Consider the following 54,857-nt stretch of genomic DNA (forward strand, 5'->3'; position numbering starts at 1 on the left):
CGCCACGCCCGTACGGCCGCAATCATCAATCTCCACGAGGCCAGCCGACGCCCGGAACCCCTTATTTACCAGGCTCTAAGCGTCGTCCTGCGGCTGCTGAGGCTTGAAACCCATTCGTCGCCATGCCTCGCGGATCGGTTGCAGATTGTTAGCGAAGGCTGTTGCGCTCAGATCCATCGGGTCACCGTCGAATTCAATCTTGCGACCAACGCGCCGATAGGGCGAAACAAGCTCGCCGCGCTCCCGACGGCCGCCCGCCCGGCCAGCACCTAGGTCAGGCCCGCCGGATGCTCGAGAAGTACCGCGTCCAGCTCTGGGCCCAGCAGCTCGGCACCGCGCAGACGGTCAGCGATGCCCGCATCCGCAAGATGCTGAGTCCGTAGCCGGCCCTACTCAGCGTCCTGTGCCTCGATCAGGTCGAGGTCGCGGACGCAGAAGCCGTGGTGCTCGAAGGTCTCGTTGAGCACCGTGCCGAGGCACTGCCGCACCAAGCGGCCCCGGGCGTACGGCGGCCAGACATCGTCGTCGGGCACCGGCGCTCGCGCTGCGAGCTGCACAGCGGTGACCTCGTCGAGCCAGGCCTCGAGCTCGGCGGCCTGTGCGTCACGCACGCTCACGATCTCGTCGAGGGCCGGATCGAGCGAGAGGTCAAGCCCGTGCGCTCCACGGTAGGGCTCGACGGTCGTCCCGATGCCCATCGGCGTGAACAGCTCCGTCGAGCCCAGGCAGCAGCGGCGGAACCACGAGTCGTGGACGAAGACTAGGTGGCGCATCGTCTGCACCGCCGACCACTCGTCGTTCACGCTGCGGCGCTCGATGCCGGGCGTACGGCGGATTCGCTCGATCGTGGCGGCCCAGCCGGCATGGAGCTGACGCGATGCCTCGCGCAGATCGGCAGGGTCCTCGGAGCGGATCAGCACCCGCACCGGATGACGCCGGTCGAGCTCTGCCTCGACGTACTCGGTGACCTCGACACCGTTCACCACGAGATTGGTGATGAGCCCGTCGATCACGGCATCCTGCATGACGACGCCGATCAGGCGTGCCCCGGTCAGATCGCACTCGCGGAACTCCGCACCGTGCAGATCCTCGTCGACATACCGCGTCATGCTCCGCATACTAGGTCCGAGCACCGACAAGCCAGCCTCCCCGGCTTGATTTGGCCTCTTCCAGGTCCTGACCGAGCGCGAAGAACGCAACAGCGTCGCGATCGCCTCCAACGAATCCTTCTCCGGATGGACCAAGACCTTCACCGACCCGCGCTTGTGCGCGGGCCATCGTCGACCGGCTCACCTACGGCGGCAACATCATCGAGATCGGCACACACTCCTACCGCCTCGCCCAGACCCGCTCCCGCCACGAGGCCCAGCAAGCCCAGGGTGGGGCCAAATCAGACCGTCACCGCGTCCCAGCTCGAACTACCGACTCTGTCCGACGGCGGCTACGAAGGCGCGGGCATCGGCGTGCACACCCCACTCAAACAACCTGCCGGTGACCAAGTACTCGACGTGGACAACCGCACCTACAACGCGCTCCTACGCGGACTGCGCTGCCTGGGTGAACGCGGCTTCGCGCTACTCACCGGCCGCTGGCGCACCCTCCACCACATCACCGCCAGCCCCCGCAAGATCGGCGACATCGTCAAAGCCGCACTCGTTCTCACCCATTTCGAACACGGCCGACTCACCTGAAGTAGGTGAGATCACCTCATTGGGGGTACGTCAATCGGCGCGTCGGCAGTGAGGAGTTGGCGTCCAGGCGAGGGACCGTCTAAAGATCATCGGGCACGACGGATGTCATTCCCGCCGTCAGGGCTGCGGCAAACCCGTAAGTGCCCAGCGCCGGTGCAGCGGATGCCCCAGCGGCGCCTTCCGGACCGGCCGGGCGCCGCCGTACCGCCGCAGGTAGGTCACTCGCGCCCTCGACATCGGCTGCGGTCCTGGGCCATTGACGCTCCACCGTGCGCGCCTGCCACCCGGACCAGAGGTAACAGCAGGTCAAGGCTCCTCCGTGGAGGGGCGTTGATTCGTTCCACGGCCGGGCTGAGTCTGCACGACGGCAGAGAGCCCGACCAGCACATGCACCGGCGGTTGCCGTGCAGCGCGCACGTGGGGAAATTTGTTCATCGGCCGTTCGAGAGATCATTTCCGGCTTGGGCGGTCCTACTACAGTCCGGAGATAGGTATGACTCGAGTGCTACGGAAGGAGTGCTCCATGCGTCGATACCGCACCTGGATGACCATGGGGACGATCGCGATGTTTGTGATCGCCATGCCGGCCTCGGTGGCCGACGCTGCGGCCGCCACGCCCGGCGGCCGTATCCTCTACACAAACTCCGTCGGCAGCACCTCCGGCTACTACGGAGAGTTGCGCAGCGTCCGGCCGGACGGGACGGCGATGTACGTGTACAGCCAGCCTCCTGCCGGGTTCGCATACCCCGACTACTCGCCAGACGGCACCCGGATCGCCTACGTCTATGAATTCAGCGTGCGCACCATGTCGGCGATGGACGGCTCGGACGACCGGCGGCTGGTCGACGGACCGTGCGGGCCGGCTAGCCCACGCTGGTCGCCGGACGGCAAGTCGGTCGGCTTCGAGTCGTGCGGCGACATCTACGTGGCCAGCACCGACGGGTTTTCGGTGCGTAACGTGACCCAGAGCGCATTCAACGACCTGCAAATGTCGTGGGCTCCCAGGGGCGAGCATTTCGCCACAGCGACCATGCCTGGCGTACAGATCTATCGCGCGGACGGTTCCCGGTCGCGCACACTCACCGACCTGCCGGGCGCCTGGCACCTCGACTGGAACCCCGACGGCCGCAGCATCGCCGTCCAAGCGGACGGCGACCTGTGGCTGGTCAACGCCGTGAACGGCCGCACTAAGCGGCTGACCGACACGCCGGGTATCACGGAACTGAGCCCGACCTGGTCCCCGGACGGGCGCTGGTTGTCATACGGCCGCGGCCCGAACGATCCCGACGCCTGGGACCCGAACTCCGCGGCAATCGACCCGCAGATCTGGCTGATGACCCGCGGCGGCGACCAGCCCCACTCGATCGGCGTCCACGGCGTCCCGAGCAGCTGGCGCGCCACCGACTGACCACGAGCGCGTCGGCGTCTCCCGACGCGGAGACGCCGCCGCATTCAGTAGCACTCCTGCTGCTCGGCTTTCGCGTCGCCGTTCGACTACAACGACTACGCCGTGCTGTTGCACTGGTCGTACATGACCGGTTTCCGTTGGGGCCGCGAGTACAAGGAGTCGGACCGGTGCGACATCGGTCTCGTTGCACGTCGTACATGACCGGTCGTAGCGGCAATCGCGGCGAGGGCAACCGGCAGCAACGGACGGCCAGCCGTGGAGCTGACCCCTACGTGACCCCAACCCAGTTCCAGAGCAGCACGACGAGCCAAGCCAGCAGGGGACTGCTGCCGAGGCTGCGACCGGTGGCCAAGCGGCGCTCGTCCTCTAATCGGCTGAATCGGGCGTTGCCTGAGTAGCCAGGCGAGTAGCCAACGCGGGCGGCCTAGACCGGACGACGGCGGACAGTAACGGCACGCTCAGCCAGGCATCGAGCACAGGGACCAGGAGCTGCCGCATCCTGGCAAGCGTGGGGGTCGATGCATGCCTGACATCCGCAGATGACATCAACGGAGCCGACCGCCGGCGAACACCACCGGACGGAGCGGAAGACGGAGTCTCTGAGGGCGGTCTCGTGGGACGCCCCGCGTGCCTGGTCGATGAGACTCGCCCGGCATTCTTCGCAACTAGTCTGCGGCAGGGCGCGTCGACGGTTCCTTGCGAGTACCGTCGACTGTGGCGGCCCGCCGGAGTAGCGGCCGGCGGCCCGCCGCCCAGACCGCTACCTGGGAGACGACGATGACCGACCCCACGACCTTTGGTGCGCGTCTTCGCGCTCACCGCGAACGCGCAGGGAAGACCCGTCTGGTCCTCGGTGGACTCGTCGGCCGTAGCGCCGAGTGGGTCAAGGCCCTGGAGAATGGCCGTCTCCTCCCGCCCCGCCTGCCTATGCTGCTTCGCCTGGCCGAGGTGCTCGACATCTCCGATCTGGCGGAGCTGACCGGCGACCAGTCCCTGCCGGTCGCGTCGGTAACCCGCGCCGGTCACCCCGATATCGACAACGTTGCCGCCGCCATGCAGCGCACTACCGTGCCGGTCGGCGATCCGACGCCCGTCGACGCGCTGCGGAGCCTGCTCGACCAGGCGTGGGCGCTGTGGCACCGGTCGACCGTCGAGCGTACGGCCGTCGCCGCGGTGCTTCCCGGGCTGCTGGCTGATGCGCAACGCAGCGCTCGCCGGTTGGACGGCCTGGCCCGCCGGCAGGCGCTTGTCGAGTTGGCGCGTGTCTACCACCTTGCGCAGTTGTACATGGCCCACCAGCCGTATCCGGAGTTGGTGTGGCTCGCCGCCGACCGGGCGATGCTCGCCGCGCAGGACGCCGACGACTCCGCTGCGATCGCCGTAGCCGCCTGGTACTACGCCCACGTCTACCGTGGCGCGAATCAGGTCGACGCCGCTGAACAGGTGCTCGTCGACGCCGCGGTCCTGGTTGACCCGGCTGCGGGTGGTGAGCAGTTGGCGCGGTGGGGGCAGGCGCAGCTCGGCATCGCGCTGGGGCACAGCAAGGCCGGGCGGCCCGGGAAGGCATGGCGCGCGTGGGACGCCGCCGGCGAGGCCGCGAGCCGGCTTGGTAGCGGGTACGCCCACCCCTGGCTGATGTTCGGGCCGGCCGCCTGCGCGGCGTACGCGGTCACCATTGAGACGGACCTGTGTCGAGCCGGTGAGGCCGTCCGGCGGGCCGACACAGCGGACTATCGGGCGCTGCCGTCGCACACCCGTCGGGCTGGCGCCCTGATCGAGGCCGCTCGGGCGCACATGCTGCACCGAGGCGAGGTCGCGGCGATTCACCTGCTCGGCCGGGCACTGCGAGAGAGCGTGGACACGGTGCGGCACCATCCGTACGCCCGCACGGTCGCTCTGGAGCTGTCGAACCGGCCGGGCACGGTCGGGGAGGACGCGCGGGAACTGGCTCTCGCGATCGGGGTGATGGGGTAGCGCTACCTCGGGTACAAACTCTCCCCGCCGCCGCCCGTGACCGCTCGTAGCGTCGAGGTCACTGGCGGCGGCGGGGCTCTTTTAGTCTCGATACCCGATAGGACCTGACGAGACTTGCCGCCTTCCGACGCTCGATGAGGAGGCGGAACCTGTGGCGATCTGGTCCGAGCTGTGCAAGCTGGTGCGGTGGCTGTTCCGACGGCCGGAGCCGCCGCCACCGCCGGGCATCGGGCAGCGGTACCAGGCGAGCGAGCAGGCGGAGGCGCAGCGGCGGCTGCTCGACCAGGCGGAGCGGTTGCGGGAAACGCAGTGGTACTGCGAGCCGACGCAGATGGTGCCGACTATGCCGATGACGCTGGGCCAGCGCACCGGCTACGGGACGCAACCCACGGGTGAGCCGAGTGGGGGCCGGCTCTCATGGCATGTCGACTCCAGACAGGCGGCGCGTCGTGTGCGACGAGTATTTGCTCGCGACTGCCCTGACCCTCGCCCGACGGCACCGGCCGGTCTGGTCCTGGCAGAGCTGGCGGCGCATCTGCCGATGCGGTGTTGAACTGCCCTGCCATACCGGGCACCGGATCCCGATCAACCGTGGTCACTGGCCGAACGGAGAAGCCGAGCGAGCGGCGACCAGGAACAGGCGATTCTCGCGGTACACGTCCGTGGGCTCGACGGGATGTGCGTCGGTTGCCGAGTGTGGTGGTCGCGGCTGGTGCCGTACCCGTGCTGGCAGGTGGATTGGGCGACCAGGCGGCAGGCCCGCGTGATCACCACCCGGTTCCTGGCTGGTGTGCGGTGACCACCCACGGCCCGGTCATGCCGATCTGGAGCTGCGGAGGCTGCGACCTTCCGTGGCCCTGCTCGACGCGGAGGCGGGAGCTTCGAGCGGAGTATGCGGATGCTCCAGTATCTCTGGCCCTCTACCTCGGCTCCTACCTCGTCCAGGCCGCCGAGGACATGCCCTGGACGCCGGCCGGCGCGTTGCACCGCCGCTTCCTCGGGTGGACCAGAGAGGCCGAGCGGTCAAAGCCAGCAGTACAGCAGCGAAGTACAGCAACCCTGCCAGCCACACCAGGCCGAGACGATCCCCAGCAGGCCGGATGACCTCGGACGACACCCGATCCGACCGGCTTGCCGAGAGTTCACACCGAAGAGGTCACTGGTTCGATCCCAGTATCGCCCATGATCGGAATAGCGCAGAAGAGGCACCCTCGGGAGAGGGTGCCTCTTGCTGATTCCATCGTCATTCGTCGTTGGACGTCAGCGGATCGTCAGCGAATGCGTCGCGGATGCGTTGGGGCCGTCCGTCCGACCGGTGGGTGTAGAGGTTCAGCGTGGTCGACGGTTTCTCGTGGCCCATCACGGCCTGGACGTCGTTGACCGGGACGCCCCGCGACACCAGCTCCGTCGCGTACGAGTGCCGCAGGTCGTGGAAGCGCAGGCCGCCCGGCGCCATCTTCGCCACGTGCGACACCGCCTCCCGCTCGGTGGTGAACTCCGCCGACCACTCGACACCCTCGGAGTCGACCCAGGCCGCACGCCACTTGATGGCCTACGACGACGGCGAGCACGGCTTGGCGCAGCGCTACCTGATCCAGGCGCTCCGGCTCGCCCAGGCGTCGAACAGCACCGCTCTCGGCGCTTACGTCCTAGCGGGCATGTCAGACCAGGCGAACCTGCTGGGGCATCCCGCGAGGCACTGATGCTGGCACGAGCTGGCCGCCGAGGGCTTGCCGAAGGTGAGTCCGTGGCATGCCTCGCAGACCTGCACATCCTTGAGGCGCGTGCCCTCGCAGCCCTCGGTGATGCCCCCGCCGCCGCTGCGTCCGTTGCACGAGCTGAGGAGGTGTTCGCCCGAGTCCAGCACGACGATGAACCTGCGTGGGCCAAGTTCATCGACACTCCGTACCTGCTCGGCGAGGCTGCCCACTGCTTCCGTGACCTCAAGCAGCCGGCAGAGATCGAACGGTTCGCCACGGAATCCGCCATCGGCGCACGGCGGCAGGGGAGGGCGCGCCGCGGTGCGCTGAGCGAGGCAGCGCTGGCGGTGGCCGACCTCGACCGCTCCGACGTAGATGCCGCGGCGTCTCGCGCAACGCGGGTTGTCGAGCTCTCGGCATCAGTCAACTCGTCCCGTGCTATTGAGACCGTCCGCGACCTGCAACGGCGGATGGAGCCCTACCCGAAGGTGCCGGAAGTTCAGCGCTTCAACGCTCGCGCTTGCGAGCTGCTTGGGCTGGCGGCGTAGAGAGGTGTAGGAGGCAGGGCAGCGTTAGAAGGCAGTCGGGCCAGTCAGGGCCCGGCTGTCTTTGTGTGTGGGTCGAGAGCGGCAAGCGCGGTTTGCGGCGGCCAGTTCGTGGCCTGGCTGCACCCGTGCCGACATGCCTCCTTGCCCCCGGAAGTGGCAGCGAGGTCGGGGACGATGACGCCATGGCTGGGCGTGTCCCACCAGTAGGGCAGAGGGGTTGGCGACCACGCTGGATCTGGCCGGAAGTCGCACCAGGTGCCGTCGAATGGAAACTCACCGCCTTCGGCGCGGACGATGAGTCGCTCACCCTCGGCGCGGATTTGGGCAGCGTCAGCGGCATCCCAGAAGAGCGGGTCGCCGGTCTGTGCGGCGAACTCGTCCTCGTCCTTCCATGACCAGCTGCGGTTCGGGGCGACGAGCAGGTCGAGGGCCTGGTCCTGCACGTCGACGCCACCGGCCCAGCGGTGAACCGGGGCTTCCAAGTTGACGTACCAGCCGACGAAGTCGCCGGCGGCGTCCCATGACCACCAGATCGAGTGACCAGCACCCGGCGGCATCAGCATCAGTGTTCGATATGGCTGCCAGGAGCCGGGCTGAAGCAGGGTCGGCATGACCAACTCGTCCCGAACGGGCAGGACTCGCGTCGGTGTGCCGTCGAGAGCGACCCGGCCCACCGTTGCCGATCCTCGGTCCACCCAGAACAGCAGACCACGTACGTCGTCCGAGACGACCCGCCCGCACTGGACCGCAGCGATACGCCCATCCGGATGCATGCCGCGTCTCACGATTGCCTGCCCGTACCGATAGCGCATCCCGGCAGGGTAGTCAGGCCGATCATGTCAAGCGCGTGGTGGGACGCCACTGTCAGCATGTCCCGTGACGGGACGTGGAGCTGCCTGCGATTGTGATCCGACAGCAGATCCGCGACACATGTCCGCCAACTGATGTGCGACAGGTCCAGAACCTAGTACTCCAGCCGGGGATTGTGATGATGGCTCGGTGAGGGCTTGCCGGGCGTAGTGGCTGTTCATGGCTTGGGTTTGATGACGGCGCCGGCCGTGTATTCAGAGAAGATCTCGCCGAGGATGCGCAGCGCGCTCGCGGCGGGCTTGTCGGCATCGCCCGGGGTGTAGGCGCAGGTGACGAGTGTCTTCCAGAGGGCCCAGCCGCGCCCGCGCGCCCATGTCGCCTCATCGACCGACAGCCGCTCCCGGAACGCCTGCCGGCCGTCAGCGGTCAGCAGTGTCCACGCGATTGCCAGGTCACAGGCTGGATCGCCGACGCCACATGTCCCGAAATCGATGACAGCTGCCAACTCCCCATCGATGAGCAGGAGATTTCCTTGGGCGACGTCACCGTGGAACCAGATCTGCACACCGTTCCAGCGTGCGTCCAGTGCGCTCTGCCAGATCTCGCAAGCCAGGTCGATGTCGACGTGGCCGTCGAGTGCCGTGAGCGCGCGCTGGGCTTCCCCCTCGTAGGTGCGCAGCGTGCCGCCCCGGAACCAGTTGTGCTGTCCGGGGCGGGGACCGTCAGTGGTATCGACGCTCTGCAAGGCCGCCAGGAACCCGGCCAGGTCGAGCGCGAACCGGACGGGGTCGGCGATGCTGTCCGCGCTCGCAGGCTCGCCGTCGAGCCATGGGTAGACCGACCACGAGTAGGGGTAGCCCGCGCCGGGTTCACCTTTCGCCAGTGGGGTGGGGATGGGCAGCGGGAGTCGGGGGGCGAGCGCCGGAAGCCACCGGTGTTCCTTATCGACCGCCAAGGCGTACTCGGATGCGCTGGGCAAACGCACCGACATCCGCGGGCCGAGGTGGAAGGTCCAGTTGTCCCAGCCACCGTTGGCTACGGGCTGAACCGAGAGGCCGGCCCACTGAGGGAACTGGTCGGCAACAAGCCGACGCACCTGATCCGCGTCGACGGTAATGCGCTGGGGCATGGGACCGAGGTGCGGTGTGCTACTCACTGAGACATCCTTGTCTGACAAGGAAAACTGAAGTGTGTGGATCTGAACGACAGCTCGCCGCCTGAGCAAACCCTATAGCTGCTCCAGTCCGGATGTTGACCTTGGCTGAGCGACGGGTTGAGGTGGTGCAGGAACGAAGGCAGCCACCGCCGATCATGGACGGTTGTGTGGACTGACCATGACGCAGCGGTGGCTGCCGGATACAGGGTAGATGCCCAGCGATGGCGGGTGTTGTTCGACGACCTGATGCTGACCGTCGGGCAACGTTTCCGCAGGCCTGAGCCCCGTCGCCTGGTGCGTGACTTCGTCCGGGGCTTGCTGGCGCCGCTGCCACGCAAGAACTGCTGGACCCTTGCCGAGTATGCCGGGGATGCCGGCCCGGACAGGATGCAGGATCTGCTGACCCGAGTGAGGTGGGACGACGCCGATGTCCGCGCCGATGTCCGCGAGTTCGTCGGCCACCACCTCGGCGAGGCCGAGGCTGTGCTGGTCATCGACGAGACCGGTGATCTGAAGAAGGGCCGGCACACCGTCGGCGTCCAGCGGCAGTATTCCGGCACGGCCGGGAAGATCGAGAACTGCCAGCTCGCCGTGCATCTCGTCTACGCCACCGAAACCGGTCACGCGATGCTCGACACGGCCCTCTACCTGCCGAAATCCTGGTGCGATGATCCCGAGCGCCGGGCCCAGGCCGGTATACCGGAGCAGGTGCGGTTCGCCACCAAGTCGCAGCTGGCAGCCTCGATGATCGAGGCAGCTGTAACCGCCGGGCTGCCCTGCCGTTGAGTGGCCGGCGACGAGGCCTACGGCGGTGACCCGCGCCTGGGCGCCCGGCTGCGCGCGCTGCGGCTGGGCTACGTCGTGGCGGTGGCCTGTTCCCATCGGGTGACCACCGGCCTGGGTGTCTACCGCGCCGATGCGCTGGCCGCGGGTCTCCCCACCGATGCGTGGCAACGCATGTCCGCCGGCCGCGGCGCCAAGGGACGCCGCTACTACGACTGGTCCTTCACTGCCCTGCCGCACGCCGCCGACAGCCACGGCGGACACCACTGGCTGCTGATCCGCCGCAACCGCACCACCGGCGAGCTGGCCTACTACCGCTGCTGGTCACCCGATCCCGCCGCGCTGCGCACCCTCGTCGCGGTCGCGGGCCGCCGGTGGAAAATCGAAGAGTCGTTCCAGGCCGCGAAGACCGGACTCGGCCTCGATCAGCACCAAACCCGCCGCTGGACATCCTGGCACCGCTGGACCACCCTCGCGATCCTGGCCCACGCCTTCCTCGCCGCCGCGACCGCCAGTCACCGCCAAAGCCGCGAGCCCACCGGGCTGATCCCGCTGACCGTCAACGAGCTCCGCCACCTCTTCAACATCCTGATCATCGAACCAACCCGCCGCCGCACTGACCCGCTGCTCTGGTCGATCCGCCGGCGCCGTCACCAAGCCCGAGCCATGACCAGCCACTACGCCCGGCAAGCCCTCACCGAGCCATGATCACAATCCCCGGCTGGAGTACTAGGGGCGGCAGGTTGGCCGCCGACGAAACGTCCTGTCATGCCGATGAGCGCGCACTCGATCTTTTCGTCTCTTCGCGGCATCGTGGCCCTGGAACGTTCTGCGCTGCCGGGATCAGATGCGGCGCGGGCGACACGGCAAGCGACAATGAGAGGGTGACCGACGCCGTATCGTCTTCCCTGTCTGCTGTGATTGACCTCATCGATGGATACATGCATCGAGTGCTGAAGGGCAGAGAAGATCCGGTGTTCGTGGTCGAGGAGCTGAAGGGTGCGCTGACCGAGCTGCACCCCAAGGTCGACGTGGGGAATGTTGACGGGCTGTACCCCATCTACGCGGACTTGTCGGACATCGTCGACGGCTACCCGTTCGACTACGACGATGGTACTGAGATGATCGCCCAACGGGAGATTCGCGACGCTGCCTGGGACTGGTTAAGCATTCCGCGCAATGCCGACGGGATGAAGACCTACGTTGACCACTGGACCGCGAGAATCGCGGCCTTACCGACGACCGAGGGTGGACGGCCATTCCGCGGCAACGCAGGTCGGCTGGAAGGCGAATAGCACCTGGCAACTGCGACCTGGTCCAGTCTCGCCGGGCGGCCGGAATTGCATCCGCGTCTGCCGCGAACCGCGCGCTACGGCCTGTTACGGCAAGCGGATCGCCTCAGCGGCGGGTCATGCCGATGCGCGAAAGACGGTCATCCTCGATGACGACGTTCGTAGGCGCGGATAACTCGAAGCGTGGGATCCGCGCTCTCTGACGTGCGCAGCCGATCGGTCAGAAGGAAATCGGGCAAGGTGAACCCGGCCGCATGTTCGTGCTTGGACAGCACGAACGTTCCGCCCTGCTTCTCAGGCTGCCACCCGTGCTTCAGGGCGTAGCTGATGACGGCTCGCACGTCGGCCGATGCCGGATGGGCGCCGTCGGTCGCGCATGCCCCCCACGGTGCCGGCCAGGCGACCGACAGCAGATCCGCCTGGAGTGCCTGGCTCGTCTTCCCAGCGCCCCAGACCCGCAGGCGAATGCATCGGTGGCAATCACCGCTGCCCTGCACGTGATGAATCTCCGCGCGCCACACGAAGGTCCGCGCGTCGATTCGCAGCTGCCGCAGTCGAGTCCGCACGTGGGTCACCTCGCGGTCAATCTTTCCCGATCCGCGGATGCCAGCCAACGTATTTGCCCGTGACACGTGCCGCCAATCGGGTGCCGTGGTGTGCACGCCTCTGCCGCGATGGGCGCGCTACCCGACGTCATCGACCTGGTTGGCGCCGTTGGCCGACCTGCCGTGCTGACACCAGGACCGTCGGGCCACGGACGAATGTAAGCCGTCGCCGGTCGTCAGGCCGGTTGCTGCTGCATGACCCAGATGGACAGGGGCTCGGTCAGGGTACGTACGACCTGCCATCCGGCACGGCGGTACACCTCGACGTTGGCCGGGTTGCTGGTCTCTAGGACCGCGGGCAGGCCGTCCGCGGCGGCTCGGCTCAGCCCAGCGTCCATGACAGCGTGACCCCACCGACGACCGGCGCTGTCCGGGTGAGTGCCCAGGACACCGAGGTACCAAAACGGGGAGGTCGGTAGGGCGGCGTGCACGGCCCGGTCGTAGGCGCGGACGCGGGCGAGCGCGTCGGCGGGCAGGTGAGCGGAGAGGTCGTCGTCCGAGGACGCGTTCGCGGTTGTGGGAGGTTCCCAGATGGCGGTCGATGCGCCGCGCTCTATCGTCCAGATCGTCCCCTTCTGCACACGCTTGTCGAAGAGGTGCCCGAAGAAGGTGGCCGCATACAGCGGGTAGGTCCCCTCGTCAGGGAAGAGATACCGCAGGACAGGGTCCTTGGGGAACGAGGCGACCAATGAACTGACGACTCGCGCACGGTCCGCCACGGTCGCAACGGTGATTTCGGGGGGTCGCACAGCCTCGGACCTTATCCACTCCGCCGTATCACGCCGACCGATTATCGACTCGGCCGGAGAGGATGGATTCGCTCGTGCCGCTGACCGCGCGTCACGCAGCGTCACGGTTGGACGACCAAGACGGCGCTCGGTCTTGCCGAATAGTGGACGTCGGCGCCCCGGACGGTCGGGGCATGATGTTGGGTGCGGATTGGTAGCGAAACCGGAGGCAGTGGAGTGAACGGAGTGCTCACTAACGATGAACGCCGTGTCGTTGGTTGTGCGCACCAACTTGGGCTCATACTGAGCAGTCACTGGCCAGATGTAGCCGCTCACTTCCTCGCACAAGGGGCGGAGGGGGACGCGGTTGCGGAACTCGCCGGCCCGTCCCGGACGGCGTCGCCTTGGTTTGTGGACCAATTGGTGCCCGAGTTGCTGTCTGAACTTGCCATTACTGATTTGCCCCGCAGACGAGGCCAGCGAGTTGGTCGGGCGTCTGGTTGGGCAGGCGGTATCCGCGCGAACAGACGCTGACGAGTTCGCGACGGTCCGGGAACTGGCGCGACTGAGCCCAGACCTCGACTACCCCGGTGGCGTTATCGGCGACGCCTACTACGCATCAGAATGGCTGGACTGCGAATGCCATGCCGATTCGCCCGAACGTGATGCAGCGGTTGCTTTGGAAGCCACCCTACGCACCAGCAACCCGTTGGACATTGACCCCGGGTTGCTGTCGGCTGTGACCGCCACCGTCGTCTGACGTCAGCCAGACCGAGCGCGCATCCGGATCTGCCGCTGACAGCGCGAGCGTCACGGCGCCGCTGTCGGTGGAGGCCAAGGTTGTGTGCGCCTAGACTTGGCGGCCGTAGGTGACGGCTTCCCGGACGAGCCGAGGTGCTTTCTCAGCAAGCTGCGGATCTGGCCGTGCGCCCAGCGCGTCGTTGACAGTGGAGAACGCCAGCCGGAACGCGACCCAGGTCGTCGCCTCGAAGATCTCCTGGTCATTGAGACCCGCGTCGCGTAAGCGCTCCACGTTGGCCTCGGTCGTGGCATTCGGATCCTGGACGACCTGACGAGACCAACCGGCCAGTGCGGCCTCCCGCTCGGACAGGTCACTATTGACGCCTTGCAGCACCCTTGCGGCGGTCGCCTCGTCACTGAGTTCGGCCAGCCTGGAACCCCACGCCAGCGCACAGTAAGCATCGCTGCGGGCAGCGGCGGTGGCGGCGACCATCACGGCTACTTCCCTTGGCGACAGGCCTGAATCGGCCAGGAGACCAGCACGCAGGGCCTGGAAGGACGCCAGCACATCAGGTCGCCAGCACCAGACACGAGTGAGGTTGTTGACGTAGCCGTCGGAGGTGAGATCGCCCTCGTAGGCGGCAGTCACCGCCGGGCTTTGCGGCGGATCGGCGAGGAACGCAGCCGGACGGTTCATAGGGTCAGTGTGCTGCACCCAGCGACCGCCCAAAGACCGATCAACGACAGCTCGGAAGTCACATTCTTCTCCCGCGAGTCGTGGGTCTCTGCCCGACGCACCCCAGACGGCTCTGGTCACGGCGTGCGATCGGCACACCATGATGGTCGCCCTCCCCGCCGGCATCCTCAACTGCCGCGATGCGCGCTCCTGGCGCGGACAGTGACGGCCTCTGCGGTGTCATGAGGATCATGTCAGGCATCAGGTGGGACGCGAGTGTCAAGCAGGTCCCGGGACACGCCAGCGCCAGACGGCATCCCGTTGCCGAATTCCGCTCTATCAGATCAAGGCGCTCCGCGCGGCGCGGGGCGGGGCGCGGCAAACGGCTCCTGCGGAGCCGCCGCCCCGGCGCAAGGGCGCCGGGGCGGAAAAGTCAGCCGGCCCGAACCCCACGCCCCGCCCCGCGCGTCACCCCTGGGTCAGTGAAGTGACCCGGTGACGAGTCCCGACGTTGACCGGGACCAGGACGACAACGTCTCCCTACCGTCTCTTTCCACCTCGTGACGTCTCACCGCGGACCGGTCTGCGGTCGGCCGGGGCGAGTTGCCGAACGGAATCCGTCGGCCGCTCACGGGTCCGAGGTGGGGAAGGGGTGAAGGTGAGGGAGGGAAGCGGTGGGTGGGGCGGGGTTGGGGTTAGAGCTGCCTCCTGCGGGGGTCAGACGACTCCAGGATGGAGTTGCCGAACGGTTCCGGGTTGTGGGTGGTGGGGGTGGGATGCCATCCCGCCAGCCACCGACCCAGGCAAGCCGAGCAGACCAGGGCCAGGGTGACAAGGTCGTACGTCCGGTAGGGCGCTCCACCTTGTCACCCTGGCCCTGGCCCGCTCCACGGTGTGTGGGTCGGCGGCAGACAGTGAGGATGGTGGGGTGGGTCGCCGGGCTGGTCTGACTCACCGGCAGACCGACGGTTGCTGTCCTCATCCCGATTCGTCGGCCACGCCCGGTGGCCTCGCGAGCTGCATGTCACCGGTCAGGCGTCGTGACCTGATAGGAGCCTGTGCGAGAGGCGCCCACCACTGTGTTGTCCGATCACCTGACCGGTGACGTGTCCACAGATTCTCGACGCAGACGAGAAAGGCGGACCTCACCAGCATGGCAGCCAAGAAGCGATCAGTTATCGGTGGTGTCGACACGCACCGCGACACACACCACGCCGCCGTCATCGACAGCACGGGCGGGCTGCTGGGCGACGCCGAGTTCCCGGCGACCACAGCTGGCTATGTGGATCTGCTGGCCTGGATGCGCTCCTTCGGACGGGTATCGGCCGTGGGCGTGGAGGGCACGGGCAGCTACGGGGCCGGCCTGGCCCGCTATCTGACCAGCAAGAAGGTCGCTGTCACAGAGGTGGATCGGCCGGACCGCCGCGCCCGCCGCCGCCAGGGCAAGTCCGATCCGATCGACGCCATCGCGGCCGCCCGGGCAACCCTCGCCGGCACCGCCATGGGCACCCCCAAGACCCGCACCGGACCGGTCGAGGCGATCCGCGCCCTCAGGGTCGCCCGCCGAGGAGCGGTCAAAGCGCGCACCGCCGCCCTGAATCAGATGCGTGGCCTGGTCGCCGCCGCCCCCGAACCCCTGCGAGCCCGACTGACAAAGCTCAGCGCCGCCGTGCTGGTCCGTCGCTGCACGAGCCTGACCTACGACCCCACGAAGCTTCACGAGCCGGAACATGCCACCGCGGCAGCCCTGGCCGGCCTTGCCCGCCGGGTCGCTGCCCTCACCGACGAGATCACCATCCTCGACCGGCAGGTCACACCCATTGTTGCCCAGGCGGCACCTCGCACCAGTGCCCTGTTCGGCGTCGGTCCCGACGTCGCCGCTCAACTGCTCACCACCGCCGGCGACAACCCCGACCGGCTGCACTCCGAAGCAGCCCTCGCACACCTCTGCGGCGCAGCACCCATCCCGGCCAGCTCCGGACGGGTGCGCCGCCACCGCCTTCACCGCGGAGGCGACCGCGGCGCCAACCACGCCCTGCACACCATCGCCCTGTGCCGCATGCGCTACGACCAGCGAACCCAGACCTACGTCCGCCGTCGCATCACCGAAGGCCTCAGCAAGCAAGAGATCCCGCGCTGCCTCAAGCGCTACATCGTCCGCGACGTCTACACCGCCATGGTCGCCGACTTCACCGCCCTGACCGCTTGACCTCGTTAGGAGCATCGGGATGGCTTAGGCTTCCTGGTCGGGCAAGGCCACAAGTTGAACCTCGGGCCTGGCGCTGCAAGATCGTCGTCGGATTCGTGTCGGCGAGTTACGAACCACGGCGCTGTGAGGTCCCCAGGGCTGCTCCGCTCGCCGTCGGATGGCAAGCTCGTGTCTCGTGATCGATGATTTCGCTAAGGACTATCTGCACGGCCAGCTCAGGTCGATACGTCAGGCGCTGATCTGGACACTCGGTGGGGACGCCGTGAGAAATCCGGATCTCGCGGAGGTTCGCCCGTGAGGGCGGTCATCGTCGCGGCTGCGGTCGCGTTCATCATCTCCCTGTTCGGCACGCCGGTGGCGATCCGCGTCTTTACCGCGCTCAAGGCCGGCCAGCCGATCCGATCCATCGGGCTTGCCAGCAACCAGGGCAAGAAGGGCACGCCCACGATGGGCGGCGTCGTCTTCATCGTGGCGACCGTCTTCGCCTACGTCGCCGGGCACATCGCCCTGACCACCGTGCCCGAGCGGCAGATCGCGCAGGAGGGGCCGACCATGACGGCCCTGGTGCTGCTCGGGCTGTTCGTCTTCTGCGGCGCGGTCGGCTTCTTCGACGACTTCCTCAAGGTGCGCCGGCGCAACTCCGACGGACTGTCCGCCAAAGGCAAGCTGCTCGGCCAGGCGATCGTCGGCGGCGGGTTCGGCATCGCCGCTCTCTACGTGCCGAGCACCAACGGCCAGACCGTGGCCAGCGAGCACATCTCGCTCATCCGCGACATCAGCTGGCTGAACGTCGGCAAGGTCGGCGCGGTCATGGTCATCGTCTTCGTGATCATGGCGATGTCGAACGGCGTGAACCTCACCGACGGCCTCGACGGCCTGGCCACCGGCGCGTCGATCCTGGTGCTCGGCGCGTACGCGCTGATCGGCTTCTGGCAGTACCGGCACTGGTGCGCCGACGACGCGTACGCCCGCGTGAACGACTACTGCTACCAGGTCCGGGATCCCCTGGAGATCGCCATGATCGCGGCGGCGGCGGCCGGCGCCTGCGTGGGCTTCCTGTGGTGGAACACGTCCCCGGCGCGGATCTTCATGGGTGACGTGGGCTCGCTCGGGCTCGGCGCCCTGATCGGCGGGCTCGCAGTGGCAACCCGCACGACGCTGCTTTCGGTCATGATCGGCGGGCTCTTCGTCATCATCACGACGACCTGGGTGATCCAGATCGTCTCGTTCCGGACCACCGGTAGACGTGTCTTCCGGATGGTGCCGTTGCACCACCATTTCGAGTTGGCCGGCTGGAGCGAGGTCAATATTGTGGTCCGGTTCTGGATCGTGGCCGGTGTCTGCGTGGCGGTCGGCCTGGGCCTGTTCTACTCGGATTTCTTGGCGGTCGTTGGATAAAGTCACGCGACACGCCTGGGTCGTGCCACCGACGGTGATCCGCCGGGCAGCCTGGTTCCCCACCAGAGTGCCAGCGTCTGGCAGCAGCATTGCCTAAGCCGGTCGCGGCCAGACCCTCGGTCGCTGTGTCAGCAAGAAGTCAGCAAGAGGTCTGGCGTCATCCATCACGGGGCGACCTCCGGCGGCGGCTGGAGCGCACGCGACGACATCACGTGGTATCGGCTGTGAACTGGCGACACGCGAGATCGACGTTCACACCGAAGAGGTCACTGGTTCGATCCCAGTATCGCCCACGCAGGTCAAAGGCCACTTCCCGGATTCGGGAGGTGGCTTTTTTGCTGTCGTACAGCAGCTTTGTACAGCAGCCCGGTCATTGGGCGAGTGATTCGCCGAGCCGCTTGAGTGCTTCTCTCGTCGCCTTCGAAGAGACCTGGGTGTAGATCTCCATGGTCACGGAGAAGCGGGCGTGCCGGAGGACCTGCATGGCGACTCGCGGGTGGACGTCGAGGTCGGCCAGCAGCGTGGCGCAGGTACGCCGCGCGTCGTGGACGGTGATCGGTCTGACCTTCGCCTTCTCGCACCGCGTCTGCCAAGAGCGCTGGAAGTTGCGCGGCTCGATGGGCGTGCCATAGCGGGTGGTGAATACGAGGTCGGTTTCGTGCCAGGCATTGCCGGCGGCTGCTCGTGCCTCGTCGCGTTGTTCGCTTCTCAGCCTGAGTGCGGTCACGCAGATGTCGGGCAGGGGGAGTGTGGCGTCGGACGCCTGGGTCTTGGTGTCGCGGTAAAGGAGCTGCCCGCGGACGCGTTGCAGTTGGCGGCCGACTGTCAGCTCTCCGGCGTCGAGGTCGACGCCTGCCCAGATGAGCCCCAGCGCCTCGCCCTTGTACTGGAAGGACGAGGGCTCACAACCTCCTTGTCGTAGCGTGCACAGGGCCAGAGGCCGGGTCCCGTTTCCGGGTACCCGGCCTGCCACCTTGCCGTGAGTCGGCGTCAGCTGGAGTAGCCGCGCTCGGCGATCCAGTCGGCGACCTTCTTGTCGCTCATCCAATAGTGCTTGCTCGGGTCGTACGGGTCGGCAATCTTCAGGGTGTCACCACCATCGCGGTACCCGACGATGCTCATGTAATGCCCTGCCGGAAACGAGTGCTGGTCGCCGCTAGTGTCCACTGCGGTGCCCGTAGTGTTGGCCACTACGCCCCGCTTGGCGTCGATGGCCTCCACCGCGTCGGCGCGGAGCTTGTCGACCTGCTGCGGCTCAGCGGTAGGACCGTCGATATTGACGGTGTCGTAGCCGCCGCCGGTCAACTCGTTAAGCACTCGGGTGGTGTCGTCCGCCGAGTTGGTGCCGTCGGTGGTGGTGCCTAGCTTCTTGGCGATATCGCGCTGCGGCACGACCTTGCCCTGGGTGGAGAGGGCGATCCGGGTCGCTGCCGGGGCGCAGTAGTAATCGTTCGGCTGCCTTTGGTAGTCGTGCGGCAGCACCCGCCTGCCCTCACCTGCGGGCTGGGGCGGGGGCTGCGCCTGGGGCTGGGGCGGGGGCTGCGCTTGGGGCTGGGGCTGCGCCGCGACGCCCGGCTTGCTCTCGGCCGGGGCGGCTTGTGCGGCCATCGCGGGGCCAGCGACGACTCCACCGGTCACCACAAGGCCAGCAACGGACAGCGCGCTGTTGCGGAAGATAACGTTCATCATCATGCTCCCATCGGGGTTGGCGCCTCCACGACATCGGAGGCGCAAGCACCGCGGGAAAGGAGAACGCCCGCGGTACCCGTTGGTGCCTCGGACACTCCCGGCTTCCCGGCTTTTCGACCGGCTTCCGGGCTCTCAAGCGTCGGTTACCCGACCTAGCTCCGTGAAAACACCGCCAACTTCCCGAAGTAGTGGGAGAATCAGCGCCCGCCTGGCGCGCAACTACGCGATGGCGGGCCGGCCGGAGGTTCGCCACTAGCCGGCCATTCATCTCCCGTCGCGCCCATCTGACCAGGGGCGGCCCTATCAATACCGGGGGGTGGGTGGTTATCCCGTTGAGCAGATGATGACTGTCCTGGTACTCCCTGACCGCGACGCGGGTGGCCCACCCGCAGCCTGCGCAGCTCATCGCGAACCCCTCACCTTCGATCGTGTGAAAGCAGCTTTGGGGGATCGTCCTCACGATTGACCCGAAGGCACGTGTGCGGAAGCATGCGGTGACGGGCAGTGGAGCGTGTCGATGATTACCCTGTGTGACAAGGCCCGCGAAGTCTGTCTCGAGTCCGATGACCATCCCCGCCTGTTGCACTGGAGCGTTCCCGACCCCGCTGCGGCCGGCAACAGCGACCAGGCCAGCTACTCCGCCTTCACCCGAACCGCAGCCGACATCGACACCCGCGTTCGGCATCTGCTGCCAGTCCTCGCCACGACCAACCCGAAGGAGGTTGAGCCGTGACCGCGCCCGACCAGTACGCCAGCGTCCGCTACCTCGTCGACGACGTTCAGGCCGCCGTCGGCTTCTACACCACCCACCTCGGCTTCCAACTGAATACCAGCGCCGCACCCGCCTTCGCCGACGTGGTCCGCGGCCCGCTGCGGCTGCTGCTGTCGGGACCCGCCAGTTCCGGCGCCCGCTCCACCCCCAACGACGCCAGCAGCCCGGGCCGCAACCGAATTCACCTCATCGTCGACGACCTGGACGCCGAGATCGACCGACTCCGTGGCGCAGGCCTGTCGTTCCGCAGCGAGCCGGTCTCAGGACCCGGCGGACGCCAGATCCTGCTCGCCGACCCCGCCGGCAACCTGATCGAGCTGTTCCAACCCGCCCACGAGTCCGCCGCCACGCCCACCACCTGACCGCAGTCCGCCAGGAACGATTCGCGTGGGGGCAGCTGGCTGGGGCGTCCACGCCATCGGCGCGTGGCCGGCGCGGGTGCTCGGGCTGCCCCGAGCAATCGCCCTGGGCGCGATGAGCGCCCTGCCGCCCGGCGTACTCAAAGGGCACTACACCGCTGTCCATCGTCGCCGTCGCCGGACTCACCATCACGCTGTTGCCACTGGGTATCCGGGTGCTCCGTGAGGAGCCGGCCTTGCGGTCAGCCGACTTGCGGCTCGGGAGCGTCGGCTGCACGGGACCAGGCGAGAGCCCGGCCGTAGGGGGAGGCCCAACGATGGCCCTGTTCGTGATTTGCGCGGCGCGGGACCTGCCGGAACAACATGGGCGTGGCCGATGGCCTCAGCTCGCCTCACCCGGTCGTCTCGTCGGTAGCGGAAGACCCGGGTTGCGAAGACCACGACACGGTCATGGCCGACAGTGAAATCCGCGTACCAGCCGCCCTTGCTCGCCAGTGACTCGGCGAGAGCCTGCGAAAGCTCGTCGGCTACGTCGTCCGGCGCGTCGAAGTCAAGGAAGGTCCAGATGCCCGGCTGCGTTTCCGACGCCGAGCCCGACACATCCTTCCGCGTGACACGCGTAATGCTCAATCCCGCTACCCGGAGGTCGGCACCCGGGCGCAGGCTTTCGGCCAACAATGTCCCTCGAATCATGAAGCGAGGGTGCCAGCCACCTATGACGATCTCAGCCGACTGCCGGCCGCGCGGGAGAACTTTCTGTACATCTATCAAGGCGGCTCGCAAAGCGGGCCGCGTCGGCCCGGCCCCGGCCTGCTGGCGACCTCCGGCCGGCATCGGCCGGGCCGGCCGGCCACGCTGACGGACGAGCAGGACCACGAAGACCTCGGGGCTCCGCCCCGAACCCCGACCCTCCTCAGAGATCAGCCGCGGATCGCCTCGCCGGGCACCACAAGGGCTACCAGCCTCCCCGGACGGGGCCAAGGTCGTTCGGCTGGTGAGGCGCTCCACATTGTCCCCGTCCGGAGAGGCTGGACGGTCTGGCGACTGCCCGACGAGGAGATCCGCTATTACCCGTCAACAAGCCCACGGGGCCACAGCGCGACAGCCTTGCGTGCCCGCTTCGGGATTAACCAGTGTCATTCGGCCGGTTTTGGCTGGTCGAGCGTCCGCCGCCGACGGGCAACCGTGACCGCGACGAGCAAGCCGACGACGGTGCCCAAGACCAACATCACCGAAGCAATGGCGGTGTCCGAAAGCGGAATACCGAGGGTCGCCATACGGAAGAGGCTGCTGTGGCGGAGATCGTAGGACCAAGGGGCCTCACCGATGGACAGTGTCGAGGTGGACGCGCCGGAAGCCTGGCAGACGAGCTGGTACGTGTCCGCAGGACTGCCTAGAAGCGTCAGGACCCCTCGCCATCGCTCGCCGTCGACGGTGAGTTCATACACGTCGAACAGTGAGGATTCCTGGGTCATTGAGGCAAGCACACCCCGCGTCGCCGGCTCACACTGCACACTTGGAACACCGTCCGGCCCTTCCTTCGCCCACACCATCTGCAGCGACGAAGGGTGCAGCTGCACGGTCACCGGCTCACCCGGCGCGAAGCCTTGGCCAAGGTTTCCGGCAGGAGCCAGAAGCAGCAGGATCCCGGGGCACGAGCGGGCACGAGCTGTGACCCTGTACCGTGCCAAAACTCTGTTTCAGGCTGTGGGCTGGAGATTTGCCTGGTGGATCAAGCGGCTCGGCGATACTCGTTGATCACGCCGCCCAGGACGTGGCGTCGCCAGATCGGCTTGTCGATCGCGACGACCGCGCCGGGGTCGTAGTCGGGTGGATGCTGATCCAGGCTCTGGTGGGGCCGGTGCCGGACGAAATGGTCCTCGTAGTCGCGTAGCACGGTGCGGGCGTGCTGTTCGTTGTAGATCAGTACCCGGTCGGTGCACTCGGCCCGGACGCTGCGTACGAAGCGTTCCGCGTACGCGTTCGCCGAGGCGTGCGTGGCGGGGTCTTCACCACGTCGATGCCTTCGGTGGCGAACACGGCGTCGAACGCCGGCGTGAACTTGGCGTCGCGGTCACGAGCCAGGGACCGGAAGGCGGTGAACCGATCGTCGACATCTATCAGCAGGTTGCGGGCCTGCTGGGTAGTCCAGGCGGCGGTCGGGTGGGCGGTGACGCCGACGATGTGCACCCGCCGGGTCGTGATCTCCATGACGGACAGCACGTACAGGCGTCGCAGCGTGATGGTGTCGAGGTGGAAGAAGTCGGTCGCCAGCAGCCCGGTCGCCTGGGCTCGCAGGAACGTCCGCCAACTGGTGTCGATCTCACGTGGGGCAGGGCCGACCCTCGATCGGGCGAGGATGCGACGGATGGTGCCGGCGCCGACCCGATGGCCGAGCCCGACGAGTTCACCCTGGATGCGCCGGTGCCCCCATCCCGGGTTCTCGCGGGCCAGCCGCAGAACCAGGTCACGTATGTCGTCGCTGGTCGGTGGTCGTCCGGGCCGGTTCGGGTAGGTCCAGTGCCGGCGGACCAGCCGGCGGTGCCAGGCCAGCAGGGTGGCCGGGGTGACGATCCGATGCTTCCACAACTCCCGCGGCAGTGCCCGGACCAGCGCGGACAAGACCGTCCGCTCCGGCCACGACAGCCGCGGCCGATCAACCTGACGCCGCAGCACCGCCACCTCGTGACGCAGCACCAGCAGCTCTGCGGCTATCGCCGACTCACTGCGGTTGGCCAGCGGCAACCAGCCGAACACCCGCACCACACTCAGGTACAGCAGCCGAACAAACATGCCCGCCATCCTGCGTCACAGGCACGAAACAGCAGCTCACGCCCTGTGCGACGAGTTTTGGCACGGCCCACCCTTAAGCTGAACGACGAGTTCATGCGCGGCGCCATCGAGCAGGGACGTCGCGTCTATCTCGCGAGTCCCACGAAGGGCAATCTCATTCAAACCTCTGGTCAGTTCGCTGGACACCCCACTGTCTTCGCACGCGAGCTCCAGATGCTTCGCGAAGCCGGCTACACCCGGGTTGGCGACTACTTGGTGCCTGCGTCATGAGCGTTCTCATGCTCCTCGACGAGGTCCCCGAGGACCTACGGCAGAGCCCGCCGGGAGCCTGGTTTCAGGAGATCGAGCGCTCGTTGGAGGAAGCTCCACAGGCATGGATCACAGCGATCGCCGCCATCGGCGCACTCAGCGACGAGCATGCATGGAGCTTGTTGTCGTGGATCGAGTCCGCTGCTAGCCACGTCGTTCGCGCCCGCTCACGAGATACCTTGGTGACGTCCGCATTCGCTATGGGACTCGTTCTGCAGAGCGATCTCGATCGACGCGACTGCTCGGTCGTCGCCTCGCTGCTTCGGAGGGCCGCCGATCTCGGCGGCTTCGATTTCGCTGCTAGCGTGACGCAGGGATGTAAACGTGCCGGGCTGATGGGACAGGAAGCGCTATCTCTCCTTGTCCATGCCTCAGCGGAGACGCCAGCAACCCACGTCGAGTCGGGTTCGGCTGAAACCTTCTCATTCGAGCGACGGAAGCCCGACTTCAATGTCGACGACCTTGAGCGCTGGCTCGAAGGTGATAACCAATGAGCCGGGCGCCAAGGATTGTTCGCTCCCTGATGGTCGTCGTCGCTGCCGCGATGGCCGCCTTCGGATGGCTCTCGGCGCCCGCCGCCGCGGTGCCACCGCATATCGAATCTGTTGTGATCCTCCGCCACGTCGACGGATAGCTTGATGCGCAGCTCGCGCAATTTTTCTACCTTTGCCGCTTCCAGCGGACTTCATCCGCTTGACGCTCTCTTTTCCAGCGCTCGTCTTCACGCTTCTCGCAGATCGGTGAGTGATCAGAGCTGTGGTACCACCGCCAGCCAGACCTAACCTCGCCCTCTCACCTGCTGCTGCGCCGGCTCCTGGCATCGACGAGGTTTGTGGACACCTGGACGCCGTCGGCGTCGACCTGCACCGCCCTGGTCTTCTCAGTGATCACAGGTAGCCGGCAGGAGTCGAGTCGGGCGCGGTTATCTCTTGATCATCTCTCGCAGCGCCGCGTACGCTCCCGAGACAATCCCGCAACGGTGACGGCGCAAATCGAGGGGGGACTAGATAATGCGTAGATGCGTCATCGGAGTTGCTGCTGCGGCCGCTATCGCCAGCTTGGGGGGTTGCTCTGGGGCCGACCGTCCGGGGACCCACGCCACCGCCTCGGCCGTAACCACCCCGAGCGCCGCTGCGCCGACTGCCACTGGTGTTGTGGCTGTCGGTGTCGACGAGTACGTCAAGGATGCATGCAACCGGGTGGCGAAAGCCTCGCGTGCTGCAGGCGAACCGGACCCAGCGGCGATGCTTTCGATCGGTCAGACCGCCGCGAAATCGTCCTACATCGAGGTCAACATCCGGGGAATGTTGCTGGTCGAACACGCACAGTCGACGATTGCCGCGAAAGGTGGAAAAGATGAGGCTTTGCGGGAAGAGGAGATAAGGAAGCCGATGAAGGTCACCATGCCGAGAGCGTGATCGGCCTACGCGGTCAGCGGCGGGCGTGCTCGTGATGGTGTCCGTGACGGGGCCGCCCTCCGTGGTGAACTCGATCGTCAGTGAGGTGAAGGTGCCCTGCTGCTTTGCAGCCAGCGCGGCGAAGCTCCAGACGTCCTCGGCCTGGAACCGAGGTTCGGGTCGCACGTGTGGGTGCCGAACGCGGGCCGCCGTCGTGCCGGTGTCCGCCGTGGCCGGCACGAATCCCTGGCGGGGCAGCCAGCCGGCGATGTCCGGTACAGCGTCGTCGTGGCCGAAGGTCAGTCGGGTCAGGTCGATCGTTAACTGGCCCGCGCTGGTCGCTCCTCGCCCAGGCCACGGTCCGTGCGGTACCGCAACCGGTAGGCAGTGACCGTCGGGAAGGCCAGCCCCATACCGGTTCGCGGCGCAGGCAGTCCACGCCTACCACGACGGCATCGACGGGGCTGCCGGCCGTCGAGTACGTTACCGGCGAGTCGATCTGGCGATGGTGGACCGCGGGGAGGCCGCATGGCCGGGAAACACCGTTCGTGGTGGGGTTGGGGGCACGTCGAGGACGCAGTGACCGGCGCGGAGGCCACAGCCTTGGCCGACCGGGTGCGTATCCTGCTGCCCGACGTCGACCTGACCGAGCACGTCGCGCCGCCGGTGGCCGAACTCGACCTGCGCCCGCCGCGGGCCGATCCGCCGACGTCACTCGCCCGGCTGTGCTCGACGGACCCGGCCGACCGGGCGGCGCATACCCACGGCAAGGCGTTCCGGGACGTCGTCCGCAACCTGCACGGGGACGTCCACGACCCACCGGACCTGGTGGTCCGGCCAGCGACGGAGCAGGACGTCGTCGACGTGCTGGACTGGTGCGCGGGCCGGGACATCGCGGTGATCCCCTACGGCGGCGGCTCGTCAGTGGTCGGCGGCGTGGAGCCGCGGCTGGACGACGCGTATCCCGCGGCGGTTAGTCTCGACCTCGGGCGCCTCGACCGGGTGCTGGAGGTGGACCCGACCAGCAGGGCGGCCCGCATCCAGGCCGGCGTGTTCGGCCCGGCCCTGGAGGACCAGCTCCGGCGGCACGACCTCACGCTGCGGCACTTCCCGCAGTCGTTCGAGTTCTCCACCCTGGGCGGCTGGTTAGCCACCCGCGCCGGCGGTCACTACGCCACCGTCCTAACCCATATCGACGACCTGGTGGAGTCGTTGCGGGTGATCACCCCGGCAGGCACCAGCCAGTCCCGCCGGCTGCCCGGCTCCGGCGCCGGGCCGTCCCCGGACCGGCTGTTCCTCGGCTCGGAGGGCGTGCTCGGCGTCATCACCGAGGCGTGGATGCGGCTGCAGGACCGGCCGCGCTGGCGGGCGGGCGCCTCGGTGCACTTCACTGACTACGACGAGGCAATCGCCGCCACCCGGGCCATCGCCCAGTCCGCGCTACACCCGAGCAACTGCCGGCTGCTCGACCCGGCCGAGGCGCTCCTCAACGCCGGCGCCGCCGCCACCGGCGGCGTGCTCGTCCTGGGATTCGAGTCCGCCGACCATCCGGTCACACCGTCGCTGGACCGCGCAGTCGAGCTGTGCCGCGACCACGGGGGAACCCTGCCGGAGCCGCCCCGCAGCGACGACTCGTCCGGCCCACGGCAGCGCACCGCCGCCGACGCCTGGCGGTCAGCGTTCCTCCGCATGCCGTACCAGCGCGACGCGCTCGCCGCCCGGTCGATGATCGTGGAGACGTTCGAGACCGCCTGCACCTGGGACCGATTCCCCGCCTTGCGCGCCGCCGTGCTCGACGCGGCCGGCGACGCGCTCCGCGCCGTCGCCGCGACCGGTGTGGTCACCTGCCGCTTCACCCATGTCTACCCGGACGGCCCCGCCCCCTACTTCGGCGTGTACGCCACCGGCCGCTGGGGCGCCACCCTCGCCCAGTGGGACCAGATCAAGCATGCCGTCTCCGACGCGCTGCTCGCCGCCGGCGGCACCATCACCCACCACCACGCCGTCGGCCGCGACCACCGACCGTGGTACGACCGGCAGCGTCCGGAGCCGGTCGCGCTCGCATTGCGCGCCGCCAAGAGCGCGCTCGACCCGTCCTGGATCCTCAACCCCGGCGTTCTCGTCGATCCCGCCGGCTGACTTGGGCCGGCCCCGCGACGCCTGACTTCACGGTAAACCCCGTGCTGGCGGGGCGGCCGCATCCGCCCTGAGCCGTACCGGGGCCGGGCGGTGCGACGTGTACGGCGACGAAGACCTGTACCGGTGCCGCGGAGACTGCCCCGTGCCGCTACGGCTGACGCGCCCGAGCTGCGTTCGGGCAGCAACGGCGGCAGGACCGGTTCGAAGGACACCGCACCTTCGAAAGAGTGAGCACGATGCCGACAGGCGTTGCCGACACCGAAGACACCTTCGACAACGGCGCACCGCGATCGTCGATGCCCTGCTCGCCACCAGCCCGGAGTTCGCCGAGCTGTGGCGGGAACACCCGGTCCAGGGCGCGTACTGCCCGCCGAAACGGTTCCGGCACCCCGAGGTCGGGCCGCTGGAACTGCACTGCCAGACCCTGGTGGACCCCGACCAGTCCCAGACGCTGCTGGTCTCCACCACCGTGCCGGGGACGGAGAGCGACGAGAAGCTGCGGGCTGCTCTCCGTCATCGGCGCCCAGCGGGTCTGACCCGGACCGGCCGCGGTGGTCGCCGGCCCCGGGCTCCCCGGCCGCGGGTCAGTCGCTCGTGGCCGGCGGCGGTCACCAGCAGCGCGGCGAGCACGCCGAGCGCCGCCGCGGCGGGCAACGCCCGGCCGAGCGGCGTCAGGAGCAGCGCCAGAGCGGCGAACGCCACCTGCGCCGGCCGAACGGCGCCGGCGGAGAGCCGGAGGAAGAGCAGCTGCCCGGCCAGGTAGAGCGCGGCCGCCGTACAGAGCGACAGCGACCGGCCAGCTCAGCGACGACCCGGCGGCGTGGTCCGCACCGGCGTTCTGTTCGGCGGCGTACGGCTCGGCGACGTGCGCGAGCACCTGCTCGATGCCGACCGCCAGGTAGATCACGCCGACGATCAGCAGCACATGGGCCTGGCTGCTAGGCATCGGAGGCGATCCGGTCGCGCCGGTCCCCGGTCGCCGCATGGAGGGCAGAGCAACACCAGCAGGAGCAACCCCTGCGCCATGGCAACCAGGGTCGGCGGCTGCCCGATCAACGCCATGATCCGGGTGAGCGCGAAGACGAAGACGAGGTCGAAGAAGATCTCGAACGGCGTCGCCCGGCGGTCCCGGGCCGCCGGCGCCGGCGGCATCGGGCTGATCAGCCGCGCAGGAACGCGAGGAGATCCTTGTTGACCTGGTCCTGCATCGTCGACGTGATGCCGTGCGGGGCGCCCGGGTAGTAGATGTCCTGCGCGTTCGCGATGAGCTTGGCGGTCTTGCGCGCCGAGTCCTTCACGGGGACGATCTGGTCGTCCTCGCCGTGCAGCACCAGCGTCGGGACGTCGAACTTCGCCAGGTCGGCCCGGAAGTCCGTCTCGGAGAAGGCCTTGATGCTCTCGTACGCGTTCCAGAGGCCGGCCTGCATGCTCCACAGCCAGAACTGGTCGAGAATGCCCTTCGACACCTTCGCGCCGGGCCGGTTGGCGCCGTAGAACATCTGCGCCAGGTCCTGGTAGAACTGCGACCGGTCCTTGAACAGGTTGGCGCGCAACTCGTCGAAGACGCTGACCGGCAGCCCCTCCGGGTTGTCCGGGGACTGCACCATGATCGGCGGCACGGCCGAGATGAGGACGGCCTTGGCGACCCGCCCCGTCCCGTGCCGGCCGATGTAGCGGGCCACCTCGCCGCCACCCGTCGAGTGACCGACCAGGGTGGCGTCCCGCAGGTCCAGCGCCTCGATCACCGCGGCCAGGTCGTCGGCGTACCCGTCCATGTCGTTGCCGCTGCGGGCCTGACTGGACCGGCCGTGGCCCCGACGGTCGTGCGCGACCACGCGGAAGCCGTGCTGCACGAGGAAGAGCATCTGCCCGTCCCAGGCGTCCGCGTTCAGCGGCCAGCCGTGGGAGAAGGTGACGACCGGGCCTTCGCCCCAGTCCTTGTAGTAGATGTCCGTGCCGTCCTTCGTGGTGATGTAGCCCATGCCGTTGCTCTCCTGATCATCGAGACGAACGCGGGCGGGCGGCGTTGGCGGACGTCCCTCACGCCGGCGCCGTATCCGCGGACACCTTCCCGCCGGCGCGGTCACCGGATGACCGATGGGTCCAGGTCGGCTCTCCTCGATGCTATGTGGCCGGCACCGGGCGTCACCGCCGGTTCACCGAACGCGGACCGCCGCGAGGCGCGGCCGCCCCGGGCCCCAGGGGCGCGCTGCCTTCGTTGTCACGGATCGGCGCCCTGCCTGGTCGTACTGGATGACAATGGCGGTGCCAGGATGCATCGCCGGCAGACAGGAAGTGATCCCATCATGAAGATCGTCGTCATCGGCGGCAGCGGACTCATCGGCTCGAAGGTCGTGGCCATCCTCGGCAAGCAGGGCCACGAAACGGTGGCGGCCTCCCCCAAGTCCGGCGTCAACACGCTGACCGGGGCGGGCCTGGCCGAGGCGCTCGACGGCGCCGACGTCGTCGTCGACGTGTCGAACTCCCCCTCGTTCGCCGACGCCGACGTGCTGGAGTTCTTCGAGACGTCCACCCGCAACCTTCTCGCCGCAGAGGCCGCGGCCGGCGTACGGCACCACGTGGCGCTCTCGGTCGTCGGCGCCGACCGGATCCCGGACAGCGGGTACATGCGGGCGAAGGTCGCCCAGGAGAAGCTGATCGCGGCGTCCGGGCTCCCCTGGTCGGTCGTGCGGGCGACCCAGTTCTTCGAGTTCGTGCCGGGCATCGTCGACAGCGCGACGGTGGGCGACGCCGTGCACCTCGCCCCGGTGCTGATTCAGCCGATGGCCGCCGACGACGTGGCGGCGGCGGTGGCCGAGGCGGCGGCGGGCACGCCGACGAATGTGGTCGTCGAGGTCGGCGGCCCGGAGCAGTTCCGCCTCGACGAGTTGGGCCGGGCCACCCTGGCGGCCCGGCACGACACCCGCGAGGTGGTGGGCGACCCGGCGGCGCCGTACTTCGGCGCGGTGCTGGCGGAACGCTCGCTGGTGCCGGCCGACGGCGCCCGGCGCGCCGAAACCCGCCTCGAGGACTGGCGCGCCAGTTCCGCCCAGGCCGGCTAGTGGCTCGTGGGGGCGGCCGCTCCGGAGACGGCCGCCCCCGCGACCCGCGGGGGCGCCTAGGTTGTGGGGGTGAGCAGCGAGCCGGACATCGTGGGCCTCGCCCGGTCGACCAGTGGCGGGGACACGGTCCCGGCGACGGATGTGGCGGCGTTCCTGGCCGTCCACCCGCGATACGTATTTCGGGCCCCTGGCTCCCCGAGCCGGCGGACACCTCCGCCGACCCTACGCTGGGCGCCGAGCGGGCGGAGGCGCTGGACCTGGCGGTCCTGGTGCTGGAGAAGCTCACCCCGACCGAGCGTGCCGCCTACGTGCTGCGGGAGGCGTTCGGCTACCCGTACCGGGAGATCGGCGCGGTGCTGGACACCTCCGAGGCCAACGCCCGCCAGCTCGCCGGCCGGGCGCGGCGGCACCTCGCCTCGGACCGGTCGACCCCCGCCCGCCCGCCGGAGCGGCGCCGGCTGGCCGAGGCGTTTCTCGCCGCCGCCCGCGACGGCGACCTGGCCGCTTTGGAGCGGCTCCTCACCGCGGACGTGATCGCCCACTCCGACGGCGGCGGCCAGGTGCCCGCCGCCCGCAAGGACGTGCGGGGCGCAGCCCGGGTGGCGAACCTCCTGGACAACGTCCTCCGCAAGTACTGGTACGCCGCGACCTTCCGGCTCGTCGAGGCCAACGGCGACGCCGCGCTGCTCGTGCTTGACGCCGACGGCAACCCGCTGGCCGTCGTCGCCCTGGACGCCTCGGCGCGCGGGATCGAAGGGCTGCTCCTGGTGCTCAACCCGGACAAACTGCGGGAGTTCGCGGCCGGCGGGCGAGCGGAGGGCCGGCCGGGTGATCGCGCAGTGCGTCCGGCACCACCGGCAGGGCGCAGCCGACGAGCGCTAGCGCAGCAGTCGTCCGGCGAGCGACCAGCCAAGCAGCACCAGGGTGACGATCTTGATCAGCTCCAGCGCCACGTACCACAGGTGCAGCGTGGAGGCGGGCGGCTGGTGGCCGTCGATAATCAGCTGGGCGCGCCGGTCGAGCAGCGGCCGCAGGACGGCGGCCTGGGTGAGCAGGACCAGCCAGAGGGCGCCGATCCCCGCCCAGCGGGCCGCGCCGATCGACGCCCCGAGCACCGCCACGGTCAGCGCGGCCAGAAGGACGAACTCGACCGCGTTCAGGGCGCGGAAGACCAGTCGGCCGATGCCCAGGCCGATCGGCAGGCTGACGCCCGGTGCTCGGAACTTCAGCGGCGCCTCGATGAGCGAGATGGCGATCACCATCCCCAGCCAGAGGAAGGGAACGGCCAGCTGGATGATGTCCCGGAGCCTGGTCATGAGCGGACGGGTCCTTTCTCCGTGGGGGTGAGCCGGGCGACGCAGACGCCCGGTCGCGCGAACGGGATCAGCTCGGCGGCCAGGCCCGGCGCCGCCGCCTCGACGACCTCCCGGAGCAGGCCGCGGTGCATGGCGCAGACCACGTCGGGGTGGCGCTGGGCGACCTCCAGGAACGGGCAGGCGTGCAGGTCGATCTGGACGGTGGCGGAGTCGGCCGCGCGCTCCGGCTCGAAGCCCAGCTCGGTGAAGAGGGCGAGCGCCCGGGCGGTGGCGACGCCCACGGGATCGGCGCCGGGCGGTGCCGCCGCGGAGCGGCCGTCGCCGCGCAGCCAGGAGCGGCCGGCCTGCTCGGCCAGCTCACCCGCGCCCCGGTCGTCGAGCTGGGCCGCCAGCACCTGGCTGAGGAACTGGTACCCGGTCGACGGCGCCGGCGGCGTGACGCTGCGGTAGACCGTGGGCGGGCGTCCACGACCGCGCCGCGGGCCGGGCCCGCTGCTGACGAAGCCCGCCTCGACCAGCACCTCGAGGTGGAAACGGACCGTGTTGGCGTGCAGTCCGGTGACGGTGACCAGCTCGCTGACGCCGGTCGGGCCGTCCGCCGCGCGGAGCGTGTCGAGGATCCGGCGCCGGCTCTGCACGGCGAGTGCGGCGTAGTTCACGTCTTCCACCACGCACCTATTTTATACGATGGGCATAGTGAAAAGGAGGGTCCCTTGGCCGACATCGCCGACCGCGCCGACATCACCGCCCTGGTGACCGACTTCTACCGCCGGGCCTTCGCCGACGACCTGCTCGGTCCGGTCTTCATCGACGTGGCGCGGATGGACCTCACGGCCCACCTGCCGATCATGTGCGACTTCTGGGAGACCGTGCTGTTCCGCACCGGCGCGTACCACGGGAGCGCCTTCCGCCTGCATGTGGACCTGCACCGACGGGAGCCCCTGGGCGAGCGGCACTTCGACCGCTGGTGGGAGCTGTGGTGCGGCACCATCGACGACCGGCACGCCGGCCCCAAGGCCGAGCTGGCCAAGGCGCAGGCCGGCCGGATCGCGCAGTCGATGCTGCGGCGCCTCAACGGCGGCACCGGCAGCGAGCACCACACCATTCGGACCCGCCAACCCTCGTCCTGACCGGGCCCCGCCGCGTACAGGTCGACTCGTCCGTCGCCCACCAGGTCAGTCGCGCTCATCTGGTGGCTGTCCCGGGATCACCCGTGCTCTCGGGCTCGGCATCGGACGCCTGGTGTTCCGCGCACTCAATGTGGCGGAGCTGACGCTGTTCCTCCTGCTTGCTCTGGCGCTGGTCGGCGCTGGCGCCGGGGCAGTTCGATGGACGCTCGTCGCGGTCACCGGGGCGGTCCTGCTGACCCAGGCCTTCGTCATGCGACCCCTGCTCGACGTACGGGCGCAGCAGGTCATCGCCGGTGGGCAACCAGTCGCCTCCCACCTGCACGTGGTATACATCGCCATGGAAGCGATCAAGCTGGTCACGGTGGCGTGGTTGGGCATCTCGCTGGTCCTACGGCTGCGCTGACGACTTCCGCCGACCACACCGGCTGGCGGCCCGAGATCGGTATTCTCGCTCTATCCGACGCTGTCAGGTACGACGTTCCGGCATCCGCCGAGGCGGTGGCGTCGTTCCGGTTGAACAGACAGGTGGGCGACAGGTGCAGAAACTCAGCCTGGACGCGCTGGCCCGCGAGCATAGCGAGCGGGCGGCGGCATCCGAGGCCGGTCGCAGCGCCGAGACCGTCTTCGGCGGACATGAACGTACGCTGCGACAGACGATCATCGCGTTGCGTCGCGGGGTCGAGCTCAGCGAGCACGAGAACCCGGGCCAGGCGACAGTGCTGGTGCTGCGGGGGCGGGTCGAACTGATCGGTTCCGCGGCAAGCTGGACCGGACGCCAGGGGGACCTGATCCTCGTGCCACCGGAGCGGCACCGCCTGGTCGCCCACGAGGACGCGGTGGTGTTGCTGACAGTGGCAAAGCTCGGTCAGTGAAGACGGTCGGCCCGCTCTTCCCCCGCTCCCGCGCGGGCGACGGCCACCGCCGGGCTGAACGGTCACCGCGACCGCACGACCTCATCGGGCACGACGGGATCGCCCAGCAACAGCTCCGTATCCTCGACGCACGGCGACCCGGAAGTCGAAGCCGTCACTGTCGATCTCGACCACATGAGGCAGCGCCAGCGCCAGCTGACGAACATGCGGGCCGCCCTTGACCCCGAAGCCTCTGCGACCCCTCGGGCCGGCAGTCGCCGGCAGGCCAGGGGCCTGCCCGGGGGTGCACGCGCCGCATCCCCACCACGGCCTCATCGCGTAGCAAGCCAACGCGGGTAACACGGCCGGGCCCACCCCGTTCGGACGGCAGTATCCTGGAATAGCAGAACGCGGCCAAGTTCCCCTCGACAGAAGAGGCGGCCGTGACCGCCCCAATGAACAGCTGCGCGCGATCAAGGAGTAGCCATGATCGGTCTGGTGATGGTTGGCGCGCTCGTAGCAATACTGCTCGTCGGTTTTGTCGTGTTAGTTCGCAAGCCCGCCGAGCCACGGTGGGTGGTCCGGTGGTCCGCTCTGGCGATCACTCTGCTGGTGGCCGCCGCACTCACGCCGTACACGGTGGAGGATTCCGGAGCAGCGGCCGGCTACCTCCTCGGCGTGCCGGTGGTCGCCGCACTGCTGCCGGTCGTCACGCAGCGGTTCCGCCGGTTGGCCTCGGTGGCCGACCTGGTGGCGGCGATGGCCATCAGCGCTTGGGGAATACTGCTTGGGCTCGGCATCGGCGGCGCGTTCCTGCCGGTGGTGGTGCTGTACATCGGAAGTGTCGCGGGCAGTGTGCCGCCGCGGCCGTCCACCACCGGCTGACCGCCTGGCGCGATTGATTGACGAGTGCCTGGACATGTTGCCCGATGAGGCGACATCGACGTGCTCATCTCGGCCCGCCGCGACTCCGGCGCGGCCCGGCGGTTCTTCCGACAGGCGCTGTCGACGTTGAAGGTGACACCCACCGAGGTGGTCACGGACGCCGCCGCGGTCTACCCCGGCGTCCTGGATGAGCTGATCCCGTCCGCGTGGCACCACGTTGAGCAGTACGAGAACAACCCGATCGAGGCTGATCACAGCCAGCTCAAACAGCGGTTGAGACCGATGCGCGGGCTACGAACGGACAAGACAGCGCAGGTGATCGTCGCCGGACACGCGTTCATGCAGAACCTCCGCCGCGGACACTACGAACTCGCCGTCGATGCCTCGCCGGCCTCGCGGGTGGCCGCGGCGTTCACCGAACTCGCCCAAGCGATCTGACCGCGGACCCGACACGGGTTCAACACGTCCACCGATCCGATAACGCAACGGCGCCCGCGGGAGGACGCCACGAGGCGAGGGGTGATGCGCACCGGATCATCCTGCCAGCCCTTCTACGACGGCGCGGTCCTCGACAGTGCCGCTCAGCGGGCCCTCTTCGTCGCCCGTTTGCGGGGCGGCGTCAACAGGTCGGCTACCGCCGCGATCGCGGACGGCACCAGGCGGTAGTACGCCCAGACGCCGCGCTTCTCGCGCTCGAGCAGGCCGGCCTCGGTGAGGATCCGAAGGTGATGACTCACGGTCGGCTGGGAGAGACCAAGCGGCGCGGTGAGGTCACTGACGGACGCCTCACCCTCCGGGGCCGACTGGATCAGACTGAGCAGTCGGAGTCGGGCCGGGTCGGCGAATGCCTTCAGCACTCCCGCGAGCCGCTCGGCATCGGCACGCTTAATCGGCTCGCCGGCAAGCGGCGAGATAGCAGGCATAGAAGTTTTCGCAGTTCCCACGTCTTCCATCGTTCCACCAACACCATCGAAAGGCTGGTGGAACCGGGACCAGTACCCCGATGGCGATCGCGAGGCCGATTGCGAGGGAAGCTGGGGGCCGGGGCGCCGAGGGTACGAGCAGCCCCTGCCCATCCTCCGCCATGTGGATGCGGCAGGTGGCGTCACGCTCGTTCGGAGGTAGCGCGACGTCACCCGGGCGCCCACTCCGAGCACCCTTCTTGGGTCCGGGCCTCCTCCAGGCCCTCGAATCCTCCGGCCACCACCGCTGATCACACCTCGGGGTCGAGGTGGCCTTCGAGGATGGTCTGGGTGATCGGGGGGCGGTCCCAGAGGGCGAGGAGTTCGTTGGCGATGGCCACGATCGGGAGTGGGTGTCGGTTGCCGTGCGCCTCGATGGCGGCCGCCGACAGGCTGCGCGGGACGGCCCCGGCATCCAGGAGGACGTGCCACTCCTCCGGCCCGAGTTCCAAATAATCCAGCCCGCTCAGCTTGGCGATTTCCAGCGGGTCGGCGAGCGTGCCGGGGTAGGCGGTGAGGGTCCGCAGGCGGGGCAGCCCGGTGATGGGGGTGAGGCTGAGCGGCTCACCGGCCCAGACGCCGATGCTCAGGACCTCCAGTCCGGGGTGGGCAGCGGCCTGGACGCTTGTCAGGCTCCGGATGTTGACCCTGGCCACGGCCGGCGGCTGGTCCTCGCGGTGGCTGGAGTGCCAGTTCCTGCGCCGATGCACCACCAGGTCGGTGAGCGAGTCGGCGAGCAGGCTGGCGCCGATGTTCTGCTCGTGGTCGAGCATGATGATCTGCCCCACGTGTCCGCGCGGGCCTGGTGTCAGGTCGACTGCGATCCGGTCGCCACCGCCGTTGTCGCCGAAGGCGATCCAGCCGGGTGAGCCGACCACCCCCTGCACCGCGGCGTCGGGTGGGGTGACGACCGCCTCTGTTGCCGCGAACCGCCACGGGCACGGACGGGATGGCGCATCGGCGATGTACAGCTCGTCGAGCGGGAAGAGTTCGCAGCCGACCGCATGAACGACGCGCTCCGCTGCTGCGTAGTCGTCACCCCAGTCCTGCCACCGCCCCCGCGTCACCCGGTAGAGCGCCTTGAGCTCGTCGGGCAACGCAACGCCGAGGCGCCCTTCCGCAGCAGCGATCTCCGCCTCGGTCGCGCCGGTGGCGCCGGGGATCCGCTCGCGGAGCGTCCCCTCAAGTAACGCCGGATCCACTGACGGGGCCGGCACCGCCCCGGGCACCGGATTGGGAAAGCGGCGCCAGGGCTCCGGGACGGCGCCCTCGACCAGGATGAGCGAACCCGGGTACGGCCCGATGCCGGCCTCCACGGCGGGGCCGAAAGTGAGCAGGTAGAGCACGGTCCGCCCGGTCGACGACATCTCCGCCACGAACGAGATGCTGTCGAGGTCGACGTCGGCCAGCGCGCTCTGCACCCGCTCCACCGCGTCGACCTCGTCCTGCATGTCCTCGATCTGGAGGGCTCGGCCGGGCGGCGGGAACCGCGGCGGCAGCGGCAGACTCCACGCGCGGCGGCCGATCTGTCCCGCCAGGTAGCCGCCGGGGACGGCGAGGCTCGCCGCGTTGCCCGCCCGCAGAAGCCTCAGCAGCGGCTCCCAGGTAGCGAAGTCATGGATTGAGGGCAACGGTGACCTCCAGCCGTCCAGGGATCGTGGTGAAGGTGAGTATCACGGAAACCACCACCCTATGGGCGCGCTCTCTGTGGGCCACGGGCACCGGCCCTGCACGCCTGCTGCTCGCGGCGCCCGCGACGCCGCCATCATCCAGCAACCGAACCTGTTCGGCCTTGTCATCGGCGACGACCCGTATCGGGCCCAGAGGCGATGGTCGTTGATGAGGCTTCGGTGAGTCCGAAGGAATCGCGGTCGGTGGGTCGCGCTGGTCGGCCGGCCATGTCCTGAACTGAGCCGATGAGCGTGACGAGCCACACCGGCGGCGTGAGCTGCATCCACGAGTCGGGCGATCAGGCGGGGCCGACGCTTGCGAGGATCGCCCGCCCGAGATCCTTGGGCCGGGTGAACTGCGGCCAATGGCCCGTAGGCAGGTCGACGTAGTCGACGTCGCGCAGCTTCGCGAGCTCTTGCAGGTTCGGATCCCCCTGCTCCATCCATTCCTTGAGGGTCGTGCTCGAGAACTCGCATGCGATGACGGTGGCGGGCACGTCGTATCGGCGCGCGTCGGAGAGTTGCTGTAGACCCCTGGCGACGCCCACGGGCGACGGGATCGCGCGCTTACGGAACGCCGCGCGCAACTCGTCGTCGAGGTCGACGAGGTCTTCCTCGTCGAAGATCGACCAGTCCGGCAGCGGGACCTCGCCGTTCTCGGCCGCGAACTGGTCGTTGATGGCCCTGCCGTCGCCGAGCGGCCAACTGTCGACGTAGATCACGCGGGCGACCCGGTCGGGCCGCGCGTCGACCGCGGCGTGGGCGACAGCGCCGCCGCCGGAGTGCCCGACGAGCACGACCTTGCCGTTGGCCGGGTCGAAGGAGTCAATCACCTCGACGACCGAGTCAATGTGGTGACGCAGGGCGATCTCGGATCGGTCGGCGTCTTTTGACTCCATGCCGGGCAGCGTGAGCGCGTGTGTGCGATGCCCCGCCTGATCGAGGGCGGGAACGACCTCGTCCCATGACGAGCCATCGAGCCAGAGACCGGGAATCAGAACCAGAATCATCGCCCGAGACTAAGCCAGGCCACCGACATCAGGCGAGGTCCCGACACAACCGGCCGGCCGGGCCCTCACCTGCCGCTGATCGTGCGACGCCAGCAGGTTGCGATGTGTCTTAAGCGCTTGAACTCAGGGAGCGAGTCGTCGCCACCAGAAATCGATGGCCACGTCATCGCCGAGGATGTCGTCGACGTCTCGATGAAGTTCGAGCTCAACGATTCGATCGTCGTTAGGGCGGAACGGGTGCTTGGGGTCGGGTGAACCCGGCAGCGATCCGAGTGCGTCGATGGCAGGCTTCCACAGGGCCGACCAGTTGCGCCGGCTTGAGAGCCCGAACCGGATGTACAGGGCGATCGGGCCGGATGGCAAGGGTTCGCTCGACACCCTGCGGCACGCCTCGTGGATCGCGTGCTTCCAGGCAAGCGATTGCGTGGAGGTGGTAGTGCGGATGTGCAATTGCGGCGGTTCTGGCAGGTCTGCCTGTCGGACCGCGACGCCAACGGCGATGGTGGATCCCGGCTGCTGCAGTTTGCGCCCGAATACCGCCGCAACACGGCCGGCCCCGATGCGACGTACGACCGGTAACAGGCAATTGTCCAAGTCGCGTCCATCGCGGTCGGGTGCGATCGTTGCGGGCAGCCCCACGACCAATTCGAGCGCCAGCGGTTCGCCGGGGGCAAGGCACCGGCGCCGACAAGCGTGATTACTTCGTCCAGGTATGCACGCAGCCGCCGCTGATCTGGGTGGTTCGCTGCGTTCCAGCTCTCCAGAACCGGCACGCCCGGCAGCGCAATACGCGAAGCCGCGTCCGGCCTCGCAAAGAGTCTCGTCACCGCACGAGTCTCGCGGCAGACCCTGAGCGTTGAACCACATCGAATCCGAACAGGCGCTCATGCCGCCGTCAGGGCGCTACCTAGCGTCACGGCAAGCGGGTTCAAGTCGGCGTACGGTGATGAGCGGATGTGCGCTACTAGCTAGGCGGTCCACGCTGCCCGAGGGTGGCTGGCGGGCAGTAAGTCATACCACGCCAGGCGGCCGAGCACGCTCCGCTGGCGACGGTCAGGCCTCGCCGAGGTCGGTACAGTGTGCGATCGTCGCATCGTCCGCCGCCACCGCGTGGCGCGCTTCCGCCTGCCGGACACGATGGATGATCTCGGCGGGTCCGCTCGACGCTAGGACGGCCATGACCCCTGGCCAGTCGGCGAGCCGGAACCGGTCCACGATGCGGCTGGCTCCATTGCTGAGCAGGACGGCATCGGTCAGCTCGGAGATCGGACAGCTTCCGGTGATCGCCTCGTCTGCCGCCCGCGGGTCGTCCTTGGCCAGCCAGAAGCCGCCCGGCTGGTTCCGGTTGGCGCGCAGTTCTCGGAGGACTCGGTGGTACTCGTCGCTACCCTCGGAGGCGGCCTCGAGCGCGGACCGGTACGACCGGCTGATGATCACCTCCCGGGGATCGGAGACGACAAGCGGCGCACCGTCTGCTCTGTCGAGCACGAGGACCGAGTCACCGAGCACCAGGTGCTCGATGAGGCCCTCGGACAGGCGCAGGATGGCTACGGTCGCCGACGGACTGATGGGGTCGGCGACGTCGCAGGTGTCCCGGTGATCGTCAGTCACCTGCTCGATGGCCTCGGCGAGCAGCGCCGAAAGGCTGCGGTCCCGCACGAGTGACAAGAGGCTGAGGAGGTTGCCTCCCAGGCGGCTGGCGTACCAGGCCACGCCGTGCCGGCAGATCGATTCGGTGCCGGAGATGCCGGCGCCGTCGATCAGCACCGCTGCCGTCGGTATGGCACCAGTGAAGTCTTCGTCTGCGTGGCCAGCCCGTGCCGGAGCGCTCGTCATCGTCACCCGCATGTCCTGCCGCCGTCCTCTCGCCGATTGAGGCGTCGACGTTAACAACCGCCGACGCGCTTGGGGCGCACACATCTGCCGCTTAGCGCATGGCCCGGCGATCGGGTAGAAGAGCGCCGCCGCTCCGAGTTGGAGGGTGGCGACCGCAGCCCGGAAGATCAGTGGCTGTGGGTGGTCTGGTGGAGGTGTCGAGTCCGATCGACCTGCTGCGGCTCCGGGCCGAGCTCGACACGGCTACAAGGGTTCAGTTCCAGGCGCCGCTCTCCGAGGCGGACTACCGTACGCTCGCCGCGATCCTGGCGGAGCATCCGTCCGTCACCCTGCGCGCGTATGGCTTTGATGCCGCCGACGTCGAGTTCCTCGACCTCGGCGAGACCCGCAAACCCCTCGACCTCACCCGGCCACCGCATTCCGGAACCTGCGCGAGCTCAGGATCGCATCGCATCGCCGCGGCCTCGCGGGCCTACTCCACACCAACCCCCACCTGCAGGGCCTCGCACTGTGGGGACTCCCGGTCGACCAGATCCTCCTAGTCGTCACGCCGCCGCACCTGCAGTCGCTGTCACTCACCCTCGGCTCCCTGACCGACGCCGAATGGCTCAGCCAGATCCCCACCCTGCGCTACCTCGCGCTCCGCAACGTCCGCCGGCTCACCAACGTCGAACCGGTGACGCGTCTACCCGTGCTGCAATGGCTGATCCTGAACGCCCTGACCATCGACCAGCTTCCCGACTTCAGCCCCAGCACCGCGCTGCTCCGCGTCGACCTCGATGGCATGCGGCGCCTACGCCAGCCCAACGCCCTTCACGGGCTCGCCGCCGCACCCCGACTCCAAGACCTCTGGGTCACCCAGTCGTCGCTACCGGTCGAGGCGTTCATCCCGTTTACCAGTTCCCCAAAGGCACCGATCTGAGCAAGCACAGCCCAGGAGACCTCGCCGTTGCCACAGCCCTCAACAGTCGCCCCCGCAAGACCCTCGGCTGGAGAACACCTGCCGAGGCCCTCAACGATCACCTACTCTCCGTGCAACAGGGCGATGTTGCGACGACCCCCTGAACCCAAGGCGTACCCGAGAGCTCGAATGTGGACACGACCGCTCAACGGCCGGCGATTGCCGCCGGCATTCGATGTTCGGCGGTACGGCTCCTGCGGAGACCATGGCGGATGACCGAGACTGTAGCGATGTCTCAAGATGTCGGGAACGCGCCGCGCACGCAGGTAGCAATCACCGCTCTGCTCATTGTCGTGGGCGTGCTCGTCCTCTTCGTCCCCGCCGGTGACGAGGGTCGAGTCCTCGTGCCGGTCAGCGAAGGTCACGGACTGTCCGCCGTGGACGGGGTCGGCGCAGCACTGCTGGCGTTGGGCGGCACCTGGCTGGAAGTGCTCGTGGTACGGCGCCTGCCGTACCTCGCCCTGCCCCCACGGGCCTTGTTCGGACTCGGCCTGCTGGCCGGCCTCGGCGTGGGGCTCCTGATCGCCTCGGTCTTTTCGGGATTCTTCTGGTGGTGGGCTGTCGGTGCCACCACACTTGGCGTTGCCGTCCTCGTCCTTGTGCCCCTCACGGCGCGCCGTTGAGGTCGCTGACCGAACGTCCGCTGCCGCTGGTCGCGCGGCCGTGCCGATGAGCGGATGTCCGGTGATGGTCGTTGGAGCGGCAGCGTCACGCGTTGCTCGTGCCGTCGCCCGATCCGCTCGCCATACCTACGCGTGCCGTTCGTTGGTTGCGATATTGGCAACGCGTCGTTAGTCCGGTTGGCACTAGTCCCTAAGTCGGCTAAGCTTCTCGATGTGCAGTCGTTCGAGATCCCGCAGATGACCGGGTTGCTGCTGGTGAGGGCGGCGAAGCTGCACCGTTCCGTCGTCGCGGACCGGCTCGCTCGCGTCGGGTTGCACGTGGGGCAGGACCTGCTGCTCCTTGAGCTCTCGCGCGCCGACGGCGTGTCCCAGCGAGAGCTTGCCGACCGGCTGGGGGTGGAACAGGCGACCGTGGGAGTCGCCCTGCGTCGCCTTGAGTCGGGAGGGTTCGTGCAGCGCCGTTCGGCAGTCGATGACGCACGGGTGCGTGCGGTATTCCTCACTGAACGTGGCCGTGATGCACTGCCGGCCATCGACGCCGCATGGCGCGAGGCGGAGAGGGCGCTCCTCGGCCGGCTTTCAGCGCGACAGGCGGAGCAGTTGCGCAAGCTGCTCACTGCCATGCTCGCCGCACCAACGTCCGTTCCGGAGGCGTAGGCGCTGTTCCCGAAGCAACTTAATCCAGTTTCATGGCCGGATACTAAGGCGACTTAGGAGTATGGGATGATTAGCAAGATCTTCATTGCCGGCGCCGCCGGCACCGCTGGCCGTTCGTACGTTCAGGCGTTCAGCCTCGCCGGTCATGCCGTGCGCGCGGGCATCCGCCCAGGCAGCGGGGCCCAGTTCAGCGACGGCGTCGAGGTCTGGCCGGTCGACTTCGAGGACGCGGGCGCTACGCGCGCCGCGATGGACGACATCGACGTCGTCATCATCTCGCTGGCCGGCCGTGGCCCGGACGCCGCGGATCAGGAAGCGGCGATAACGCGCAACGTTGCGCGGGCGGCGGTCGACGCCGGCGTCGGCCACCTGGTGTACACGTCAGTCCACCGCGCCGACGAAACCACCGGCGTGCCCCACTTCGATGTGAAGGGCGTCCTGGAGGCGGAGCTTGCGGCGCTCGCCCCCCGGCTGACGGTCTTGCGCCCGACGACCTTCGCCGACTCCCTCACCGCTCCTTGGCTGCGCAACGGCATCCAAGAGCACGGAGTCCTGGTCAGCCCAATCGGCCGCGAAACGGCCATCAGCTACGTCGCCACCGACGATCTCGCCCGCGTCGCCGTCGCCGCTCTGGCCACGCCCCGGTTGCAGCGTGAGCCGGTTGTCGTCGCCGGGCCGAGCTCGACAACCTACGCGGAGCTCCTTCCTCTCCTCGGGCAGCTCGCCGGTCGGCCGGTCACCTACCAGCAGATTCCCCTTGACGACGTCAGACGCAACTTCGGCTCGGACCTTGCCGCGATGACGGAGCTGTTCAACCGGGACGGCTTCACCGCAGAGCCGTCACCGGTCCTGCGCGACCTGCGGCTCGTCCCAGGCCCCGTGCAGGACTACCTGCGCCAGAGCTGGGCCAGCGACGGCTCGGCGGTGCGCTGATGGACCTCGGCTACCGCGACCGCGTCGCACTAGTCACCGGCAGCTCCTCCGGTATCGGCCGCGCCGTCGCGCTGCAACTCGCCGCAGAAGGCGCCACAGTTGCCGTCACCTACCGTGCCGATCTTGCCGGGGCCAAACGCGTCGGCGACGAGATCCGGACGGCGGGCGGCAATGTTTTCATCGCCCGCTACGATCTCGCCGAGCCCGAGACAACGCATGCGCTGGTCCAGCAACTCATCAGCGATCACGGCCGCTTGGACCTGCTCGTGGCCAATGCCGTCGCATGGCCACGAGGCAGCACCGCGCAGCCGATGGACTGGCGCACCTCACTCCGTACGAACCTGGAAGGGACGATCGCCACCATCGACGCTGCCCTGCCACACCTTCTAGCGGTGCAGGGCCGCATCGTGCTGATCTCCACGACCGTGGCAACCGACGGAATGCCCGGCGCCACCACCTACGGCGCCGCCAAGGCCGGCCTGCACGGTCTCACCGCCACCCTCAGCGTCGAGCACGCCCCCTCGGGCGTCCTCACCAATGCCGTTCTCCCCGGCTTGACACTCACCGACCGAGCCCGTCGCCTCATCCCGCAGGCTGCACGCGACGACGTGGCCACGCGCACCCCCACCCGCCGACTCACCGACCCCCGCGACATCGCACGCGCGGTCGCCTTCCTCGGCTCCCCAGCCAACCAACAGATCACCGGCCAACTCCTACGCGTCGACGGAGGACTCTGATCCCCACACCCCCATGGTGCTCTGGCCGGACACCACCGGGAACACACTCTCATGGCCGCTGGTCGTGCGTCGGCAAGCTCGGCGGGGGCGTCCGAAACTGCCGACTTGCCGATGGAACGCTTGCGCTACGCCCGCAATGCCGCGGCTGTGGCCGCGACGAAGCCGTCGGGGTTGTCCAGCATGATGTTGTGGCCGGCGTCTGGCACGGCGACCACCCGCACGCCGGCGTCGGTCAGGGCGCGCGCACCGATCGGTTCGTTGTCGGCCGGGTGGAGGTATGTGCGCGGCACGGGCAGTTCGAGCAGCAGCTCACGCATGGTGGGGGTGGTGCCGCGGCCGAGGTGTGCCGCGGTGCGGTAAAGCGCCTCCGGACCGGTGAGCCGCATCGTCGCCGCCCAGGCCGTGCCGACTCGGGTGAGCGTCTCGGATCGGCCGTCGCCGTGTACGAACTGCTCCTCGGCGTAGCGGGCGCGGATGCCGACGCCCGGAGGCTGCGGGTCGAGGGTGGCGTCGACAAGGACCAGTGCGGAAACAACGTGCGGATGGCGGGCGGCCAGGACGATGGCGACGGCGCCGCCCATGCTGTGTGCGATCACCTCTGCGGCGCTGACCCCGGCTGCTGTCAGCGCGGTAGCGAGGAGGTCGGCGTGCTCCTCCAGCGTGTACGAGGCGTCGGCCGGCCGGTCGCTGATGCCGTGCCCGAGCAGATCCATCAGCAGGCTACGCCGTCCGGCGAGGGCGGGCTTGGTGGCCACCGCCGCGTAGTACGCCGGCGAGGAGGCGCCGAGCCCGTGCAGGTAGACCCGAGTGGGTTCGGCGCCGCGTTCCCGAGACCGGGCCGTTGCCGAATTGAGGATGTTCGGTCGGGGGCCTGCTGTGCCGGGCTGCCGTTGCCGCTGCGGTCTGGGCGAACAGTGCGGCTGCAACGCCCGCGGACGAGTGCCCTCCGTCGAGCCCCTCAGCGGCGGACCCGGTAGCGCAGGTGCAGCACCCGGTTGCCCCGGATGACCACGTCGGGATCCTCCAGCAGGTGCTGGCCGTCGGCCGGCCCGAAGTACCGCTTGCCGGAGCCGAACACCACAGGCACGACATCCATCGCCACCTCGTCCACCAGGCCCAGCGCGAGGGCCTGCCCGCCGACGTTACCCGCCGCCACCGCAACGGTGCCCTCGCCCGCGAGCTCCTTCGCCTTCGCGATCGCCGCTTCCAGGTCGTCGACGAAGTGGTACGACGCCTCCGGGTGCCACTCGTCCGGCTTGGGCCGATGCGACACGACGACTACGTGCTCGCCGGCCGGTGGCGTGCCCTCCCAGCCGTTGGTTATGTCGAAGAGGTGTCGCCCGATCACCATCGACCCGATGCTGTCCCACGTCGGCCGGACGTAGTCGGCCGATGCCTGCGACACCTTGGCCGGGCCGCCGTCGACCAGCTCGGTGTCGCCGTTGAAGTACCACTCGAACAGCGGACCGACGTCGTCATTGTCGTCGGCGATGTAGCCGTCCACCGACACCACGTTGTGCATCACCACAGTGCTCATCACGCCTCCTTGATCCGCGCTCTTGCTCAGACCATTGTTGACGACCCATCGGGCACCAGACTTCTCATCGCCGCCGTACATCGGCGGGTAAGGTCCCGGCGAACCGGGACACGAGTCACCTGTCGTCTGGCCGTACGAGCGCGTCGGCAACTCCAGATCTCGAACGCCCGGACATGCCTCCGAGTGAGCGCCGCCTAGATCCCCCGGTCTGACCACCGAAAGGCCCGTGGCCCAGTCGCGGACGTTTGAACACCCGCAGTTGCCCGCCATCTTCATCTGCCACCGATCGTCTGGTCGGGGACAGCGGCACGGCCAGGTGGGGTGTCATGATCATCGTCGTGACTGACCGGTTCACCGCGCACCTACCGATCGGCGGTCGTGCCCCGTTCCCCGCACGAGGTCGTTAGGTCGGCGACAGGTCAACGACACGTGAGGCACGCCCTGGGGCTCCGGCGTCAGGCCCGCTCGGAGGCACTGCGTACCACGCAGAATTCGTTTCCCTCTGGGTCATTGAGGACTACCCAGCCCAGGCCATCGGGACGTCGATGGTCCGCGACCAGTTGAGCGCCGAGGCCGAGCAGTCGCTCGACCTCCTGATCTCGGGTGCAGTCAACCGGTTGCACGTCGAGGTGTATTGGGTTTTTCGTCCGCTTGCTGTCTGGCGCGCGAAAGAAGAACACCTTCGGATGGCAGTCGTCGCGCGGTACCAGGCTGGCCTGCGGATCGAAGGGCACGTCATCCTCGGCACGCCCATAACCCAGCACCTGCGCCCAGAAGCCGGCTAGTTCGTATGGATCCGAGGAGTCGAACGTGATGTTGCGAATGTCTGAGGTCACCGAGATCCTTCCCCTGGGGATGCGTAGCGTATGCCGCGCTGCCTGGCTGCGGTGGCCCGGCGGAGAGCATGCTCCGCACGTCGTCGACGAGGACTTGCTCCAGGCCGTCGCCAGGACGTCAAAGGTGGACCAGCGGTGACCAGCGGCAACCACCAACGCAAGGTGTGCGCGCAGACGCGGACGTATCGCACGGGATGGGTGCCCGGAACTTACAAGCGAGGGGTCGCAGGTGCGAAACCTGCCGCGCCCACCACCATCTGACCAGGACAGAGGGCCCCGGTCACGTCCTCGGTGACCGGGGCCCCTTCGCATCAGGCGAGGTCGTACCGGTCCAGGTTCATGACCTTGACCCACGCCGCGACGAAGTCCTGGACGAACTTCTCCTGCGCGTCGTCACTGGCATAGACCTCGCCGATGGCTCGGAGCTGGGAGTTCGAACCGAAGACGAGGTCAACGGCGGTGGCGGTCCACTTGACCTCGCCCGTGGCGCGATCCCGACCCTCGAACACGTTCTCGGCCGAGGCGGATGCCTTCCACTCCGTGCCGATGTCGAGCAGGTTCACGAAGAAGTCGTTCGTCAACGTCTCGGGCCGGTCGGTGAGGACGCCGTGTCGTACTTGCCCCACGTTGGCGTTCAGGGCCCGCATGCCGCCGATCAGGACCGTCATCTCGGGAGCGGTCAGCGTCAACAGGTTGGCCCGGTCCAGCAGCAGGGTCTCCGGCGACAACTTCTCTCCGGCTCGCAGGTAGTTGCGGAACCCGTCTCCCTTTGGCTCGAGCACGGCGAACGACTCCACGTCGGTCTGCTCCTGGGAGGCGTCCGCACGCCCCGGTGCGAACGGGACCGTGACGTCGTGCCCCGCGCTTTTCGCCGCTTGCTCGACGGCCGCGCACCCGGCCAGGACGATCAGGTCAGCAAGCGAGACCTTCTTCCCACCGGACTGTGAGTTGTTGAATTCCTGCTGGATCTCCTCCAGGGTCTGCAGCACCGTGGCGAGCTCGGCCGGGTCGTTGACCTCCCAGTTCTTCTGCGGCTCTAGGCGGATCCGCGCCCCGTTGGCCCCGCCACGCATGTCGGTGCCGCGGAAGCTCGCCGCCGACGCCCAAGCGGTCAAGGCCAACTGGGAGATGGACAGTCCCGATGCGAGGGCCTTGCCCTTGAGGGCAGCGATGTCCTCGTCCCCGATCAGCTCGTGATCGACTGCCGGGACGGGGTCCTGCCACAGCTGCGGCTCCGGGACCCACGGGCCGAGGTAGCGCGAGGCGGGTCCCATGTCGCGGTGCAACAGCTTGTACCACGCCTTGGCGAACGCCTCCGCGAACTCGTCCGGGTCCTCCAGGAAACGCCGCGAGATCTGCTCGTAGATCGGGTCGACCCGCAGCGCGAGGTCGGTCGTCGCCATCATCGGGGCGTGCCTGACCGAGGGGTCGTGCGCGTCGGGTACGGCGTCCGCCCCGGCGCCGTCCTTCGGCTTCCACTGCTTCGCGCCGGCGGGGCTTTCGGTCAGCTCCCACTCGTAGCCGAACAGCGTCTCGAAGAAGCTGTTGTCCCACGTGATCGGGGTGGGCGTCCACGCCCCCTCGAGCCCGGCCGTGATCGTGTCCTTGCCCTTGCCGCTGCCGAAGGTGCTCTTCCAGCCAAGGCCCTGATGGTCGACGGGGCAGCCCTCGGGCTCGGGGCCGACCAAGCTGGCGTCGCCCGCACCGTGGGTCTTGCCGAACGTGTGGCCGCCGGCGATGAGTGCGACCGTCTCCTCGTCGTTCATCGCCATGCGGCGGAAGGTCTCCCGGATGTCCCGGGCGGACGCCAGCGGATCCGGGGTGCCGTTGGGACCCTCCGGATTCACGTAGATGAGGCCCATCTGCACGGCACCGAAAGGACCGGTGAGCTCCCTGTCGCCGCTGTAGCGCTCGTCTCCGAGCCACGTGTCCTCAGACCCCCAGAAGATCTCCTCGGGCTCCCAGATGTCCTCTCGCCCGAAGCCGAAGCCGAAGGTCTTGAAGCCCATCGACTCCAGGGCAACGTTGCCGGCGAAGACCAGGAGGTCGGCCCAGGAGATCTTCCGGCCGTACTTCTGCTTGACCGGCCACAGCAAGCGGCGGGCCTTGTCGAGGTTCGCGTTGTCGGGCCAACTGTTCAGGGGGGCGAAGCGCTGCGCGCCGTCGCCGGCACCGCCACGGCCGTCTTCGATGCGGTACGTGCCGGCGGCGTGCCAGCTCATCCGGATGAAGAGCGGCCCGTAGTGGCCGTAGTCGGCCGGCCACCAGTCCTGCGACGTCGTCATCACGTCGAGGATGTCCTGCTTGAGCTCCTCCACCTTGAGGGTCTTGAACTCCTCGACGTAGTCGAAGTCCTCGCCCATCGGAGTGGCTCGCGGCGCATGCTGGTGGAGAACCTGCAGGTTCAGCTGATTCGGCCACCAGTCCTGGTTCGTCCTGGGCCGAGTCGGGGTCGGAGTGGGGGATGGGATTACAGGGTTTTCACTCTCGCTGCCGCGATCAGACACGTCAGTCCTTCTCCTGTCTGGATGCCTTGTTCTGTCAACTGGTTGCTGGTGCCGCGAGACACTCGGGACAAACGCCCCAGTAGGTGACCTCGGCCTCGTCGATCGAGAAGGCCTGGTCGTCGGAGGCGGTCAGGCAGGGAGTCTCGCCGACGGCGCAGTCGACGTCGGCAATGGCACCGCACGACCGGCACACGACGTGGTGGTGGTTGTCCCCGACCCGCGACTCGTAGCGAGCCACTGAGCCGGAAGGCTGGATGCGCCGCACCAGCCCCGCGGCGGTCAGCGCACGCAGCACGTCGTACACGGCCTGGTGGGACACCTCGGGAAGCTCCCTACGCACGGCACCGAAGATCGAAACGGTGCCGGCGTGCGGATGCGCGTGCACCGCGGTCAGCACTGCCAGCCGCGGACGGGTCACGCGGAGCGCGGCCCCGCGCAGCATGCGCTCGAAGTCCGAGGTCGCGGGCACGCTGCGCAGTATGCTCCACATTCTTGAATGCATCAAGAATGCGGTGGCGCCCCAGCGGCCCCACCAAACGAGGAGGGATCGAGTAGCGGGGGAGCTCTGGGAACAGCGGGGGCACACAACCCAGGGTCACCGACGGCGCGGCGGGTGCGGTCCTCCCAGTGCGGCATCAGATGGCCGTACGTCGACAGGACCAGCGTCGCGTTCGCGTGCCCCCAGCCGTTCCGCTACCACGATGACGGACTCACCCTGGTTGCTCGGCTTCGGCGGTAGGCCAGGCGCGCCGCGCTTCACGCTCGCCATGCCACCAGTGCCCGAACGGCCGATCACCATGGTGACAAGTGCATGGACGGCCTAGCCGCCAAAGCGCAGCGCCTGCCGCAGATCCACTTCCAGGCTTCCGTGGTACTGCGGATCGGGCTCCGCCCTGGCGGCATTGAGGACGGTGCTGAAGAAGCATCTGGCAGCAACGGTGAGAATCACCTGGAAGGTCTCGGTGTCATCGGCACCGTGACTGCGCATGGTCGGGCTGCGGCAAGGGTTGCCAACTCGTAGCGGCGCAGCTCCATCCCGGCCTTCACCGCACCGTTGAGCTGCTGCCACGCCGCGTACGCAGCGGGGCTGTGCGCGTACAACGTGGTGTAGTTGGGCAGGTAGCCCATCGCCTTCGTATCCGTGTCGAACATCCGTTCAGTGTCCGGTGACTGCTCACCGGGCTGCAGAAGACTCATCCGACTCCTCGATAGGCTCAACCGTAAGAACGACAGGCCGTTGGGGCCGCCGGACGCTGTCGGGAAACCGCTGCACTGCTGGCAGCGGGTGGCCCAGTGGACGTCGGGAACAAGCCGGCCGTGGTGGACGGCGCTCACCTAGCGGCAGCGGATGACAATGTGGGTCCGGCTCCGGCCGGATGTCCAGGCCCCTGGCCGGCCCCGTGGACAGCGATGGTCGAGGCAGGCGGCTCTTTGTAGGGCAGCAGAGGATCAGGCGTGCAGCCTCTTGCCTGTGATGCCCGAAGGCTGGAGGAAGTAGATATGGCGGTCTACGACGTCATCGTCGCGGGGCTCGGTGGGATGGGTAGCAGCGCCGCCTACCACCTGGCCGCGCGAGGGCAGCGCGTGCTCGGTCTGGAGAGGTTCGGGCGGGCGCACGACCGCGGGTCCAGCCACGGCGGCTCGCGCATCATCCGGCAGTCTTACTTCGAGGACCCGGCCTACGTGCCGCTCCTGCTCCGGGCGTACGAGCTGTGGGAGAAGCTGGAAAACGACGCGGTACGGGAGATCATTTCGCTCACCGGCGGAGTGTTCATCGGCCGACCGGAGAGCCTCACCTTCGCCGGCAGCCTGCGCGCGGCGCGCGAGTGGGACCTGCCGCACGAGATCCTCGATGCGAGCGAGCTGCGCCGCCGCTTTCCGACGTTCAGCCCTCGGGACGACGAGGTGGCGCTCTTCGAGGCCAAGGCGGGCTTCGTTCGCCCCGAGGCGACCGTCGCCGCTCACCTCGACCTCGCTGGCCGGCACGGCGCCGACCTGCGCTACGACGAGCCGGTAGCGCGCTGGCAGGCGCTGCCCGAGGGCGGCGTACGGGTGGCGACGGAGAAGGGTTCCTACACCGCTGAGCGGCTCGTCGTCTGCCCCGGGGCCTGGGCGCCCGAACTCCTCGCCGACCTCGGTGTGCCGTTCACCGTCGAGCGGCAGGTCATGTACTGGTTCCAGCCGGAGACCGGGGTCGGCCCCTTCCAGCCCGAGCGGCATCCCATCTACATCCACGAGGACGCCGCCGGCGCACAGATCTACGGCTTCCCGGCCATCGACGGGCCTCACGGCGGCGCCAAGGTGGCCTTCTTCCGCCGCGGTCAGGTCTGCACCCCGGAAACCATTGACCGGCAGGTGCACCCGGACGAGGTCCAGGACATGCGGCAACACCTCGGCGGAGTCCTGCCGAGCCTTCCGGGCGGGTTCCTGCGGGCCGCGACCTGCATGTACACCAACACACCGGACCAGCACTTCGTGATCGCGACGCACCCTCAGCACCCGCAGGTCACCGTCGCATGCGGATTCTCCGGCCACGGCTTCAAGTTCGTCCCGGTCGTCGGGGAGATCCTCGCCGACCTGGCAACGAGCGGCGCGACCCCACACCCCATCGGCCTCTTCGACCCGCGACGCGACTTCTCCGCGTAGCCCGACGTCCTGTCGGTGAAGGACTGCCGGGGCGGCCGTGGAGATAACCCAGGCTCGCCTCGCCGATCGGGCTGGACCTGGGCGGGCGTACCAGGAGACCGCGGTCAGCATCGCCGCCGAGATCATCGCGACCCGATGGGGCGGCGACGGCGCCCGGCTGTCCGGAACCACAGGCCGCATCCATCACTGACACCTGCTCCTGCTGCGCCGTGCGGGCCCCGACGCCGACGACGGGCCCGACCTGCGACGTCGGTCCGAGGTGGGCGGGTGTAGGCGGACGTCAGCGGTATGGTCCGGGGCTTTCACCGGAGCCGCCCCGGGGGCGGCCGGGGGTCGGTACCAGGTGCGTGGTGGGTTGCCACTGGTCGCCGCCGAGTCGCCAAAAGATCAATAAGGCAGCTGTCTGACCCAGCGCGACGGGCAAGCCTGCCGGTCAACGTACGAGCGTGTCTAGAGCGGCGGCTATCGCGTCGTGGGTCGCGTTCGTTCGGACATGGCGGATGACGGTGCCGTCGGCGTTGACGAACGCGATCACGCCTGACTGCGCCGGGTCGACCTCGGCCATGTCGAAGAACCAGACTGCCGGCCGGGGGATAGCGGCATAACCGACTGGAACGGGAACGTGGGCGGCCTCCTGCTCGATCTCCGCGATTGGTGCCGGGGCGTCTTTGGAACCGAACGGCTTCCATACCAGGCCAATGACGGCTGGCCGGGGACTGGCGCTCAGCGCGAGGACGCGTTGAATCCCTGTGAGCACGTGCGGGACGTCACCGACCACGACCACCACGGGCTTGCCGAGGTACGCCGCCCAACGGAGGTCTCCACCGCCGAGCTGGCCTACGGTGAAGTCCGGCACCTGCATGTCCCGGACCGGTTCCGGTCCCTGGTCGGGTTCCATGCGACCGGTGTCGCCCGGGTTCTTCCCGCAGGCAGCATCGACGGCCTGCACGGCCGCGGAGTTCGGCGGCGGGAGCGCCTCATGAGAAAGCTCCGTACCGACCTCGCGCAGTTGCTCGGCCGCGGCGATGGCGGTTCCCGTGTCATCACCGGCGAGGCCGATGGTGACCACTGAGTCACCGGTGAAGAGGACGAGCGCTTCGCCGAAATGAACGGCCGGGACGCCGCGGACGGGCGCCAGGCGGCTGCAACCGACGGCCATGCTCCACATCGAAGTATCGAGCGGCTGATTGATGACGTCGACCGGAAGCGCACATGAATCGTGGACCGCGAGGCAGGTGCCGTAGATCGCGTCGACCCGGCCGGTGCCGTCGGCGCCCGCATCGGTCAGCGGCCAATCGCGAAACCGTGGGCCGAGGTAGTAGACCGGCCGTTCGGCCTTGGCGGCGATCTCGTTGAGCCGCATCTCAACCGGCTCGGGATCGCGTGACGTGCCGACCCCACAGCCGGCAAGTCCAAACATCAACACGGCGGTCAGCCACATCGGCAGCGTCCGCCGACGCACCGTCACATACCCAATGTAAGACCACCGCCGGATACGAGAAAGGACCGAAAGGCTGCCAGCTTGCCCTGCCGGAGCCTGGCAGCGTGGAGAGGTACGGTCGTTGGCGGTGGCCCGCCGGGGTAGCGGCCGGCGGAGCCGCGGCCCAGACCTCTACCTGGGAGCAGTGCGATGGCCCCATCCGTTGATCCACGTTTCGGCGCAGCCCTGCGTGAGTTCCGCGAGCGACGGGGGCTGTCCCTGCGGTCTCTCGGGCAACTTGCCCATCGAAGCAAGAGCCACCTGCATGAGCTGGAGATGGGGCTCAAGCCTCCAACTGTCGACACCGCACGGCACTTGGACCACGTTCTCAACGCAGGGGGTACGCTCGCTCGCTTGGTCGATGCGCCGGTCGACCATGCTGCTGAGGCCGCCGAGCTGCGCCTGAGGCTTGCCGCCAGCGATGTCAGCAAGGAAGTGCTCGACCATGTCGAGCAGGGTGTTGATGACCTTGCCAGCGCCTATCCGACCATGGCGCCTGCCGATCTGTTGCCGCCGGTACGGCGGCAACTGGCCTACGTGGGGCGGCTACTCGATGGTCGCGTCACGCTTGCTCAGCAACGCCGCCTCCTGGTCGCTGGCGGCTGGCTGGCAGTGCTGCGGGCCACTGTTCATATCGACCTGCAGCAGCGAGCCGCAGCGGCAGCCCACCTGCGGGCTGCTCATGACCTCGCCAATCACGCCGAACACGCCGAGGTTCTGGGATGGTGTCTAGAGACTCGCGCTTGGGAAGTGTTGACCCAAGGTGACTACCGGAAAGCGCTTGATCTTTCCCGGCAGGCCCAACGGGTCGCGCCGAGGGGCAGCTCCGCTCATATCCAGGCGACTGCCCAGGAGGCGCGCGCGTGGGCGCGGATGGGTGACGTTCGTGAGACTCGGCGAGCGTTGGACCGGGTGGAGCGGCTGACCGCGAACCTGCCGGTTCCTGAGCGAGCCGAGCACCACTATCGCTACGACCCGGCCAAGGCTGCCGCCTACACGGCTACGACTTTGGCTTGGGCGGGCGATGCGGGTGCCGAGCAGGTTGCTCGGGCTGTGCTCGCCGAGCTGGACCCGGATGGCGATGGTGGAGCACGGCCCCGCCGGTCTGCGTCGGCTCGCCTCGACCTTGGCCTTGCCCTGGTCGCCGCAGGTCAGCCCGACGAGGCGGCCGCTCTGGGTGCGGAGGCTGTCTCATCCGGGCGGGTCGTGCCCTCGAACTGGTGGCGTGCGGCCGAGCTGTTGGCGAAGGTGGAGCAGGCAGGGGTGCCTGAGGCTGTGAACCTGCGCACCGGCATCGGCGTCAGCCTGCGCCAGGCGGTCACCCCCGACCCGCTGCTCGGCCGGACGAACGCCACCTTCCGCGTCCTGTCACCGGCGCCATCCCCGTCGGCGCCGCCCTCGCCGGCCGGCTCGGCCAGTACCAGCGTCCGCACCTCGCTCTGGATCGGCGCGACGGCCGGCGCGCTGACCTGGCTGCCGGTGTTCTGCTCACCGCTGCGGACGCTACGTCAACCGCCGGAGCCGGAGCCGGAGCGGGAGCCGGGACCGACCCCCGCTGACCACTGTTACGTGGCAGTTACCTGATAGCGAAGCTGCTGCCGCGGACGCGTTCCACCGTGGACCTGACGTCACCGGCGACGACGCCGGGAAGCCACGGAAACGAGATCACAGGAGGAGACGATGCGGATCAGAAGTGGACTCATGGCCCTGGTCGTCGTGCTCGCCGGGCTGGTCGCCGGCGCGGGTACCGGCACGGCGGCGACCACCACGGCGGCGGCGACGGGATCGCCGTACTGCGGGATCACCTGGGGCAGCGCGGAGAAGTCGGCCGGCACGCTCAGCACCGCACCGCTGATCGACGTGCGTACCGGCCGGCACGACTGCTTCGACCGGGTGGTGTTCGAGTTCGCCGGGCCGGTGAGCGGCTACACGGTCGCCTACGGCGAGACCTGGACCGAGGGCGAGGGGCTGCCGCTGTCGCCGTACACCGCCGGGGACGAGCTGCTGCGGGTTTCGCTGCAGGCCCCGGCGTACGACGATG

Annotated in this window: 58 protein-coding genes and 10 pseudogenes (1 of these 68 running past the window's edge); 38 read left to right on the forward strand and 30 right to left on the reverse strand. The window is 68.5% G+C overall.

Annotation, left to right across the window (positions count from 1 at the left end; genetic code table 11):
- Both ACLQ2U_RS27165 and ACLQ2U_RS27170 read left to right on the forward strand, forming a co-directional pair.
- Positions 1-273, forward strand: a 273-nt coding sequence (locus ACLQ2U_RS27165) for a hypothetical protein (protein WP_425753833.1), incomplete at its 5' end; no start/stop codon positions are given.
- Positions 192-383 (forward strand): DUF3418 domain-containing protein, encoded by a 192-nt coding sequence (locus ACLQ2U_RS27170; RefSeq protein ID WP_425753830.1) that lies wholly within the window; start codon positions 192-194, stop codon positions 381-383. The genes ACLQ2U_RS27165 and ACLQ2U_RS27170, both read left to right, overlap by 82 nt.
- Positions 384-389: 6 nt before the next feature.
- Here ACLQ2U_RS27170 and ACLQ2U_RS27175 read toward each other — a convergent pair whose 3' ends face one another.
- On the reverse strand, positions 390-1,109 hold the full coding sequence (locus ACLQ2U_RS27175) for a DinB family protein (RefSeq protein ID WP_425753751.1): 720 nt from the start codon (positions 1,107-1,109) through the stop codon (positions 390-392).
- 55 nt (positions 1,110-1,164) lie between these two features.
- Here ACLQ2U_RS27175 and ACLQ2U_RS27180 point away from each other — a divergent pair.
- The 6 genes and pseudogenes from ACLQ2U_RS27180 to ACLQ2U_RS27205 form a co-directional block, all read left to right on the forward strand.
- Positions 1,165-1,351: pseudogene (locus ACLQ2U_RS27180) on the forward strand (ATP-binding protein); the annotation flags it as partial.
- A 28-nt stretch (positions 1,352-1,379) separates the two neighbouring features.
- Positions 1,380-1,691, forward strand: a complete 312-nt coding sequence (locus tag ACLQ2U_RS27185; RefSeq protein WP_425753752.1) for a transposase family protein — start codon at positions 1,380-1,382, stop codon at positions 1,689-1,691.
- A 544-nt stretch (positions 1,692-2,235) separates the two neighbouring features.
- Complete coding sequence (locus ACLQ2U_RS27190) at positions 2,236-3,099, forward strand: hypothetical protein (RefSeq protein ID WP_425753753.1); 864 nt, start codon at positions 2,236-2,238, stop codon at positions 3,097-3,099.
- Between the two features lie 777 nt (positions 3,100-3,876).
- Entirely contained in the window at positions 3,877-5,073 is a 1,197-nt protein-coding gene (locus ACLQ2U_RS27195) for a helix-turn-helix domain-containing protein (RefSeq protein WP_425753754.1), read from the forward strand.
- 349 nt (positions 5,074-5,422) lie between these two features.
- Positions 5,423-5,872: pseudogene (locus ACLQ2U_RS27200) on the forward strand (hypothetical protein).
- The gene (locus ACLQ2U_RS27205; protein ID WP_425753755.1) at positions 5,869-6,177 is read left to right on the forward strand and encodes a hypothetical protein; all 309 of its coding nucleotides are present in this window, start codon (positions 5,869-5,871) and stop codon (positions 6,175-6,177) included. The pseudogene ACLQ2U_RS27200 and the gene ACLQ2U_RS27205 overlap by 4 nt, the downstream one beginning before the upstream one ends.
- A gap of 139 nt (positions 6,178-6,316) precedes the next feature.
- Here ACLQ2U_RS27205 and ACLQ2U_RS27210 read toward each other — a convergent pair whose 3' ends face one another.
- The gene (locus ACLQ2U_RS27210; protein ID WP_425753831.1) at positions 6,317-6,529 is read right to left on the reverse strand and encodes a tyrosine-type recombinase/integrase; all 213 of its coding nucleotides are present in this window, start codon (positions 6,527-6,529) and stop codon (positions 6,317-6,319) included.
- 34 nt (positions 6,530-6,563) lie between these two features.
- Between ACLQ2U_RS27210 and ACLQ2U_RS27215 the strand changes: the two genes are divergently transcribed.
- Both ACLQ2U_RS27215 and ACLQ2U_RS27220 read left to right on the forward strand, forming a co-directional pair.
- Positions 6,564-6,776, forward strand: coding sequence for a hypothetical protein (locus ACLQ2U_RS27215; RefSeq protein ID WP_425753756.1), 213 nt, complete (start codon positions 6,564-6,566; stop codon positions 6,774-6,776).
- 44 nt (positions 6,777-6,820) lie between these two features.
- Positions 6,821-7,321 (forward strand): hypothetical protein, encoded by a 501-nt coding sequence (locus ACLQ2U_RS27220; RefSeq protein ID WP_425753757.1) that lies wholly within the window; start codon positions 6,821-6,823, stop codon positions 7,319-7,321.
- A gap of 44 nt (positions 7,322-7,365) precedes the next feature.
- Here ACLQ2U_RS27220 and ACLQ2U_RS27225 read toward each other — a convergent pair whose 3' ends face one another.
- Positions 7,366-8,133, reverse strand: coding sequence for a DUF402 domain-containing protein (locus tag ACLQ2U_RS27225; RefSeq protein ID WP_425753758.1), 768 nt, complete (start codon positions 8,131-8,133; stop codon positions 7,366-7,368).
- Positions 8,134-8,348: 215 nt separating this feature from the next.
- Entirely contained in the window at positions 8,349-9,260 is a 912-nt protein-coding gene (locus tag ACLQ2U_RS27230) for an aminoglycoside phosphotransferase family protein (RefSeq protein ID WP_425753759.1), read from the reverse strand.
- 273 nt (positions 9,261-9,533) lie between these two features.
- Between ACLQ2U_RS27230 and ACLQ2U_RS27235 the strand changes: the two are divergent.
- Positions 9,534-10,778: pseudogene (locus ACLQ2U_RS27235) on the forward strand (IS701 family transposase).
- 176 nt (positions 10,779-10,954) lie between these two features.
- The gene (locus ACLQ2U_RS27240) at positions 10,955-11,365 is read left to right on the forward strand and encodes a hypothetical protein (RefSeq protein WP_425753760.1); all 411 of its coding nucleotides are present in this window, start codon (positions 10,955-10,957) and stop codon (positions 11,363-11,365) included.
- Between the two features lie 137 nt (positions 11,366-11,502).
- Here ACLQ2U_RS27240 and ACLQ2U_RS27245 read toward each other — a convergent pair whose 3' ends face one another.
- Positions 11,503-11,928 (reverse strand): integrase, encoded by a 426-nt coding sequence (locus ACLQ2U_RS27245; protein WP_425753761.1) that lies wholly within the window; start codon positions 11,926-11,928, stop codon positions 11,503-11,505.
- A gap of 215 nt (positions 11,929-12,143) precedes the next feature.
- Positions 12,144-12,686 carry a GNAT family N-acetyltransferase gene (locus tag ACLQ2U_RS27250; protein ID WP_425753762.1) on the reverse strand — a complete coding sequence of 181 codons (543 nt, stop codon included), beginning with the start codon at positions 12,684-12,686 and terminating at the stop codon, positions 12,144-12,146.
- A 454-nt stretch (positions 12,687-13,140) separates the two neighbouring features.
- Here ACLQ2U_RS27250 and ACLQ2U_RS27255 point away from each other — a divergent pair, with 454 nt between their 5' ends.
- Positions 13,141-13,455 (forward strand): hypothetical protein, encoded by a 315-nt coding sequence (locus ACLQ2U_RS27255; protein WP_425753763.1) that lies wholly within the window; start codon positions 13,141-13,143, stop codon positions 13,453-13,455.
- Positions 13,456-13,545: 90 nt separating this feature from the next.
- On the opposite strand, the gene ACLQ2U_RS27260 is transcribed toward ACLQ2U_RS27255, so the two are convergent.
- A complete protein-coding gene (locus ACLQ2U_RS27260; protein ID WP_425753764.1) occupies positions 13,546-14,133 on the reverse strand; it encodes a carboxymuconolactone decarboxylase family protein in 588 nt (195 codons plus the stop codon).
- A 1,132-nt stretch (positions 14,134-15,265) separates the two neighbouring features.
- Here ACLQ2U_RS27260 and ACLQ2U_RS27265 point away from each other — a divergent pair.
- Both ACLQ2U_RS27265 and mraY read left to right on the forward strand, forming a co-directional pair.
- On the forward strand, positions 15,266-16,321 hold the full coding sequence (locus tag ACLQ2U_RS27265; RefSeq protein WP_425753765.1) for an IS110 family transposase: 1,056 nt from the start codon (positions 15,266-15,268) through the stop codon (positions 16,319-16,321).
- Positions 16,322-16,615: 294 nt separating this feature from the next.
- Positions 16,616-17,719 carry a phospho-N-acetylmuramoyl-pentapeptide-transferase gene (gene mraY, locus ACLQ2U_RS27270; RefSeq protein ID WP_425753766.1) on the forward strand — a complete coding sequence of 368 codons (1,104 nt, stop codon included), beginning with the start codon at positions 16,616-16,618 and terminating at the stop codon, positions 17,717-17,719.
- A 370-nt stretch (positions 17,720-18,089) separates the two neighbouring features.
- On the opposite strand, the pseudogene ACLQ2U_RS27275 reads toward mraY, so the two are convergent.
- Together ACLQ2U_RS27275 and ACLQ2U_RS27280 are read right to left on the reverse strand one after the other, a co-directional pair.
- Positions 18,090-18,602: pseudogene (locus ACLQ2U_RS27275) on the reverse strand (tyrosine-type recombinase/integrase); the annotation flags it as partial.
- A gap of 107 nt (positions 18,603-18,709) precedes the next feature.
- Complete coding sequence (locus ACLQ2U_RS27280) at positions 18,710-19,405, reverse strand: C39 family peptidase (protein WP_425753767.1); 696 nt, start codon at positions 19,403-19,405, stop codon at positions 18,710-18,712.
- Between the two features lie 514 nt (positions 19,406-19,919).
- On the opposite strand from ACLQ2U_RS27280, the gene ACLQ2U_RS27285 reads away from it, so the two are divergent.
- Together ACLQ2U_RS27285 and ACLQ2U_RS27290 are read left to right on the forward strand one after the other, a co-directional pair.
- Positions 19,920-20,141 carry a hypothetical protein gene (locus ACLQ2U_RS27285; protein WP_425753768.1) on the forward strand — a complete coding sequence of 74 codons (222 nt, stop codon included), beginning with the start codon at positions 19,920-19,922 and terminating at the stop codon, positions 20,139-20,141.
- Positions 20,138-20,542: a VOC family protein gene (locus ACLQ2U_RS27290; RefSeq protein WP_425753769.1), complete on the forward strand. Its 405-nt coding sequence runs from the start codon at positions 20,138-20,140 to the stop codon at positions 20,540-20,542. Before ACLQ2U_RS27285 ends, ACLQ2U_RS27290 begins: the two co-directional genes overlap by 4 nt.
- A gap of 1,133 nt (positions 20,543-21,675) precedes the next feature.
- On the opposite strand, the gene ACLQ2U_RS27295 is transcribed toward ACLQ2U_RS27290, so the two are convergent.
- The 3 genes and pseudogenes from ACLQ2U_RS27295 to ACLQ2U_RS27305 all read right to left on the reverse strand — a co-directional run bounded on the left by ACLQ2U_RS27295 (position 21,676) and on the right by ACLQ2U_RS27305 (position 23,332).
- The gene (locus ACLQ2U_RS27295) at positions 21,676-22,125 is read right to left on the reverse strand and encodes a hypothetical protein (RefSeq protein WP_425753770.1); all 450 of its coding nucleotides are present in this window, start codon (positions 22,123-22,125) and stop codon (positions 21,676-21,678) included.
- Between the two features lie 146 nt (positions 22,126-22,271).
- Positions 22,272-22,475: pseudogene (locus ACLQ2U_RS27300) on the reverse strand (integrase core domain-containing protein); the annotation flags it as partial.
- Entirely contained in the window at positions 22,463-23,332 is an 870-nt protein-coding gene (locus ACLQ2U_RS27305; RefSeq protein ID WP_425753771.1) for an integrase catalytic region, read from the reverse strand. The pseudogene ACLQ2U_RS27300 and the gene ACLQ2U_RS27305, both read right to left, overlap by 13 nt.
- A gap of 266 nt (positions 23,333-23,598) precedes the next feature.
- Between ACLQ2U_RS27305 and ACLQ2U_RS27310 the strand changes: the two genes are divergently transcribed.
- The 4 genes and pseudogenes from ACLQ2U_RS27310 to ACLQ2U_RS27325 form a co-directional block, all read left to right on the forward strand.
- The gene (locus tag ACLQ2U_RS27310) at positions 23,599-24,135 is read left to right on the forward strand and encodes a hypothetical protein (RefSeq protein WP_425753772.1); all 537 of its coding nucleotides are present in this window, start codon (positions 23,599-23,601) and stop codon (positions 24,133-24,135) included.
- Positions 24,136-24,795: 660 nt separating this feature from the next.
- Positions 24,796-25,059, forward strand: coding sequence for a hypothetical protein (locus tag ACLQ2U_RS27315; RefSeq protein WP_425753773.1), 264 nt, complete (start codon positions 24,796-24,798; stop codon positions 25,057-25,059).
- A 507-nt stretch (positions 25,060-25,566) separates the two neighbouring features.
- A complete protein-coding gene (locus tag ACLQ2U_RS27320; protein ID WP_425753774.1) occupies positions 25,567-27,177 on the forward strand; it encodes an FAD-binding oxidoreductase in 1,611 nt (536 codons plus the stop codon).
- Positions 27,178-27,319: 142 nt separating this feature from the next.
- Positions 27,320-27,622, forward strand: a pseudogene (locus ACLQ2U_RS27325) (hypothetical protein); the annotation flags it as partial.
- 68 nt (positions 27,623-27,690) lie between these two features.
- Here the strand turns inward: ACLQ2U_RS27325 and ACLQ2U_RS27330 are convergent.
- The 3 genes from ACLQ2U_RS27330 to ACLQ2U_RS27340 form a co-directional block, all read right to left on the reverse strand.
- Complete coding sequence (locus ACLQ2U_RS27330) at positions 27,691-27,879, reverse strand: hypothetical protein (protein WP_425753834.1); 189 nt, start codon at positions 27,877-27,879, stop codon at positions 27,691-27,693.
- 213 nt (positions 27,880-28,092) lie between these two features.
- On the reverse strand, positions 28,093-28,329 hold the full coding sequence (locus tag ACLQ2U_RS27335) for a low temperature requirement protein A (protein ID WP_425753775.1): 237 nt from the start codon (positions 28,327-28,329) through the stop codon (positions 28,093-28,095).
- An 8-nt stretch (positions 28,330-28,337) separates the two neighbouring features.
- Positions 28,338-29,159 (reverse strand): alpha/beta fold hydrolase, encoded by an 822-nt coding sequence (locus ACLQ2U_RS27340; protein ID WP_425753776.1) that lies wholly within the window; start codon positions 29,157-29,159, stop codon positions 28,338-28,340.
- 324 nt (positions 29,160-29,483) lie between these two features.
- On the opposite strand from ACLQ2U_RS27340, the gene ACLQ2U_RS27345 reads away from it, so the two are divergent.
- Both ACLQ2U_RS27345 and ACLQ2U_RS27350 read left to right on the forward strand, forming a co-directional pair.
- Positions 29,484-30,239, forward strand: coding sequence for an SDR family oxidoreductase (locus tag ACLQ2U_RS27345; RefSeq protein WP_425753777.1), 756 nt, complete (start codon positions 29,484-29,486; stop codon positions 30,237-30,239).
- A 269-nt stretch (positions 30,240-30,508) separates the two neighbouring features.
- Positions 30,509-30,640, forward strand: a pseudogene (locus ACLQ2U_RS27350) (sigma factor-like helix-turn-helix DNA-binding protein); the annotation flags it as partial.
- Between the two features lie 477 nt (positions 30,641-31,117).
- Here ACLQ2U_RS27350 and ACLQ2U_RS27355 read toward each other — a convergent pair.
- Both ACLQ2U_RS27355 and ACLQ2U_RS27360 read right to left on the reverse strand, forming a co-directional pair.
- Entirely contained in the window at positions 31,118-31,555 is a 438-nt protein-coding gene (locus tag ACLQ2U_RS27355; RefSeq protein WP_425753778.1) for a hypothetical protein, read from the reverse strand.
- Entirely contained in the window at positions 31,552-32,226 is a 675-nt protein-coding gene (locus ACLQ2U_RS27360; RefSeq protein ID WP_425753779.1) for a helix-turn-helix transcriptional regulator, read from the reverse strand. Before ACLQ2U_RS27360 ends, ACLQ2U_RS27355 begins: the two co-directional genes overlap by 4 nt.
- Positions 32,227-32,268: 42 nt before the next feature.
- Here ACLQ2U_RS27360 and ACLQ2U_RS27365 point away from each other — a divergent pair, with 42 nt between their 5' ends.
- The 5 genes and pseudogenes from ACLQ2U_RS27365 to ACLQ2U_RS27385 form a co-directional block, all read left to right on the forward strand.
- Positions 32,269-32,685 carry a group III truncated hemoglobin gene (locus ACLQ2U_RS27365; protein ID WP_425753780.1) on the forward strand — a complete coding sequence of 139 codons (417 nt, stop codon included), beginning with the start codon at positions 32,269-32,271 and terminating at the stop codon, positions 32,683-32,685.
- 112 nt (positions 32,686-32,797) lie between these two features.
- Positions 32,798-33,088 (forward strand): hypothetical protein, encoded by a 291-nt coding sequence (locus tag ACLQ2U_RS27370; protein WP_425753781.1) that lies wholly within the window; start codon positions 32,798-32,800, stop codon positions 33,086-33,088.
- 133 nt (positions 33,089-33,221) lie between these two features.
- Complete coding sequence (locus tag ACLQ2U_RS27375) at positions 33,222-33,557, forward strand: cupin domain-containing protein (protein ID WP_425753782.1); 336 nt, start codon at positions 33,222-33,224, stop codon at positions 33,555-33,557.
- Between the two features lie 465 nt (positions 33,558-34,022).
- Entirely contained in the window at positions 34,023-34,421 is a 399-nt protein-coding gene (locus ACLQ2U_RS27380; RefSeq protein WP_425753783.1) for a hypothetical protein, read from the forward strand.
- Between the two features lie 54 nt (positions 34,422-34,475).
- Positions 34,476-34,859, forward strand: a pseudogene (locus tag ACLQ2U_RS27385) (DDE-type integrase/transposase/recombinase); the annotation flags it as partial.
- Positions 34,860-35,002: 143 nt separating this feature from the next.
- Here ACLQ2U_RS27385 and ACLQ2U_RS27390 read toward each other — a convergent pair.
- The 5 genes from ACLQ2U_RS27390 to ACLQ2U_RS27410 all read right to left on the reverse strand — a co-directional run bounded on the left by ACLQ2U_RS27390 (position 35,003) and on the right by ACLQ2U_RS27410 (position 39,911).
- Positions 35,003-35,374 (reverse strand): ArsR/SmtB family transcription factor, encoded by a 372-nt coding sequence (locus tag ACLQ2U_RS27390; protein WP_425753784.1) that lies wholly within the window; start codon positions 35,372-35,374, stop codon positions 35,003-35,005.
- 260 nt (positions 35,375-35,634) lie between these two features.
- Positions 35,635-37,014 (reverse strand): SMI1/KNR4 family protein, encoded by a 1,380-nt coding sequence (locus ACLQ2U_RS27395; RefSeq protein ID WP_425753785.1) that lies wholly within the window; start codon positions 37,012-37,014, stop codon positions 35,635-35,637.
- Between the two features lie 338 nt (positions 37,015-37,352).
- Positions 37,353-38,063 carry an alpha/beta fold hydrolase gene (locus tag ACLQ2U_RS27400; RefSeq protein WP_425753786.1) on the reverse strand — a complete coding sequence of 237 codons (711 nt, stop codon included), beginning with the start codon at positions 38,061-38,063 and terminating at the stop codon, positions 37,353-37,355.
- A 123-nt stretch (positions 38,064-38,186) separates the two neighbouring features.
- Positions 38,187-38,657, reverse strand: coding sequence for a hypothetical protein (locus tag ACLQ2U_RS27405; RefSeq protein WP_425753787.1), 471 nt, complete (start codon positions 38,655-38,657; stop codon positions 38,187-38,189).
- 459 nt (positions 38,658-39,116) lie between these two features.
- A complete protein-coding gene (locus ACLQ2U_RS27410) occupies positions 39,117-39,911 on the reverse strand; it encodes a hypothetical protein (protein WP_425753788.1) in 795 nt (264 codons plus the stop codon).
- 164 nt (positions 39,912-40,075) lie between these two features.
- On the opposite strand from ACLQ2U_RS27410, the gene ACLQ2U_RS27415 reads away from it, so the two are divergent.
- From ACLQ2U_RS27415 to ACLQ2U_RS27445, 7 genes and pseudogenes are all read left to right on the forward strand, one after another.
- On the forward strand, positions 40,076-40,441 hold the full coding sequence (locus ACLQ2U_RS27415) for a hypothetical protein (RefSeq protein WP_425753789.1): 366 nt from the start codon (positions 40,076-40,078) through the stop codon (positions 40,439-40,441).
- A gap of 134 nt (positions 40,442-40,575) precedes the next feature.
- Positions 40,576-40,821: a hypothetical protein gene (locus tag ACLQ2U_RS27420; protein ID WP_425753835.1), complete on the forward strand. Its 246-nt coding sequence runs from the start codon at positions 40,576-40,578 to the stop codon at positions 40,819-40,821.
- Positions 40,800-40,964: pseudogene (locus ACLQ2U_RS27425) on the forward strand (IS30 family transposase); the annotation flags it as partial. The gene ACLQ2U_RS27420 and the pseudogene ACLQ2U_RS27425, both read left to right, overlap by 22 nt.
- Before the next feature lie 108 nt (positions 40,965-41,072).
- On the forward strand, positions 41,073-41,483 hold the full coding sequence (locus ACLQ2U_RS27430; RefSeq protein WP_425753790.1) for a hypothetical protein: 411 nt from the start codon (positions 41,073-41,075) through the stop codon (positions 41,481-41,483).
- Positions 41,484-41,696: 213 nt separating this feature from the next.
- Positions 41,697-42,140 carry a MarR family winged helix-turn-helix transcriptional regulator gene (locus ACLQ2U_RS27435; protein WP_425753791.1) on the forward strand — a complete coding sequence of 148 codons (444 nt, stop codon included), beginning with the start codon at positions 41,697-41,699 and terminating at the stop codon, positions 42,138-42,140.
- A 66-nt stretch (positions 42,141-42,206) separates the two neighbouring features.
- A complete protein-coding gene (locus ACLQ2U_RS27440; RefSeq protein ID WP_425753792.1) occupies positions 42,207-43,073 on the forward strand; it encodes an SDR family oxidoreductase in 867 nt (288 codons plus the stop codon).
- Positions 43,073-43,810, forward strand: a complete 738-nt coding sequence (locus ACLQ2U_RS27445; RefSeq protein ID WP_425753793.1) for an SDR family NAD(P)-dependent oxidoreductase — start codon at positions 43,073-43,075, stop codon at positions 43,808-43,810. The genes ACLQ2U_RS27440 and ACLQ2U_RS27445 overlap by 1 nt, the downstream gene beginning before the upstream one ends.
- Positions 43,811-43,935: 125 nt before the next feature.
- Here the strand turns inward: ACLQ2U_RS27445 and ACLQ2U_RS27450 are convergent, their stop codons facing one another.
- The 7 genes from ACLQ2U_RS27450 to ACLQ2U_RS27480 all read right to left on the reverse strand — a co-directional run bounded on the left by ACLQ2U_RS27450 (position 43,936) and on the right by ACLQ2U_RS27480 (position 49,887).
- A complete protein-coding gene (locus tag ACLQ2U_RS27450) occupies positions 43,936-44,736 on the reverse strand; it encodes an alpha/beta fold hydrolase (RefSeq protein ID WP_425753794.1) in 801 nt (266 codons plus the stop codon).
- 32 nt (positions 44,737-44,768) lie between these two features.
- A complete protein-coding gene (locus tag ACLQ2U_RS27455) occupies positions 44,769-45,347 on the reverse strand; it encodes a dihydrofolate reductase family protein (protein ID WP_425753795.1) in 579 nt (192 codons plus the stop codon).
- Between the two features lie 455 nt (positions 45,348-45,802).
- The gene (locus ACLQ2U_RS27460) at positions 45,803-46,183 is read right to left on the reverse strand and encodes a VOC family protein (RefSeq protein ID WP_425753796.1); all 381 of its coding nucleotides are present in this window, start codon (positions 46,181-46,183) and stop codon (positions 45,803-45,805) included.
- 311 nt (positions 46,184-46,494) lie between these two features.
- A complete protein-coding gene (katG, locus tag ACLQ2U_RS27465; RefSeq protein ID WP_425753797.1) occupies positions 46,495-48,690 on the reverse strand; it encodes a catalase/peroxidase HPI in 2,196 nt (731 codons plus the stop codon).
- Positions 48,691-48,724: 34 nt separating this feature from the next.
- On the reverse strand, positions 48,725-49,132 hold the full coding sequence (locus ACLQ2U_RS27470; RefSeq protein WP_425753832.1) for a Fur family transcriptional regulator: 408 nt from the start codon (positions 49,130-49,132) through the stop codon (positions 48,725-48,727).
- A 378-nt stretch (positions 49,133-49,510) separates the two neighbouring features.
- Positions 49,511-49,639 carry a hypothetical protein gene (locus ACLQ2U_RS27475; RefSeq protein ID WP_425753798.1) on the reverse strand — a complete coding sequence of 43 codons (129 nt, stop codon included), beginning with the start codon at positions 49,637-49,639 and terminating at the stop codon, positions 49,511-49,513.
- A complete protein-coding gene (locus tag ACLQ2U_RS27480) occupies positions 49,636-49,887 on the reverse strand; it encodes a hypothetical protein (protein WP_425753799.1) in 252 nt (83 codons plus the stop codon). Before ACLQ2U_RS27480 ends, ACLQ2U_RS27475 begins: the two co-directional genes overlap by 4 nt.
- A 303-nt stretch (positions 49,888-50,190) precedes the next feature.
- Here ACLQ2U_RS27480 and solA point away from each other — a divergent pair, with 303 nt between their 5' ends.
- On the forward strand, positions 50,191-51,336 hold the full coding sequence (solA, locus tag ACLQ2U_RS27485; RefSeq protein WP_425753800.1) for an N-methyl-L-tryptophan oxidase: 1,146 nt from the start codon (positions 50,191-50,193) through the stop codon (positions 51,334-51,336).
- 433 nt (positions 51,337-51,769) lie between these two features.
- Here the strand turns inward: solA and ACLQ2U_RS27490 are convergent, their stop codons facing one another.
- Positions 51,770-52,804, reverse strand: a complete 1,035-nt coding sequence (locus ACLQ2U_RS27490; RefSeq protein ID WP_425753801.1) for a hypothetical protein — start codon at positions 52,802-52,804, stop codon at positions 51,770-51,772.
- A gap of 162 nt (positions 52,805-52,966) precedes the next feature.
- Here ACLQ2U_RS27490 and ACLQ2U_RS27495 point away from each other — a divergent pair.
- Positions 52,967-54,103 (forward strand): annotated as a pseudogene (locus tag ACLQ2U_RS27495) (helix-turn-helix domain-containing protein); the annotation flags it as partial.
- A gap of 393 nt (positions 54,104-54,496) precedes the next feature.
- On the forward strand, positions 54,497-54,857 hold the 5' portion of the coding sequence (locus ACLQ2U_RS27500; RefSeq protein ID WP_425753802.1) for an AMIN-like domain-containing (lipo)protein. It continues 218 nt past the right edge of the window; the window shows 361 of its 579 coding nt (coding positions 1-361); the start codon lies at positions 54,497-54,499; the stop codon falls past the right edge of the window.

Origin of the sequence: Micromonospora sp. DT47, assembly GCF_049844475.1 — a bacterium.
Taxonomy (GTDB): domain Bacteria; phylum Actinomycetota; class Actinomycetes; order Mycobacteriales; family Micromonosporaceae; genus Micromonospora.

What these genes read in the sequence shown, in the direction of transcription:
- ACLQ2U_RS27175 (WP_425753751.1), bottom strand. Translation starts at nt 1,109, where the DNA reads ATGACGCGGTATGTCGACGAGGATCTGCACGGTGCGGAGTTCCGCGAG.
- ACLQ2U_RS27190 (WP_425753753.1), top strand. Translation starts at nt 2,236, where the DNA reads ATGACCATGGGGACGATCGCGATGTTTGTGATCGCCATGCCGGCCTCG.
- ACLQ2U_RS27195 (WP_425753754.1), top strand. Translation starts at nt 3,877, where the DNA reads ATGACCGACCCCACGACCTTTGGTGCGCGTCTTCGCGCTCACCGCGAA.
- ACLQ2U_RS27210 (WP_425753831.1), bottom strand. Translation starts at nt 6,529, where the DNA reads ATGGCGCCGGGCGGCCTGCGCTTCCACGACCTGCGGCACTCGTACGCG.
- ACLQ2U_RS27225 (WP_425753758.1), bottom strand. Translation starts at nt 8,133, where the DNA reads ATGCGCTATCGGTACGGGCAGGCAATCGTGAGACGCGGCATGCATCCG.
- ACLQ2U_RS27230 (WP_425753759.1), bottom strand. Translation starts at nt 9,260, where the DNA reads ATGCCCCAGCGCATTACCGTCGACGCGGATCAGGTGCGTCGGCTTGTT.
- ACLQ2U_RS27260 (WP_425753764.1), bottom strand. Translation starts at nt 14,133, where the DNA reads ATGAACCGTCCGGCTGCGTTCCTCGCCGATCCGCCGCAAAGCCCGGCG.
- ACLQ2U_RS27265 (WP_425753765.1), top strand. Translation starts at nt 15,266, where the DNA reads ATGGCAGCCAAGAAGCGATCAGTTATCGGTGGTGTCGACACGCACCGC.
- ACLQ2U_RS27280 (WP_425753767.1), bottom strand. Translation starts at nt 19,405, where the DNA reads ATGAACGTTATCTTCCGCAACAGCGCGCTGTCCGTTGCTGGCCTTGTG.
- ACLQ2U_RS27305 (WP_425753771.1), bottom strand. Translation starts at nt 23,332, where the DNA reads ATGTTTGTTCGGCTGCTGTACCTGAGTGTGGTGCGGGTGTTCGGCTGG.
- ACLQ2U_RS27310 (WP_425753772.1), top strand. Translation starts at nt 23,599, where the DNA reads ATGAGCGTTCTCATGCTCCTCGACGAGGTCCCCGAGGACCTACGGCAG.
- ACLQ2U_RS27320 (WP_425753774.1), top strand. Translation starts at nt 25,567, where the DNA reads ATGGCCGGGAAACACCGTTCGTGGTGGGGTTGGGGGCACGTCGAGGAC.
- ACLQ2U_RS27335 (WP_425753775.1), bottom strand. Translation starts at nt 28,329, where the DNA reads ATGCCGCCGGCGCCGGCGGCCCGGGACCGCCGGGCGACGCCGTTCGAG.
- ACLQ2U_RS27340 (WP_425753776.1), bottom strand. Translation starts at nt 29,159, where the DNA reads ATGGGCTACATCACCACGAAGGACGGCACGGACATCTACTACAAGGAC.
- ACLQ2U_RS27345 (WP_425753777.1), top strand. Translation starts at nt 29,484, where the DNA reads ATGAAGATCGTCGTCATCGGCGGCAGCGGACTCATCGGCTCGAAGGTC.
- ACLQ2U_RS27355 (WP_425753778.1), bottom strand. Translation starts at nt 31,555, where the DNA reads ATGACCAGGCTCCGGGACATCATCCAGCTGGCCGTTCCCTTCCTCTGG.
- ACLQ2U_RS27380 (WP_425753783.1), top strand. Translation starts at nt 34,023, where the DNA reads ATGATCGGTCTGGTGATGGTTGGCGCGCTCGTAGCAATACTGCTCGTC.
- ACLQ2U_RS27390 (WP_425753784.1), bottom strand. Translation starts at nt 35,374, where the DNA reads ATGGAAGACGTGGGAACTGCGAAAACTTCTATGCCTGCTATCTCGCCG.
- ACLQ2U_RS27400 (WP_425753786.1), bottom strand. Translation starts at nt 38,063, where the DNA reads ATGATTCTGGTTCTGATTCCCGGTCTCTGGCTCGATGGCTCGTCATGG.
- ACLQ2U_RS27410 (WP_425753788.1), bottom strand. Translation starts at nt 39,911, where the DNA reads ATGCGGGTGACGATGACGAGCGCTCCGGCACGGGCTGGCCACGCAGAC.
- ACLQ2U_RS27430 (WP_425753790.1), top strand. Translation starts at nt 41,073, where the DNA reads ATGACCGAGACTGTAGCGATGTCTCAAGATGTCGGGAACGCGCCGCGC.
- ACLQ2U_RS27440 (WP_425753792.1), top strand. Translation starts at nt 42,207, where the DNA reads ATGATTAGCAAGATCTTCATTGCCGGCGCCGCCGGCACCGCTGGCCGT.
- ACLQ2U_RS27445 (WP_425753793.1), top strand. Translation starts at nt 43,073, where the DNA reads ATGGACCTCGGCTACCGCGACCGCGTCGCACTAGTCACCGGCAGCTCC.
- ACLQ2U_RS27455 (WP_425753795.1), bottom strand. Translation starts at nt 45,347, where the DNA reads ATGAGCACTGTGGTGATGCACAACGTGGTGTCGGTGGACGGCTACATC.
- ACLQ2U_RS27470 (WP_425753832.1), bottom strand. Translation starts at nt 49,132, where the DNA reads ATGCTGCGCGGGGCCGCGCTCCGCGTGACCCGTCCGCGGCTGGCAGTG.
- ACLQ2U_RS27480 (WP_425753799.1), bottom strand. Translation starts at nt 49,887, where the DNA reads ATGAGTCTTCTGCAGCCCGGTGAGCAGTCACCGGACACTGAACGGATG.
- solA (WP_425753800.1), top strand. Translation starts at nt 50,191, where the DNA reads ATGGCGGTCTACGACGTCATCGTCGCGGGGCTCGGTGGGATGGGTAGC.